Genomic DNA, 57,671 nt, shown 5'->3' on the forward strand with positions numbered 1-57,671 from the left:
TTGAGCTTGATCGGGAAGTTGAGAGCGTCTTCGCCCGCCTTGAGCTTGGTTTGGTAGATGTTTTCTTCGATGGCGGTAAGTTGATCGGTCAGCTTTTTAGCGCTGGCACTTACCTCACTGTCGGAGCCCTTCAAATACGGCTTGAGCTGATCCTCCATGGCACGAATGCGCACGACGCTGCTGTTTGCCTCCGTAACCCGGTCACGAATCTTAAGGCCGAAGGCCAACTCCTCTTCGAACTGCGCAGGCGTCGTCGGGGCACGCGGATCCTTCACAATGGAGAATTTCTCCGACTCTGTCTTACCGTCAACGACCAATTGCACCTCGTACTCTCCAGGAATGGCTCTGGGGCCGTCGAGCCTTCCATCCCACATCAGAAGGCCGGGAAAACCAGTGGCCTTCTCATAGCGAAGATCCCAGACATAGTGATTCAGACCTTCCTTTGCGGGAGCGAGGGTGTTGCGAGGCCGCTCTTCTTCTGGATCCGGCGCTGCATCGGGATGAGCCGGCGGCTTGCTGGAAATCTCCCGAACCAGTTTCCCAGAAGCGGTAAGAAAGCGGAGCTTCAGCTCTCCCTTGGGCTTTTCGTTGAGGAAGTAATCGATCGAGGCGCCGTTGGCCGGATTTTCTCCCGCCAAAGGATTTCTGCGTCGGCCACCGAACCCGCCCCCTGCAATTCGGATTGCAGGTTTCACCGGGAAAAGCTTCAGAGGTTCGTTGTGGTGGAATTTGGCCGGATCGAGCGAACGCACCAGCGGCATGTCATCGAGAACATAGAATCCGCGGCCCTGCGTGGCGATCACCATCTCGTCGTCACGCTTCTGGAAGGCGATGTCGGTCACGGGCACCGCAGGCAGATTGAGCTGGAAGGGCAGCCACTTGTCGCCGTCGTCGTAGGAGATGTAGAGATGCGATTCGGTTCCGGCAAAGAGCAGTCCCTTCTGGTTTGGATCGGGGCGGATTGTGCGCGTGAAGTCGTCATCGGGAATGCCGGTGACGATTTTCTTCCAGGTTTTGCCGTAGTCGGTTGTCTTCCACAGGAAGGGATGGAAGTCGTCAGAGAGATACATGGTCGCGGCCACATACGCGGTAGCAGGCTCAAAAGGCGAAGCCGCGATGCAGTTGATGCGTATCCACTCTGGAGCATCCTTGGGAGTCACGTTCTGCCAGTTTTTGCCGTCATCGGTGGTGACGTGGACAAGACCATCGTCAGAGCCGACCCAGATCACACCCGCTTTCACCGGGGACTCATCGACGGTAAAGATCGTGTCGTAGTATTCGACGGCGGTGTTGTCTTTGGTGATGGGTCCGCCCGAGGGGACCTGCTTGGATTTGTCGTTGCGGGTCAGGTCCGGGCTCATCGCTGTCCAGTGCTGGCCTTCATCGGTAGTCGCAAGCAGGACGTTGCTGCCGGCATAGAGCCGTTTGGGATTATGCGGCGAAAACAGCAGGGGGAAGCTCCATTGGAAGCGGTACTTCATCACTTCCACGCCTGACCCCATCGGGTTGTCCGGCCACGCGTTGATATCGCGCATGGAGCCCGTCTTGGTGTCGAACCGGGTGAGTAATCCATCGTATGAGCCGGCGTATACAAAGTTGGAGTCAACAGGATCGGGGGCAATCCATCCGCTTTCTCCGCCGCCCACATCGTGCCAGTCGCGCTCGGTGATTGCGCCTTCATTGCTGCGGCTCAAGATGCCGACGGTGGTGTTGTCCTGTTGCGCGCCATAGATGTGATAGGGAAAGTCATTGTCCAGCGCCACGCGATAAAACTGCCCCGTGGGCTGGTTGTCCTCCGTGCTCCAGCTCTTGCCGCCGTCAAAGCTGATCTGCGCTCCACCGTCGCTCGACTCGATAAAGCGGTTGGGATCTTCCGGCGCAATCCACATATCGTGGTTGTCGCCATGCTGGTTCCGAATAGCCGTAAACGTTTTGCCACCGTCGGTTGAACGGAAGAAAGAGGTATTCACGGCGTAGACGGTATTCTCGTTTTTGGGATCGGCAAAGACCTGGGAGTAATACCAGGCGCGCTGCTTGATCGAGTTATCTCCGTTCAGCTTCTTCCACGTCGCTCCCGCATCATCGGAACGGAAGATACCGCCATCTTGCGCCTCAATCAACGCCCATACGCGGTCTGGGTTTGCCGGCGAAACGGTGACGCCAATGCGTCCCAGAACACCTTTGGGCATGCCCGGGTTGTGGGTCAGTTCCTTCCACGTATCGCCGCCGTCGGTGGATTTCCAGATGCCGCCATCGGGTCCGCCGCTCTCGAATGTCCAAGGCTTGCGCACTACCTGCCAAATGGCGGCGTAGAGAATCCGCGGATTTGTCGGATCCATCGCGAGGTCAATCGCGCCCGCTTTATCGCTCTTGAAGAAAACCTTCTGCCATGTCTTGCCGCCATCTTTAGAGCAGAAGACGCCTCGCTCCGGGTTGGGTCCGGCCATGTGGCCAAGAGCCGCGACGTACACGAGATCGGGATTATTGGGGTCGATGCGAATCTGGCCGATCTGCTGCGTGTCTTCAAGACCCACATGGGTCCACGTCTTGCCCGCGTCGACCGATTTGTATACGCCGTCGCCATGGGAGGCGTTGCCGCGGATTGCGCTTTCACCCGTGCCCACATAGATCACATTGTGATCGGAGGAAGCGACTGCAATCGATCCGATCGAGCCGAAGTTGATCTGCCCATCCGTGATCGGCTCCCACGTGTGGCCGCCGTTGGTCGTCTTGAAGATGCCACCGCCTGTGCCGCCGAAGTAGTAAACGAGGGGCTCGCCCGGAACGCCGGTTACAGCATCAACGCGGCCGCCGCGGAATGGGCCGATCTGGCGAAGTTTGAGAGTAGAAAAACCGTCGCCGAGCCAGGATGATTTTGTCGGTTGCTCTTGGGCGAACGAGGCATGAGCAATGCCGGCGCAAGCACCGGCAATCGCAGCGAATCGCGCGAATGCCCGCAGAGAAGTGATGGACCGCAAACACGAGAAACGAGACATGGCGGGGCTCCTGGAATCGAAATCTTCAGACTTGCTAGGCTGGCATTGAGGTTGGTGGGGGAAGAACAATAACTAAGATACATGCGCCACGCGCATTATGCGCAGAATTTCTCCCACGTCACATCGAGAACCGGCCTTCCACAAACAGACGGCCCCGGAGAACTACGAGGGATGTTTATACTAATCCACACAATTCGATTGCTCTCGCAGCATCGCGCCGGCCGACTCACGTTGCGCCGAAAACTCTGCCGCAAGTTTCAAAAACATGACCCTGCTGGATCTTTGCGCTTATCTCGGACTGGGGGCCACAGGCGCGGCCTCTCTCAATCTCCTGATTGGCCTGCTCATTTCTCTGCGCTATAGTCCGGTGCGGTACTGGCCGCATCTGCGCGTGAATGTTTTTGGATTGCATCGGTGGACGGCGTATGCCACCGTCACGCTTACGCTCACGCATCCGCTTGTATTGCTGTTCCTCGACAGGCCGCGCTTCCGCGTCTTCGATCTGATGGCGCCTATTCAGTCGCCGCTGCAGCCGCTCGTGAATGTTGCCGGCGCCGCCGCCCTTTATCTGCTTCTCATCGTCTTGCTCACTTCGCTTCTGCGCTCCCGCATCGGGCGCCCGCTGTGGAGGCGGTTGCACTACCTGGTCTTCCCCGCGGCAATTCTCCTCTTTGTACACAGCATCCTTACCGACCCCGTTCTGAAGGACGGTCGCCCCGATCTTCTCGATGGGGGAAAAGTCTTCGTCGAGATCGCAGCGCTGCTCTGCTTCGCCGCAACTGCTTTGCGAATTCGATTGCGCGGCGAGGGGCTCCGGCCAGTTGTCACCTCATCTGAAGCTGCCCCCGTTCTTTCGAGTCCCGAAACCTAGACGTGTTCGGCCGCGGCCCTCCGGGGCAGGAGTAAGACAGCCGTGGTTTTGTTCTTTATGGGGCGGAAGCATCGAAACGGTTCAGTTTCCTGAGTGTTGAATCACTTCAAATGACAACGTTGACCCAGTGCAGCATGAGCAAGAGGGCCTTGAATCTCCGATTGACATTTCACATGGGACGGGCTATGTTCTCATCCAGTCATCTATATGACTGGATTACTCACGGATTTCCCCGCTGCCGTAAGCAGAGTTCCGTTCGATTAGTTGATTTTGCATTATCGCTGAAGTGCATCTGCAAGAAGGTCGGCGCACGTCACGGTGCGCATACGGAGACTTTGTCGACAAGGAAGGCGGTGCTCCCCGAGCATTGACTTATCCGGATCGACATGTCGTTGTTTGGTTTCGATGTAACTCAGAGCCTTGCTGTCATCGGCTGAAATCATGCAGTGGTCTTCCCTTCCGCGTGTGGGCTCTGTCGTGGGTTGGTTGAGAAGGTCAGATTGAGCCGTCTGTGCGCGATTTCAATCGCGAGAAGCACTGAATCCAAGGAGGCGAGAGATCAGAATGTTCCAGAAACTTGCGAAGGGTTTTGTCCTGCTGGCGGCATCGGTCGTGGCGTTTACCGGAGCCAACGCCGTCGCGCAAAGCGCCGTATCCGGCAGTATCAGTGGAACGGTATCCGACCCAAGTGGTGCAGTTATTCAAAGAGCCACAGTCACAATCACGAACACGGACCGCGGTGAGGACATCCGTACTTTGATCACCAATTCCGCAGGTTTCTATACAGGAGGGTCTCTGCCGCTTGGCACCTATACGGTGAAGGTCGCTGCGCCAGGATTCAAAACGGACGCCGTAACCGGGCTGGTGCTCCATGCCAACGATGCATTGACCGTGAATCGGACTTTGATAGCTGGCGGCACGAATGAAACCGTGACAGTGACTGCAGCTGAAGCCCAGATAAATCTGGAGAACGCATCGTCAGAGGGCCTCATCAACAGCGAGCAGATGAGTGAGATGCCGCTGGTCACACGCAACTACGAAGTTCTCATGAATCTGCAGCCCGGCGTGTCATTTGGAGGTGGAACCGACGACTTGACTCGTGGTCCCGCAGGTCTGAGCGGCGCATCGAGCACGGTGGCATTCTCAGTCAACGGCGGTCGCACCACCTCAAACAGCTGGACCATCGATGGTGCCGACAACCTGGACCGCGGTGCGAACCTGACACTGTATAACTACCCGAGCCCGGATGCAATCGCCGAGTTCAAGACTTTACGCGGCCAGTACAGCGCGCAGTTCGGCCGTAATGCTTCAGGGCAGATCGACGTCGTCACAAAGTCCGGTTCAAATGCGATTCACGGCAGCGCTTACGAGTACTTGCGCAACGATTACTTCGATGCCAATGGATATGCGAATGACTTCCTCGGGTCCCACATCGCACCCTATCGTTACAACGACTTCGGCTTCTCGTTAGGCGGTCCCGTTTATCTTCCAAAGATCTATCACGGCAAGGACAAGACGTTCTTCTTCGTTTCCGAGGAGTGGCAACGCATTATCCAGACTCTCTCGCAGGCGTCTGCCGTCGTACCCCAGGCTTCGGAGCGCCAGGGCGATTTTTCTCAATCGGGACAGAAGATCAACGGCGTCTGGACCACAGGCCCGGTGACCGTGTGTACGGCATACACGACCGATCCGACGACGCAGGTGAACACCTGCACAGCCGCCGGAACGCAGGTGAACAACATATCTCCGACTGCCCAGGCCTACTTGAAAGATGTGTACAGCAAGGTCCCGGTTCCGGATGAAAACTACGATATTGCGCACGGCTTCGATCCGCACACGATCTTTACGAATTTCAAGGACACCTTCAACAACCTTGACTCGGTAGTACGTATTGACCAGCAATTCGGCCAGAAAGCCAGCGTTTTCTATCGCTACATGCACGACACATTTCCCGAGCTTCTTCCCCAGGGTCAGTTCACGACTGTCTACATTGCGGGGGCGAACACAACCTCCGTCGTCAATCCTGGGACGCAGCATCTTGCACATGGAACCTACGTTTTCAGTCCAACCCTGTTGATGAACGTCGGTTACGCGTACTCCAACGGAAATATTGTCAGTACTCCGTCAGGCTTCCTGGCTTCGGCGCAGTCGCCTGATATCAGCGCTCAGCTTCCGTACACAAATACGGTGGGGCTGATCCCGACAGTTTCAGTGAGTGGCATGACCACACTGAACGGCAGCGTCGCTTATAACGACCACGGCACCAATCATCAGATCTTTGGAGACATCACGAAGACCCTGCACACGCATACGCTGATTGCCGGTTTCTCATACAACCACTACCAGAAACTCGAGAACAACACGACTGGCACGCAAGGTTCTTTCGGATTCTCCAACGATTCAGCATTTGGCAATGTTCCTGTCAACAGCAATGCCGGCGCGGGAGAGGCACAGGCTTTCGCCAATCTTCTCACCGGCAATGCCAACGGTGGATTTAGCCAGCTCTCGAGGGACCCGGTCACCGATATCAAGGCAGCCTTGTACGAGGGATTCCTTCAAGACAACTGGAAGGCAACCCCTCGCCTCGCGCTCAATCTCGGCGTTCGCTATGCCTACTACGGTCAGCCCTGGGATGCGCACGGCCTGCTGAGCAATTTTGATCCGTCGAAGTACAGCGCCTCAGCAGCGCCGACGATCGCGACGACAGGGCTGATCTGTTTCACCGGAGCCTGCAACCAAACCGGCAGCAACGCGGGTCAGTCTACGGCGCCAAACTCCTCCGCGGATTATGCCGGCATCAACTACATCAACGGCCTGATCTTTAACGGCGCAAACGGCAACAACAACAATCAGGCTTCTCCCTATGGAAACAAGGTCGGTTCCGCACAGAAGACGAACTACGCGCCGCGCTTCGGCTTTGCCCTCGACATCTTTGGCAATGGGAAGACTTCGCTGCGCGGTGGCTACGGCTGGGCCTTCGACGACGCCGAAGTCAGTTACTACGAAACGACGGTGTTCAACAATCCCCCTGCGGTTGCCACCTACTCCGCGAGTCAAACTTCGTTCGATAGTCCTGCTGGTGGTGCGCTGACGGCGCTCTCGTCAAGTCCTGGCCGAGTCCAGGCCGTGCCGACCGACTACAAGACGCCGTATGTGCAGCAGTTCTCGCTCGACCTGCAGCAGCAGATCACCCCCACGTTCATGTTCGACCTCGGTTATTTCGGCGATCACGGCACCCATCTGCTTGGCGCGTTGGAAATCAACCAGCCTGCGCCCGGGGCATGGGTTGGCGAGGTGCAGCCGAAGAACTCAGGCAGCGCCTGCATCGATCCGGATACGGGCCAGCAATCTTTCCTCAATTCAACCTGCGACCGCGTCCTGAACCAGATAAAGCCCTACCTTGGCTACTTTGCAATTGACGCCCTGCGGACCATCTTCAGCTCGAATTACAATTCGCTCCAAGCCAAGATCACAAAGCGCTTCTCCGGAAAGACCTATATCGACGCGAACTATACCTGGTCGCGCGATCTGACGAATGCGCAGGCGGATTACTCGGGCTTTATTCAGAACATCTACAACATCAGTGGGGACTACGGTCGCGCGGCTGTTGATCGCACTAACGTTCTCAACGTAGATGGTGTACTCGAAGAACCATTCTTCCGCGACCAGAAAGGAATGAAGGGTCGACTCCTGGGCGGCTGGGAATTATCCGCGATCTACGCAGTGAACTCAGGTTTGCCGCTTACGATATCGGCAAGCAGTGCCTACTCACCTTCCTACAATTTGCCTGGCAATGTGCCAAGCGTTTTCAACGGGCGAACCAATACAGGTTACGAAACCGACAACGCCGGCCTCAGTGTCCTCGGCAACACCAATGCCGGTCTCCGTCCAAATCAGATTGGTGATCCGAACGCCGGGCATGGAGTGAAGATCCATAACAAAGGCTATAACAAGCTATGGTTTTACACGGGGGCCTTTGCAGCGCCAGATCCCTCGAGTTCCGTACCCGGCACGGCACATCGCGGAACCGTCAACGGGCCCGGATTCAACCGTCTTGATCTTGGCGTCTTCCGCAACTTCCGCATCTACGAACGCCTGAACTTCCAGTTTCGCGCGGAAGCTTTCAACGCGGCCAACCACACAAACGTCAACGCAGTTACCACCAGCATCGGTTCCTCGACAACTCTCGGTGAAGTTACCGGCTACCGTGATGCCCGGATCATGCAGTTTGCGGGCAAGTTCACGTTCTAGCTTTAACGTCAAACTCCATTGCGCCGGGCCGGCTCGCTCCAGGACTGAGCGGGCCGGACCTGGAGATTCACGAAGTCTCCAACCTGCTGCGCGTGCCATGTCGATGGCACGTGATTGTGCCAGCACCGATAGCTCGGCACGGTGGCCGTGTCATCGAGGTTGGTCTGTCTATCGCCTCTCGAGCATAGGGTGTGCTCCCTGGCGGATTTCTGCAGGGCGTTCTCACGCGCAGCGCATCGGAACGCCGTGCATTCGTTGGCATGGTTTGCGGGCTGCGGCTCTATCTTTATCTGTGGTTGTTCACACGTATCTCCTTCACTTGGTATGTTGTCCTGGGCAGCATTGTTACTTTTGTTGTGGGATATGCCTCAAGCCGGCCGAAGCGGCTTCCCGAGCCCGCTTTGCTGAGGAATGGAAATGCAGATTCGTCCGTTGATGACTGAGCGTCGAAATCCGGCCACCGAGAATCTCGATTCCATGAGCGCTCTCGAGATTGTTTCCGTCATGAATCGCGAGGACGCGCTTGTGCCGCGACGCATTCGCAGCGCATTGCCGCGGATAGCAATGGCGGTGGACTTGATCGCCAAAGGCTTCGTCAGGGGAGGGCGCCTGATCTACGTGGGAACCGGGACAAGTGGGCGGATCGGTGCATTGGATGCATCCGAGTGCCCGCCGACGTTTGGGACGAGTCCAGAAATGGTCCAGTTTCTCATCGCCGGCGGAGAAGAGGCTCTTATTCATGCGACCGAAGCGAGCGAGGATTCGGCGGATCTGGGTCGACGCGACATGGCGCGGAAGCGGCCCGGGAAACGAGACGTCATCGTCGGCGTGGCTGCCAGTGGCTTTACTCCGTACACTATCAGCGCTCTCCAATATGCAAGGAAGAGAGGCGCGGCGACGGTAGGCATTGCGTGCAACCGTGGATCGCAATTGGGGAAGGTGGCTGACATTTCGATTGAAGTCGAAGTTGGTCCCGAGGTTCTTACGGGCAGTTCGCGGCTGAAGGCCGGAACCGCGCAAAAGCTCATCTGCAACATGCTTACAACCGCGGCGATGGCTCGCGTTGGCTATATCAGCAGCAACCTCATGGTCAACTTGATTCTGAAGAACAAGAAACTTGAGCAGCGCGGGATTGCGATCCTCGAAGCACTTGCTGAAGTCGATCAGGCGACAGCGGTCCAAACCCTGCAAAAAGCTGGAATGAAGTTGCCCATTGCGCTGGTGATGTTGAAGGCACAAGTCAGCAGAGTTGAAGCAGCTCGAAGACTCAAGAAGAGCAGGGGCAATGTTCGCAAGGCGATTGAAGGTTGATATGAGGACGGGAACAAGGAACTATCGAAGTGCGCTTCGGGTGGTTTGCGGTCTTGCGCTCGTTGTGACATCCATCTGTCCATCACTGCTCTCGCAGCGTTCACATGGGCTACGGCGTGTCGAGAATTTTGCCGATGTCGGCGCGATTGTCCAGGATGCAATCGATCGCGGGAACACCCCTGGCGCCGTCGTGCTCATTGGCCACAACGGCCACATCCTCTATCGCAAGGCGTTTGGTTCGCGCTCACTTGAGCCCACACGTGAGCCGATGACCGTGGGAACGATCTTCGACCTGGCATCGCTGACCAAGTGCATTGCCACGACTACCGCGGTAATGCAACTTGTCGAAGCCGGGCGTATCAGGCTAAACGATCCTGTGAGGGCGTACCTGCCGGAGTTTTCGCAGAATGGCAAGAGCCAGGTTACCGTTCGTGAATTGTTGACGCATTACTCGGGGCTTGCGCCCGATCTCGATCTCAAGGAGTCATGGGCAGGACGCGACGCCGCCTTCAAATTGGCGATGGAGGCGAAGCTGGTTAATCCTCCGGGCGTGCGATTTGTCTACAGCGATATCAATTTCGAAACGCTTGGGTTTCTTGTTGAGAAGGTCTCCGGGATGAGTTTGAATGAGTACGCGGCGAAGAAGATATTTGCGCCTCTGGGCATGAGGGAGACTCGCTTTCTGCCGCCCGCTGGTTGGCTGCCTCGCATAGCTCCCACGCAGTATGACGAGAACGGCAGGATGTTGCGGGGCGTGGTGCATGATCCGACTGCGCGAAGAATGGGAGGCGTGGCCGGTCATGCAGGTCTTTTCTCAACCGCCGACGATCTTGCCAAATTTGCACAGGAATTACTTAGTGGTCACACCATCTTGACCCGCTCCGCCATCGAGAAGATGTCCACTCCGCAACAGCCTGCGAACGCCGCCAGTTTGCGGGGGTTAGGCTGGGATATTGATTCGCCCTTCTCCAGCAACCGCGGGGAATTTCTGCCGGTAGGCTCCTTTGGACACACAGGATTTACCGGCACCTCCCTTTGGATCGATCCAACCACCGATACCTATATCATCCTTCTTGCCAACGCGGTTCACCCGAATGGAAAAGGGTCGATGGTTTCGTTGCGTTCCCGCGTGGCGACGGCTGTCATTCACTCGCTTGATCTGACCATAAGCGAAGAGCAAAAACTGCGGCTCGCGCGAATCACCGGGTACAACGAATCGATGATGGCTGAGCGGCGATTCATCGCTCGCAATGGGGAAGTCAAAGCAGGAATCGATGTTCTCGAAGAGCACGCCTTTCGTGAACTGCATCCCGATAGCGAGCATCCAGTGCGCATCGGCCTGATAACCAATCAAACCGGTCTCGACGCACGCGGTCAGCGAACCGCCGATGTGCTCGCACAGACACCGGGCATTGCGCTCAAGGCGATCTTCAGCCCGGAGCATGGTGTCGCCGGGGTACTTGACACCTCTTCGATCGGCAATTCGCAGGATGCTGCGACCGGCGTTCCGGTTTATAGCGTATACGGCGAAACCGATGCCAGGCGGCGGCCCACTCCTGAAGAACTTGCCGATCTGGATGCCATTGTCTACGACATACAGGACATGGGAGCGCGCTTTTACACCTACGAGAGCACGCTGGGATATTTCCTTGAAGCTGCTGCGAAGGCGCACAAACCAATCTTCGTTCTCGATCGGCCGAATCCCATCGGCGGGGTCTACGTGCAAGGGCCAATCGCGGATCCGGGAAGCGAGTCTTTCGTGAGCTATGGGCAAATTCCCGTCCGTCATGGAATGACCGTCGGCGAACTGGCGCAGCTCTTCAATGGCGAGCGTTCGATCGGCGCAACGTTGACCGTCGTCCCCATGGAGGGTTGGATGCGCGGCGATTGGTTCGATTCCACGGGGCGGATGTGGATCAATCCCTCTCCAAATATGCGAAGCCTGACCGAAGCCACGCTCTATACCGGCATCGGAATGATTGAGGGTACGAACATCTCCGTAGGACGAGGTACAGATACGCCGTTTGAACTTGTCGGCGCACCGTGGATCGACGCTCTCGGCCTCTCCGCCTATCTGAATGCACGGCAAATTGACGGGGTACGATTCCTCCCTGTGCACTTCACGCCCACGGCGTCGATCTATGCCAGTCAACCGTGCGGCGGGGTAAACATCGTCGTGACTGCACGAGACAGCCTCGATGCGCCGGAACTGGGAATGGAAATTGCGTCGGCGTTAATCCATCTCTACCCGAATCAATTCAAGGCGGCTGCGCTGGATGGCCTCATGCGCAACAAAGCTACGCTGGGCGGGCTGGTCGCGGGAGAAGACCCGAGACGCATCGCCGAAGACTGGCAGGATGCGGCGAGCAGATTTATGACGGAACGCAAGAAGTACTTGCTCTATTGAGGCTCGAGATAGCGGAGACAGGAACAAGCGATGAAAGTACGCAGGTTTGAATTGACGCTAAAACAGTTAGGAGTCCGATCGTTGTTTGCCGCGTTGCGCCTCGGCGGCCTTCCTATCTGGGCAGCGTCTGCATCTTCGATTCATCTGGATCGAAAAGAGGCGGGGCCGGGGCTGGGCCTGAAACAAACGTAAACGCGGTAAGCCGTTGAACCCGGTCACTGAAATTGCGGAGATATCGGTCTATCATCAATAAGCCCATGATCATCAACGTGGCATGCGGGGCTTACAGAACGCTGAATCAAGGCGCTTGAATTCGAGGATCGTTCGAATATGGCTAAGGCTCAAACGCCGCGGTCCGGGATAGATGATCCCCGCCCATCCCCGTTGAACCGCAAGAGTGGCATCCCCCTCTATCACCAGATTCAGCTGCGCCTGCTGGATCAGATCCGATCGGGCGAGCTCAAACCAGGCATGCCGATGCCCTCGATTGAGAGAATCGCCGACCGCATGGGCGTGAGCCAGATGACCGTCCGGCAAGCGGTTCGCGCCCTCTCTGAGCTAGGAGTTGTTTACAGCCGTCAGGGCAAGGGGACCTTTATCTCCGGAATCAAGCTGGAGCGAGATTTCAGGCAGGTGCTCTCATTCACTGAAGAATCCAAGGCGCGCGGCGCAAAGCCAAGCTCCAGGATGCTCTCGTTCGATATCCGTACGCCCGACCAGAACGTGATGGCCGCCCTACGCTTAACCGAGAGCGAAAAGATTTTCAGTCTGCGCCGCGTTCGTTATGGCGATTCCGTCCCCATGGGTATTGAGCGCAGTTGCCTGCCCGTCCGGCTCTGCCCACGTTTGCTTGAGACTTTCGATCCGACCGCGTCCCTCTATGACGAGCTCGCCGAGCGGTACGGCATTCAGCTCATGGTCACCGACGAAGTGATCGAGGTGGGAAAGGCTAATTCGGAAGAGGCGCGACTCCTCGAAATCGCGCCCAAGAGCCCGGTTTTTCTCTTCACCAGAACTTCGTATCTGGAGAACGGTGTGCCAGCTGAGCACGTCACATCGGTTTATCCGGGAAACCGATATAAGGTCGTCAACCGCTTGATGCGCTCGAACCGAAAACTTGGCTAGGAGCTATTGCGGCGTTGGACAGACATCGGCTTCTGGGTATCGGCGTGGTGACTGGCCGCTGAGCTTGCGTCCTGCGACTCGGCCTCTGTGTTGCCGTGATCCTTCGGGAAATAGACACGTGCTGCAAGTCGGCGCGTGTCACCCCTTGAGCACCTCGCGAGATGGGTTGTCGTGCGTTCGCGATTTCCGAGTTTCAAGGCAAACCAGCAGACGCGATTCGAGACTTCGAAAGCCGCGAAGTACATTCCCTTCGGACCCCCGGGGAGAAGCTTCGCCCCGCTCTTGATTTCCGATGGATTCGCCGCGTGAGCCTACTCATACAAAACCGTTGACAGGAGACTTGCGGGGGAAGTAGACTTCGCGGCTATTAGTTCATTCCTCGAACAAAAGCAGATTATCGGCAAAAGTCGCAAGAGAAAGGGAGGCCAAAATATGCAGCATAGGTCTACGGCAGATACCACTCACCGTAAGTGGATCGTTCGGATGGGGATTCTTCTCGGAATCCTGACATTCTTGTCCGGAGCACTCGCCCAGGGGGGCGGCAACGTCGCGATTGCAGGAACGGTTACCGACTCAACGGGCGCTGTACTACCCGGCGCAAAGGTCACGGTGACGCAAAAGGACACATCGACCACCCGCACGATTGTGACCAATGGCACCGGCCAGTTCAACGTTACCTCCATTCCTCCTGGCGCTTACACCGTGTCGGTCGAAGCGCAGGGATTCAAGAAATATGTTCAGGATGTTTCCCTGCTCGCCGATCAGATTCGTGATTTGGATATTCGTCTGCAGGTCGGTGAAGCCAGTCAACAGGTCACGGTCGAGGAATCGAGCGTTCAGGTCAACACAGTGAGCCAGGAACTCAGCCAGGTAATTGAGAGCTCGCGGGTGAGCGACCTGCCTTTGAACGGCCGAAACGCGGCCGATCTGACGCTGCTGGTGCCGGGAACGACCAATGCTGTCGCCAACAACTCGGGCGCGTTACAGGGAGACACCAAACAGATACCGGGCGAAGAGGCGATCGCGGTGAACGGGGCACGTCCAGACCAGATTGGGTACAACCTAGACGGCGGGAACAACGAAGACCTGATGAGTAACGTGAACCTGCCCTTCCCGTTTCCTGATGCATTGCAGGAGTTCAGCGTGCAGACCAACAGCTTCGACGCGCAGTACGGGAATAACGCCGGCGCCGTGGTAAACGTGGTCACGAAATCAGGAACGAACCAGTGGCACGGTGATCTCTTCGAGTTTGTCCGCAATGGCTACTTCAATGCCCGCAACTATTTTGCGCCCACGGTGGATCCCCTGAAGCGCAACCAGTTTGGCGCCACGGTTGGTGGTCCGATCCACAAGAACACCACGTTTATGTTTTTCGGGTGGCAGAAGACGATCATCCGTAGCAAGAACAATGCCACCAACGCGATTGTTCCGACTGCCGACAACATGAACGGGGATTTTTCTTTAACGAATCCGACGACCACGATCAAGAATCCGTTCACGCACGCTGCCTATGCCAGTAACGCCTCGATTGGCCCAATCGATCCGGTGGCGCAAAAAATGGCTACGCTGCTTCCAATTCCAGCGGCAGGGTCTACGAGCGGTGCGGTCACGTTTTCCACTCCGATCCAGGAAAACTTCGATGAGTACATCGCGCGTGTCGACCAGGTTTTTCGTGGACAGGATCGGTTGTTTGGCCGGCTCTATCTGAACAAGTACCATCACGCTCCGACCTATGACGGGAAGAACCTGCTAACCGCGGGCCCAGGCTCGACGGTGCAGACGCAGAACTGGGCAGTAGGCTACACATGGGTCATCTCACCGAGACTGGTCAACAGCATCGTTCTCGATGCTGTGCGCTCGGCCTCAGACCGGGGCCAGCAAGGCGGCCCGGGTGGCAATGTACCGGATATGACCGACTTTGGATCGAGCGTGTGGCAATTGCCCAAAGCGCAGAGCGGCATCCGGAACTTCGCCGTCTCCGGCGCGTTTACCCTCGGCAGTTTCAATGACGCGAAATTCATCCGGAATACTGGTGACGTTCGAGACCAACTCAGCTGGAACAAAGGCAAGCACAACCTCAGTTTCGGCTTCGATCTGGAACTGGATCAATCGACCATCCGGAATACCGATCTGGAGGATGGCAGCTTCAACTTCGATGCCAGCGTCACGAATCTGTCCCTCGCCAGCTTTGTGCTGGGCTATGAGCACCAATTCAGCCAAACCTCAGGAGATTGGTCCGACTCACGCGAAAACCCTCTGGGCTTCTTCGCCAACGACAAATGGAAGATTTCGCCGCGGCTCACGCTGGATTATGGAGTGCGCTGGGAACCTCAGCAGGTCATGAAGGAGATTCGTGGGCGCATCGAACAGTTCCGCCCGGATGCATATGCTGCAGGCGTTCAATCGAGCGTCATTCCTTCCGCACCTGCGGGGTTGTTCTTTATCGGCGACAAGTACAACAATATCGCCATCCCCGATCGCGGGGAAACGGGCGACCTCAACAATTTCGCTCCGCGCGTCGGAGCGGCATGGGACCTGACAGGAACGGGCAAGACGGTCGTTCGCGGAGGCGGTGGGCTCTTCTACTATTCGCGGCTGCCGGGTCTGTTCCTGAATGACGCGGCGATTTCCGCGCCCTTCAGCCTCCGCATCGACCTGAACGATTCGCTCACCGGAGCTTCACAGATCGGTCCACTCTCCAATCCCACCGTGAATTATCCGGACTTCTACGGCGCTGGCTTCCCACAGCGCTTTACCCTGGCGACGGCTCCCAAGGACGCAACCTTTGTGGCCAACCCGCAACTCTATGGCTTGCAGCCGGGAGTTAAATGGGTGAGCCCTGAAATCTACGACTGGAACATCACCTTCGAACGCCAATTGCGCGCTGATACAGTGGCCCACGCGTCCTACGTGGGAACGCGCGGAACCCATCTCCGGCAGGATGTGAATCTAAATCCTGCAGTCTATACCCCCGGCGTCAAGGAACAGGCGACACGGCCGTATCAGCCGTTTGGCACCATTTACCAGAATCGCAACACTGGCGCCGATGCCTATAACGGTCTTCAGTTCGATCTGGAGAAGCGTGCGGCCGGAAGCGGAAGCGGCATCCTGAGCCGGATCACTCTGCTTGCCAACTACACGTACTCCCATGCGAACGACTATGGATTGGCAGAGAATGGCGGGATCACGGATGTCGGATCGAGCATCGGCTCCGGTATGTCCTTTTACGATCCGAGGCAGCACGCTTTTGAAACCGGACCATCAACCTATGACCGCAGACATCACGTGGTGGCATCGTACGTGTGGAATCTGCCGAGCTTCAGCGGATCCAATGGGTTGGTCCGCAACGTTGTTGGTGGATGGCAATGGACCGGCATTTATACTTTCAGCTCCGGCGATCCACTCACCATCCTCGCTGGAAAGGACCAATCTCAGTCCGGAAACAATCAGGATCGCGCGGATTACGTTGGCCCCGCGGGCGAAGTCGGCAGCAGGGGATCACCGACTGCGTGTCCTGCCGGGACCCCAGGAAAGTTCTTTGCCTGTACCCCGTGGCTTAATACAAGCCTGTTTGCGTTGCCAGCACTGGGAACCTATGGGACCGCCGGCAAAGGTACGTGGCGTGGCCCGAATCTCTGGGAAGTGGACACTGGCCTGATCAAGAACTTCTATCCGGTACCATCACACGAAAGACTTAGCTTCCAGTTCCGAGGTGAGTTCTTCAACCTCTTCAACCACCCACAATGGTCTGACCCCAATGTGACCGTATCCAACAGCGCTTTTGGCAGTATTCGGTCGACGATCGGGACGAGCGCAGGCAACGTGGCCACAAGCGCGGACTCACGCATCATTCAGCTTGCGCTGAAGATGAACTTCTGACGGAGCGAAATCAAATTATCGATTCATCCGTCGGCTGGTTTTTTATAAATCGTTCACTTGGGGGAGAGATCAAAGGCGTGGTTTCTCCCTCATCACAGGTTGGCGTTCGTCGGACCTTCTCTTGACGCCGCCGCCTTCGATCCCTCATCGCGAGTTCTCTCATGGCTGAATCCTTTATTGCTCGGCGCGATTTTCTGCGGAATGTCTCTGTTGCAGGCATGGTCTCCGCTCTTCCTTCATTTACTTCTTCAGGCTCTCCGCTAGCTTCCCCGGCAAGGGCGAGAGAGGAAGTGCTCCCTTTATCGGAAGATGCGTCTCCGCGCTATTCCATCAAATTCGCCGCCTGTGGCATCAGTCATCCGCACATCTACGGTATGACTGAGGCGGTCAAACGCGGTGGCGGCGTTCTGGTCAAAGTCTGGGGACTCGAGCCCGATCTTCTCGCAGCATTTCAGAAGCGCTATCCAGACGTCGCGGTCGCTTCGACACAAGAGGAAATTGTGCACGATGCGTCGATCCAGCTGGTGTTGAGCTCCCAGATTGCCAACGAGCGCGCGCCCCTGGGCGTTCGCTGCATGAAGGCCGGCAAGGATTTTCTTTCTGACAAGCCCGGCATCACCACGCTCGAACAACTCAAGGAAGTACGCGAGGCGATCGCATCGACCGGACGCATTTACGCGATCATGTATTCGGAACGGCTTGAGGTGAAGGCGGCCGTCAAGGCAGGAGAACTGATTCAAGCCGGCGCAATCGGCCATGTGATCCAGACCATCAACATCGCGCCTCACCAGATTCGTCAACGGCCGGGCAGCGATGCAGGAAGTGCAGGCTCGATCGACGGCCGTCCGGCCTGGTTCTGGAAAGATGTTCAGTTCGGTGGGATTCTCTGCGACATCGGCTCGCACCAGGTGGATCAATTCCTGTATTACACGGGCTCAACGCAGGCAGAGGTTGTTGCGTCCCAGATTGCCAATGTCCGTCACCCGAACCATCCTGAGTTTCAGGATTTTGGTGACATGATGTTGCGCGGGAATAACGGCTTCGGATACGTGCGCCTCGATTGGTTCACGCCCTACGGACTCGGCACATGGGGCGACGGAAGGCTCTTCATCCTCGGTACAGAGGGCTATATCGAACTTCGAAAATACACAAATGTTGCGGTGAGCAAGCAAGGCAACAATCTGTTTATCGTCGATCAGAATGAAGCCAGGTACATCGACTGTAACAATCTGACACTTCCGTTTGGTCCTCAATTCGTCAGCGACATCGTCAATCGAACCCACACGGCCCAGGACCAGGCGCAGTGCCTTCTCGCTGCCGAGCTTTCGATCAAGGCACAAATGCACGCGGCCCGAACTCACCTTGACTGGGAAAGCCGGGGCCGATTGTTTCCAGGGAGAAACACATGAGTGCGTCACGCAGAGACTTTGTCAAGGCATCGATTGCGGGGAGCGTTGTTGCCGGTTTCCCAACCATCGTGCCTAAGACTGTGTTTGGAGCGACCGCTCCGTCCAACAGGATCAGCATCGGTGCGATTGGCGTGGGGCGCATCTCGCACGGGCACGATATGCCCGGCGTCATGCAGTTCGCCGGTGCCCCGGGCCGGGACAACCGCATCCTGGCTGTCTGCGATTTGAGTGAAGAGCGCGTCGAGCTGGGCAAGCAGTTTGTCGACAAGACGTATGCCGAGAAGCTCGGCAAGTCTTACGTCGGCACCAAAGGCTACTCGGATTTCAGAGAGCTTCTCGCAAACAGGGAGATCGATGCGGTGCTGATCTCGACGCCAGATCATCAGCACGCGCGATTGGCTGTCGCCGCGGTGAAGGCAGGCAAAGATGTGTATCTGCAGAAGCCCGCGTCCCTCACCATTCGCGAAGGCCGCATCATGGCCGACCACGTGAAAGCGAGCGGCCGTATTGTTCAGATTGGCTCGCAGCAGCGCTCGTGGAAGCAATTTGCCCGCGCGGTTGCGCTTGTGCGCAACGGCGGTATCGGCACAGTGAAGCAGGTTGAAATCGGATTGCCCGGCGATCCCGCAGGCGGCAATCCCGCACCGATGCCCGTTCCCGCCGGTTTCAATTACGACGCGTGGTTGGGTTCGACTCCAGAGGTGCCGTACACGCTGGATCGCGTGATGCCCACCAAAGATTTCTCGCGTCCTGGATGGTTGCGCCTGGAGCAGTTCGGCGCGGGCATGATTACGGGGTGGGGCGCGCATCACGTCGACACCGCTCATTGGGGCATGGATACAGAGCTTACCGGGCCAGTCGAGATTTGGGGAAACGCGGAGTTTCCGAAAGAGGGTCTGTGGGACGTGCATGGTCCGTTTAAGACTTACGGCCGGTATGCAAATGGCGTGGTGATGACCATCTCCGGCGATTTTGAAAACGGCATCAAGTGGATCGGCGACAAGGGGTGGATTTTCGTATGTCGCGACGGCATGACCACACCGACTGCCTCGTCTACCGATAAGCCGGCGCAGATCGTGCCGCTGCGCGCAAGCGATCCCAGGATTCTGGACTCAGAGATCGGTCCGAACGAGTTTCATCCCTACACCTCCGACGACCAGCATGGAAACTGGCTCGATTGCATCCGCTCGCGCAAGGCGCCGACCGCGCCGGCTGAGATTGGCCACCGTGCCTGTTCGACGTGCCTGCTTCACTGGATCGCGATGAAGACGAACCACCACATCCACTGGGATCCGGTGACCGAGACCATCGTCGGCGACGACATTGCAGCGAGTCTGCTCACGCGTCATCAACGTCACCCCTACGAGATCGTTTGAAGTGAATGGTCATATTGGGCGGGGTAAAGTGAATTCGAAGGATGGTGGTCCCCGGCGGGCTCAGGGCGGTTCACCGATCCGGGATAATAACCGCGACCTTGTGCTCGAAGTTTTGCGGCGTAATCAACCGATTTCGCGGGTAGAAATCGCTCGCAAGTCCGGGCTGCAGCGCTCGACGATCTCTTCGATCGTGGATGGCCTCATCGAGGAGCGATGGGTACGTGAAGGGTCCGTGGTCAAGACGGAGCGCGGCCGCCGTCCAACCATGTTGACGATGAACGACGACCTTCTGCTTCTTGTCGGCGACATCCGCCCGACGAAGGCGATCCTGGCAGTCGTCGACCTGAATGGCAAATTCCTTGACCGGACAATGGTTCCGATTATTGCGGACCCGAAACAGGGTGTCGATCTCGTCGCAGAAGGCATGCGACATCTTCAATCCCATTTCCGCGGGAAGACATGGGAAGGGGCGGGAATCAGTTTGGCGGGCCGGGTTAACAAGATCACGCAGAAGTTGGCGTGGGCTCCGAATCTTCCGTGGGTGGGTTTCGATATCCGTGGAACGCTGCGGAAGGCTCTGAAGATTCAGGTCGAACTCGAGAACGCAGCCAATGCCTGCCTGCTTTCCGAGGTGTGGTTTGGACACATGGAGGGCATCCAGAGCGCGGTCCTGATCACGATCTCAGAGGGCGTTGGAGCAGCAGCGCTTGTGAATGGATCGCTGATGGAAGGTGCGGACGGACTGGCAGGGGAGTTTGGTCACGTACCCGTCTCCGACTCCGGCCCGAGATGTGCTTGCGGGCAGGTCGGTTGCTGGGAGATGTTTGCCTCCTCCCGAGCGGCGTTGCGTTACCTGCAGGAGGAGATGAAGGGCAAAGGCGCTCCAACAATCCAGGAACTTATGAATCTGGAGGCGAGTGGGGATGAGGCAGCGCGCGCGGCGTTGAATCGACAAGCCGAATGGATCGGGCGAGGACTGCGCGTTGTGACAGCGGTCTTCAACCCGGAGCTGATTCTCTTTGTCGGTGACATTACGCTTCGCTGGGATGTTGTGGGGCCGATCATCAACGCTGAACTTACGAGGCGCCTGGTGGGGGGCGCACAGCCCAGGATTGCGATTTTGTCAGATGGTGAAGCGGCGCGATTACGGGGCGCTGCCGCCGTACTGCTCCAACGTCACATAAGCTTTAAGCGAACATCTGCGATCCGTTAGAACCGAGGAACCGGCTTACAGTTTTCGAGATGCAAGCCACGGATACAAGAGATGCGTGACATTCAGGGCTCCGGCTTCGCAAACAATCCACTCGTGAACCAGCCGCACGTTCTACTCAGAGCCGCCCCGCCAAAGCGGCAGCGAGGTGCAACAGTTTCGTTTTATCAGGTGGATACATCATTCCGAGCTGAAAATGGACTTTGCCTTTCAACACATGAATCGTGGGCTCGTCCGGATCGCTTACGCCCCAGTATGCAGAATCTCCGAGCCCCGAGGGCGCCGGCTTCGAATGATCTGTGAAGAAGACAGCGGCCTTCTGGAAAGTTGTCTTAGCTTCCGCAGCCGATGCCTCGACAAAAACCATGAAATCCACTCTCGTATCCTGACCCTGCGGGAACGGCTCCATCCGGCTAAACTCGCAATTTGAGCCCCACGCCCCGCTATACGCCGGCATCGCCTTGCTTTCAGAAGGATCGTGGAATTTGGAGCCGATCACTTCTTCTACCAAGGAGAGAGGAAGCAGTGCGCAACCGCTTGCCGGCGCACCGCTCTGGGCTGCTCGAGCGGGCTTGCCGCCTCTCGGCACTCCACCTGGCGGGCCTGCGTGTGCCAGCCCAGCGCCGAACATCACAAAACCGAATAGAACCACTGCCAACGGACCAACTCTTGAATTCATCTCGACTATTTCGCCTCCATTCCTTCTCATTTCGCGCACCGCTCACTCTCTAAGTGGCGAGGTTTTTGCTCCGCCCGATCACGGGGCTATTCCGGGGAGCCACGGGGTTGAATCATCCGCGGTTTGCAGCGGACATAATTTCTTCACTGGCCCGATTGCGAGCTAATATCCTCGCAAAGCCGCATGCCTGGTGGGTCGATCTTGGTAATCGCCTTGCGGTAGATCTCCTTGTTCACCGAGCCGATGGACTGCCCCCACGCCTCGGCAGAGGCGCCCACGCCCGCCACAATGTTCAGGTCGTAGCGGGAACACGGGCTGATCGCGGAAAAGCCAGTGAAGCTTGAAGCTGATGTTCCGATCACCTGAAAGTACACGGCGCCGTCCGTCTTCAACGCGTTCGCAAAAGTGTTTCCCAGGTGGAATCCATTCTGCTGGTATTGTTGGTATTTCTCGGGGCTGAACAGATGTTTCGCGACCTGATCGGCGATCTTGTCAACGATATCGGCGGCCTTTTTGATGTCGCTCTTGTCGTAGATCTTGTTCAGGCCCAGCGTAAGTTCAATGCGCGGCGCAGCGACGGCCACGAGCATGCCCAGTGGTGCCGTGGGAGAAATATCCTGGTGATCGCCAAGGTTGATATCGCCGTTGATATCGCCGCCCGATTCCACACTGCCGGAGGAAACAACGAAACTCTGATTGGCGCTGTAGGTTACGCGGAACGATCCCTTTGTGATCTCCTTGCCGCCTGTGATGGCGGGGTGGATCATGATTGCGCCGCTGACCTCGAGATAGAGCGGCAAGCCCTCTAGAAACTCCGATAACGGAACGTCCACGACACCTGGAAGCTTGATGCGACTCTCTTCTGCCATCACGCCAGGTGAATCCTTGGCAACGGCCCAGTTAAACGTCATCTCCCCGGTCAGGTTGTTGAAGGCAGTCTTCATCTGCTGAATCTTGCTTTGCTGCACACCGATGGTCGAGTCGAAATCAAAGTCTGAAACCGAGCCCTTCCCTGTTATCGAAGCAACAAAGCCAGCTTCGCTTCGCGTCAACTGCAGATCGAGATTTGTCCGTCCATCGGCGGGTGTCGATTGATAGCTGGTATTCCACCCGTCGATGATGGAGTGAACCGCGCCCTTCAACAGTCCTTTGTATGCGTCCATGTTGCCTTGGGCTCGCGCCTGGTCCGCCATTGCGTTCTCGGGACTCTGTGCGTAGAGGGGAGGCGCAATGAGATCGGGCAGCGTGGAAAAGAATCCCGGATCGGGCCGATGGAGCATTGCGTTCGACGTAGTGAAACGCACCGGTACCTGGACGTGAATCTCGCCGTTCTGGATCAGATCGGTCAGCGCCGCCTGCTGTGTCAGTACCATCACTCCATCGGGTGTCTGCTCGACGCCGAGCACCACCCGAGCCAGCAGGCCCTTGATCATCAGCACATCGCCTGCTTTGAGAGCGCGCGCCATCTCGTTCGAGCCGTCAAACAGAAGGCTGGCTTCGTTCGTTGAGACGCCAATGAGGGCCTTCTTGCCTTGATCCTGTTCCATGATGCGAACGTTCGGCCGATACGTGACGTGTGCGTAACCGGAACCCTTCTGGAGCGGCGCGGCCGCCGATCCCGTGGATGCGCGGGGCGTTGATGCTGTCGATGCGGCAGATGCGGGCTGTGATGCATCTTTGTGTGACCTGCAACCCGTAAGGGGAAGTGCTGCGATACAGGCAACAACAAGGAAAGCAAATGCCAGGCGACTCGATCTCGATTTCATGAGCTCTAACTCCTCAATGCAAAGTTCCCAGGGAGTTTTTCTAATGCTCCTTCGCCGCTGTTTCGGCTCACTCGATGCGGAAGGTCCAGATCGCGTCAAACAGAAGACCTTCCCCCTGGGCGCGTGCGATGTCACCGCCCGAAAACTTCTTGTCTTTCGATACTGGTCGCAGCGCGACGGCATACTCACCCGGCTCAAGCTGCGCTTCCGGCGTAATCTGGTACTTGCCCGTCCCAAGCTTCTGCGATTTGAGCGAGACCCGATCCTCCATAAAGTGCGAGTACATTTGCCAGTCACCCGCGGGCGTGCCGTCCGCTTCAGCCTTGCCCCGCGTCGCACCAACAATGCGGCAGGAATTCTGCGCCGGAGTGAGCTTCAGAATCACCGGCTCGAAGTCCTCTGGATTTACCCTGCGTGCGCTGTCGAAGGTCACCGAGAACGTCGGCATCGCATTGGGCACAACGTTTTTTGAAGAGGATTGAGAGACGCCCCAGACGTACGTCACCTCGGGCTTTCGCTGTGCCATCACCGAGGAAAAAACACCGCCAGCCCCCATCACCGCCGAGCTGCCCACGTATGAGCCAGTATGCATAGCGATATCGGCCGACGTCGTGTAAATGCCCACCTGCATCGATTGGGCAAGGACGGCATCCGAGCTGAGGGCGCCGAGCGATGTAGGTTTGGTCTTCGTCTGCGCAAGCGACGTCTTCTCGAGCGGCAGCTCACGCCAGGATTTGCCATCGGCGTAGGCAACCACGAGCGGCGAGGACTTGTTCGCCTCCTGCGCCGTTGCCCCCGCTCCCGCGGTTTCGCTTGCGTGGCTTTGTGTGGACCCGCCGGTTGCGGCCATGATCGCGTCCATCTCCGCAGCCGTGACACCCGCATTATGCAGCGCAATGAGGGCGTCGGGAGACGTGTCCAGTCTTCCTCCGCTACTGCGAATGGAGGCGATGATCACCGACTCCGGAAGGCTATTGTGCACCATCTTGATGACGTCCTCGTTCGTGAGAGGCTTCTGCGCCTGTTGCGCCAATGCAATCGCCGAGCCGAGAAGGGCCAGGCAGACGGTTGGGATCAGTTTCATTAATCGCTTCATGTTTGCCTCCACGGGGCGCAGTCGATTCAGAGACACGCAGGCCGACTGCCAGGCAGGTCGGTGAGTTTGCCCCGGGGTCGCAACTGTCCCGCTGGTTGTGAAATGAACTCGAATCTGTGGCGGGGGGTGCATGCGGCACAAGGCTCTCTGTCGAAGCCTTGAATAGCGCAGGATCGCCTTTGAATCAAAGGAATCCAGGGTGAAACGAAACTGACACGATAAGTGGTTGGGTTTCCATGTGCTTAGTCCACGTGCTGACTCGGCGCTTCGCGACGGGAGGAACGTCGCGGGTCACTGCCTGCTTGCGACCTGCTCGACAGATACCTTGCCGAGCAGTTCGGCTTTCTGGGCAACAAGCATGTACCCCTTGCCACGAGCTTCGTCGGCAAGCGTAGAGAGCTCCATCCGTCCGGCGGGCGCATTCATTGCCATCGAAGCCTCGCCCAGCGCCAGCCTCGCCTCGCACTCGAGATCGAAATATCCCAGCCGCTTTGCTGTAATCGCGACCACCTTGAGCTTTTGCAGGGCAGGCATCGCAGCCTTGCCGTCGCGCGCGCGTGCGAAAGCAGCCGCAACTTCCACCCGTGCGCTCTGGATTGCGGCCGGCAGGCGCAGCGCTGGATCCGGACTTGAGATGCTGAGAGTGGATCCGCGCTTCACCATCTGCTCAGCATCCTCGAGTTTTCCTTCTTCCAATAGCGCGCGGCTGAGCAGGACGTATGCGGCCGACGCAGCTGGATCGGCACTCTCCTTTTCGAATTCCGCCAGCGCACTGCGAATGAGCGGCTCGGCCTGATCCGGCGATCTCTGGTCGAGCAGCAGCTCCGCGATCTCGGTTTGCTCTTCCGCCACCAGGCCGTTCTCTCCCATCTTTTTCCTGATCGCAAGCGCCTCGTCGAAGATCGAACGGGCATCGGCGAGCCGGCCCTCCGCTTTCAGCGCGTAGCCAAGTTCGTTCATCGCGGCCGTGTAATACTGGGACCCGCCTGTCGCCTTCAGAGTGTCTTTCGCAGTGGTGGCATCGAGCTGCGCTTCCTTGACGCGACCTTCGGCAAGTTCGAGATCAGCGAGCCGACTCAAGAGATAACCCGGATTACTGGGATCAAGCTTTGACTCCAGCTCAAGACTCTGCCTGTAGAGCTTCTCGGCGGAATCGAGCTTGCCCCGCAGATAAGCGATATCGGCGATATTCACCAGCGCCGTCACCATATTGGCGATATTCCCTGCCGCCTCAAAGTGCTTCCTGGCGTCTTGGTACATCTTTTCCGCCTCGTCGAGTTTTCCCTGGTTGGTCAGAACGATCGCCATGTTGTTGAGAATGGCGCCCGTCTTTTCGTGCTCACCCAGGTCCTCAGTGTATGCAAGGGCACGCCGATAGGTGGCGATCGCTTCTGCGGAGTGACCTTGCGCACCTTCACCATCCCCCAACAGTCGAAGTGAATCGGCAGCGCCGGCACGATCGCCCACGGCAAGAAACACCTTGTAAGCCTCGTTGCAGGCGGCTGGACCTTGATCCGGATGGTCCCCATACAGCAAACGCATGCACTCGTCGCGGCGGGCCTGGGCATAGAGAACCCGTTTACCCTGTGCAGCTGCCTTCGCGGCACCGCTCCTCAGGAGGGCAAGCGCCTGATCTTTGTTTTCGTCTGAGGCGGCTGCGGCAAGATCGATCCGGGGATCGTCTGCGATAAGGGCAGGCATCTTGCGAAGCCGTGCCAGCACGTCCCTGGCTTCGCTGGCGTGACCACTCTCCACTTCAACAGATGCCAGGTTGAGACCATAGTCCAAATTGTCGGGATAGAGTTCGAACAACGCGCGGTCAATGGACGCAACCTGTTCCAGATGCCCGATGCTTGCGAAATACTGTGCCTGCACCATCATGCGCAACTGCTGCGGCAGATCCGTCGAGAGATCGAGTGCCGCCTTCACCTCGTGACTGCTCTTTTGGCCATATCCGAGTTGGCTCCACGCGCGCGCCAGCATGGCATGTGCAAGTGAGAACTTGGGGTCGACTCGAACGGCCTGCTCCAGAAGATCGCGCGCACCTAGGGCGTCATACTGTCGCAGCTTCATCACACCCAGTGCATAAAAGCGCGTTGCGTCCGGGGAGAGAGGCATCGCCGAAAGCACGTTGGCGACGTCGCGCTCCTCCATCCGCGTCACACCCAGATGTTCACGTAGCCGATCCCCTGCCTTCGAGACCAGATCAAAGATGTCGCGCTCGGTTCCTACTTGTGAAAACTCCGAAACGATCTGTCCCGTTGCCGCTCTCTGGAGACACACGTCAAGGCGCAGGCTGCCTGGCTCGGTATGCCCAAGTGCGGTGAAAGAGCCGAGCACGAGCCAGTCGCTATTGAGCGCGGAACCGATCTTCGCGGTTGTCTGCTGGTCGAGCGAAAAGGACTGTGGCCAAGGGTTTGTGCCGCGCAGGTTCTCAACATCCTGCCCCGGAGCCAGCCGCACTTGCCCGTCCCCGGAGAGTTCCGTTGCGAACATTTCGGAGAAAGCCGCCGAAAGCCACGCATCTTCCTGCTTGCCTGAATTATTTTCAAAACCCAGAACCGCCAGCGAAGGGCGCACAGAAACCGGCACCGTTCTCTCGTGGGCAGAAATCGATGCAATCCGCGTCCGCTGGCTCTCGTAGCGATACATAGCCCCATAGCCGGCCCCTACCAGAAGAAGTGCTGCCGCGGAACTCATCGCCCACCTGGGGATGCTGAAACGGCTCGGAGCGCCCACCGGAAGTTTTGTGACGGGTTGCATCTCAGTGACGGCCGCCGGCGCTTCCGCGGATGCCAGAGACGTGATCGCTGCCGCAATAGGAGTTGCGACAACCGGAGCGATGAAGCGGTATCCTCGCCTTGGCACCGTCTCTATGAATCTTGGATTGTCAGAGTCGTCATCGATGGCCGCACGCAACCTCTTCAGGATCACATTCAGACTGCCATCGAAATCCACATGGGTCCCGTCAGGCCAGAGGGTCTCCTTCATTTCGTTCCGGGTCACAATTTCGCCGCGCCGCTTGAGCAGCATTGCAAGAACCCGGAAGGACTGACTCTGAATCCTGACCCGCATTCCATTGCGCAAGAGAACTTCCTGGGCGCAATCCACCTCATACAAGCCAAAGCGAAAGACGTTGGGCGGGGAAGCAGAAAGTGGCATCGCTGTTCAATCCCGATGCGGGTGCAGGAAGCATACCACGCTTCCAATCCCTTGTCAGTAAATGATGTAACCGTTTGCAATGGAACCACTTTGCAAGACATGCAAGAGTCACACTCACTTCCGTTGACCCCGTCTGTTACTTGAGTTATTCCGGAGCAACAGATGGTGCTTTGGCGTCGGAACTCGGGACACGGAAGGATCTGCCTTGGCGAATGAGTCCGCAGCGCAGGCAGAAATCCCGAAGAAATCGGCAAAGCGAACAGAAAAGGAGCAAATCACCATGGCATTTTGTGGACAATGCGGAGCACCCCTTTCAGAGGGAACCACTTTCTGTGGGAGTTGCGGAAAACAGGCAAGCCTGGCGGCGCAGCCAGTAACGGATCAGCCGGCGGATTCCGGCGGTGCTGGATGGACTTCGGTAAGCTCACAGCCGCTTGCTGTGCCGGTGTCTCCTCAGCGCCCGGATACCCTGGCATGGTCGCCGGTCGTGAATCAGCCTGCGCAGAGTGCAGGGTGGAACTCGGTTCCAGCACAGCCCGCCGGCGCAGCACCGAACTCGGGACAGAACTGGAGTCCCCCACCACCGGGTGCGGCGCCTGTGCCGGCCATGTCCGCCGCGGCCGGCACCGGACTGACGCGGAACATCGCCGGAGCGTTGGCCTATTCGCTGGGCATCATCACCGGCATCCTGTTCATGGTGCTTGAGCCGTACCGGCGTGACCGCTTCGTGCGTTTCCACGCGATGCAGTCGATTTTGTACTTCGTGTTTGCGGTTGCATTCAGCATTGCGTGGAGCATCGTGGTGGGAATCCTGATGAACATCAGCGGCTGGGTATTTGTGGTGGCGTTCCCGATCCGATTGATCATTTCGCTGGCGATGTTCGGACTCTGGCTCTACCTTATGTACCAGGCCTACAACGACCGCGAATTCCGCATACCGATCCTGGGCGCGATCGCAAGCAAGCAGGCGGGCTGATTTCCGCGCCGGATCGCGGGATTGCGCGCCCCGCCAAACGAAAACGGGAGAAAGGATTTCGAAGATGAATTCGACGAACCATGTTTCCTGGCTGCGATGCCTGGTAGCTGTTTCATCCCTCGCGGTAGCGGCAGTGGCCGGGTGCAGGTCGCATGCGTCATTGAAAGCTGAATCGGAGAAGCGCGATTCCTCGAATACGCCTGCGCAACCCGCGCATCCGATTGGTGGAACATATTGCCTTGAGACCTTCGCACTTGGACCGGCTCTCGCCAAGACAGTTCACTTCTCTTACAAAAAGAACGAGAGCGATGGATCCTTCAAAGATTACGAGGGAGATCTCGCGGGCGACACTCTCGAATCCAGCGTCCACGAAAAGCAGGTGGCGGGAGACATGGATCGGGAAATGGCAAAAGACCCAAAATTAGGCGCGCCGCCAGTTGTCGACGGTTTCGTAGATACCACGCGATCGCTGCACTCCACCCGCAGCGACGGTTCGGGATGGTCCATGGGATCGAGCGGCCAGGTACAGGCCTTCACACCGTGGGGACTCTTCATCGCCAAACCCAATGTGAAGCAAGTTGGAACGGAAAACGTGGCGGGGTTCGACGCGGTGAAGTACGCAGTGGACACCGACGGCCAGGGGCAACTCGAAAAAATGCCGCTGACCCTTTCCGGCGGACTGAAGGACTACACGATCAAGGGAAATGCGTGGGTGGACGCCAAACAGGAATGCATCCTGCAGTACAGCATCGACTACGACGAAGTTCTGAAGGATGGAACTCAAAAGAAGACCCACTACGAAGGCAGCACGACGAGGCAGTAATGCAGACGTGTCTTATGCCATTCGCAATGCGGCCTGTTGGAGGGAGAGGCCATGTTTCACAGTCTCGATGAGCTCGGTGTGCAAGAACGGCTTTTCGATGAATCCGTGGATCAATCCTTGCTCCAAGGCTGCGTGGATGGCTGGATCGTCTTTGTAAAAATACCCTGAGATCACCACGATCGGAATACCGGGCTGGGAGGCAAGAATCCGATGGGCCAGTTCGAGGCCGTCGATGTCGGGCAGCTTGGCGTCCAGCAAAGCCAGCGAGAGCTGGTTGCTCCGGGTTGCCTCGAGAGCCGCCTGGCCGTCCAGAGCGCGAATGCACTGCACCTCCAGCGCATGGAGCACATGATCGAGGGCCCAGCAGACGTCGGGATCATCGTCCACGATGAGGACGAGTGGTTTCAACAGGCTCACGTTTCTTCTCCCCGGCCCGGCACGATGGGTGAGCAGTCGGTCATTCTCGAAGGAGTCGAAAACGAGCATGCCCGTTACTCGCTGTATTCAACCGTGCACGGCGCAGGCCGCGCAATGGGTCGCCGCGAGGCGACTGGCGTTGTCGACCGCAAGACCGGAGAGGTCAAGCGAGCCGGCAAGGTCACGTCGGAGATGATGCGCGCGTGGGTGGATCGCGCTGGGATCGAACTGCGCGGCGCTGGACTGGATGAGTCACCCGACTGCTACAAGCGTCTCGATGAGGTGCTTGAATCTGTCGGCGAAACGGTGCGCATTCTGCACCGGCTAACTCCCGTGGGAGTTGGGATGGCAGGAGCAAACGAGTTCGATCCCTACAAGGACTGAACTATCAACCGGAATTGGCGGCGCGGGGCGAAAGTCGCTCGGCTCCGCCAGTTCGGGGCCGATAGGTCTGTAGTATTCGCCAGGCGTTGCACAAATTAAACTCATTTACGCAACTCCTGTTCAAGTGCCGGCAAATATGGGCCAGTGTGGCATGTTTGCGGTCGACTTCTCCGGGACCGCTGCGCCTGCCAAAGGAATGGGCGTATTCTGTTCGCTCCCGCCCGACACCGCCCATTTGTTCAAGATCGTCCTTCTAATGGGAACGGCGCCCTCGGCCGTAGCGGCCCAGACAGTGCCGACGGTTGCGGCCGTCTATAACAGCTACAAGATAGCTCCCGGTTGGATGCAAAAAATGCTTTCTCCCTACACACTCCCAGCCTCGGCGGGCCCAAGTCAGGGGCTCGCCGGAGCGGCCGAGACCCAAATGTATTTAAGAGCGATGGCGAATCAACAGCAAGTCATCGATCACGGCTTCAGGTGCGCGGATGCTGGCATCCTGGGCAACGGGTCGAATTGGGAGACTCCTCGCGAGTGCGGTGGATAGGCGCCGAACTTCTAGAGTCGATTCCGGCCTGTTTCAGCGATATTGCAGCCGCGATGGGCAAGGGCGACAATGCCAACTGCAAACAAACGGTCAGGTCAGCATTGCTCCTTAGGTTCGTCTCTCGGCATTGGGACCCGCATTGTCTCTACCGCCTATCTTCATGACTTGCGACTCGTGTAAACTCTGAAGCATTCTGTTGACTTCTTAACCTTTCCTGCACCGCGAGGTCCGCTGCATGGTGAGCCCGCGCTTCCACCCTAGACGCTGCGGATCGGCAATGCCGCTGGCTCTGATGGCTGCTCTGCTGCCAATGCAACTCGCCAGCCAGATACCCCAGGCATTGCCCCCCGGAGGTTCAGCGTCAGGAACGCAGGTTGCGGGTTCGCAACTATCGCGTGACGAACAGTCCCGTTTGGATCAGCTTCAGGCAGCACTGAATTCTGCAATTACGGCTCGCGATGCTCGAGCTGTGGCGAAGCTACAGAATCAGATCGGCGAGCTGTGGTTTCGTGCCGGAAATGCAGGCAATTCACTGGAAGCCTACAACCGTGCTTTGGCGGCAGCAAGACAATCACAGGATGCAGAGCAAGGCGTCGCGGCGCTCAACGGGCTGGGCGGCCTGGCTCGCAATGCGGGTCAGCTCCAGCAGGCCGTGCAGGCATATCAGCGTGCGGTCGACGTTGCTACCGCGCAAAATGTCACAGCCGGCAAGGCAGATGCGCTCAATGGCCTTGCACTCCTCTCCGCCGCTCAAAAGCAGCCAGGACAAGCATTGGAATATGCGAACCAGGCCCTGGAAATTCGGCGCTCTCTTGGAGACCACGCCGGAGAAGCGCAGATCCTCGCGGAAATTGCCACTGGCTATGGGGCCGCGGGAGACCAAACCAACGCCCTCAAGTACGCGCAGCAGGCCCACGACGCTTTCCTGCAGGCCGGCGATCATCGTGGCGAGGCCATGTCGTTGCTCGGCATTGGAGACATCTATGCCAGTCTTAGAGACAAGAAGGCGATGGATTATTACGCGCGGGCATTGACCATCGCCCGCCAATCGAACTTCCCACGCATTCTGGCAATGGCTTTGAACAAGACCGGGATTGGCGAAAATGCCCTCGGCGAGAACCAGAAAGCACTGGAGCACTTCACCGAGGCGCTCCCGATCTTCCAGCGCATGAACATGGCGGATGCAAGTGGGCTTACGATGAACAACATCGGCCTCGCCTTGTCCGATCTGGGAGAAAAAGAAAAGGCGCTGGGGTTTTACAACCAGGCTTTACCCATTTTGCGTGCCGCAGGCGATGGCAGCGGCGAAGCAACAGTGCTGAACGACATGGGGATGGTCTATCAAAGTCTAGGCGACCGGCAGAAGGCACTTGATTACTACAACCAGTCGCTGTCCATCGTGACGACTAAAGGAGACCGCGCCATGCAAGAGACACTGCTGATCAACATGGGCGCGGCTTACGTTGAACTCGGCGACAAACAAAAGGCCGTCGAAACTCTAGATCAGGCCATCGCACTGCAAACCGGTGCCGCCAATCGGCGTGGCGAAGGAGTTGCCCGCGTGAGCGCCGGTATGGCCTATCACAAAATGGGCAACGACCAAAAGGCCCTCGAGTCCATCAATCAGGGCCTCGACATTCTTCGCCAGGTAACCGATCGCCAAAATGAGGCGCGCGCTCACGTTGCACTCGCCAGAATTTACTTCGATAAAAGAGACTTCGCCAGCGCGCGCGCTCACTTGAATCAGGCACTGCCTCTCGCCAAAGCAGTCAACGATCCCCTGATCTTGTCTCCCATTCTTTACGGCATGATGTGGGTACACAGAGATCAGCCTGCCTTAGCCATCTTCTACGGCAAGCAGGCGGTGGACCTGGTACAGCAGGTGCGCAGCAACATGCAGGGACTCGACAAAGCCTTGCAATCCACCTTCGTTGCGTCCAAGGCAGACTCTTACCACGATCTAGCCGATCTGCTCATTACGCAGGGCCGGCTGCCGGAGGCACAGCAAGTCCTGAATTTGCTGAAGCAGCAGGAATATTCAGAGTATGTGCGCGGCGCGCCGACTGACGCGCTCAGCCCTCTCACGCTTACCCCGGCGGAACAAGAGGCGGAGCAGGATTACGAGAAGTCGACAGGCCAGCTTGTGGCGGCAGGCGAACAGTGGGAGGAACTCAAGAGCATCAGCGCGCGCACACCCGAGCAGGAGCAGCAATTCCGCCAGCTCTCCGATCAACTCAAGGCGTCAAATAAGGCATTGGACGACTACTACGCCAGGCTTTACGTGCTCTTCGGCAACGATAGTGCGGCGAACAAGCAACTGGCCGACGTGAGAGGAAACGTCAGCGCTCTAGAGGGGCAGATTGTCGAATCGCCTCGCACCGTTGCGCTCTACACCATGGTGGCTAATGGCCGCTACCGTGTGATTCTTATTACCTCTGCAGCGAGAGTCGCGCGGGAGTTCACAATTCCCGACGCAGAGTTGAACAAGGACGTGGCGGATTTCGAACAGGCGCTGCGCGATCCGCTGAGCGACCCGAAACGGCCGGCGCAGCTTCTGTATAACATCCTGGTTGGTCCGATAAAGATAGAGCTGGAGCAGGCAAAGGCTGAGACGCTTGTATGGTCGTTGGACGGCGTGTTGCGCTATGTGCCGATGGCTGCACTCTACGATGGGAAACAATACCTGGTGGAGAAGTACAACACCGTGACAATTACGCCCGCTAGTATCGCCCTCCTTGAGCACAAGCCGGATGTCGCCAACCTCAGCGTGGTCGCTATGGGCATTGCCCGCAAGTACGAGGAGGGGTTGCCCGCTCTTCCTGCGGTGGCAAACGAACTGCGCGATGTGGCGAGAGACCCGCAGACGCAAGGCGCGAACGGCGCTTTACCAGGAACGATCCTGCTCGACAGTAAGTTTACCGAAAAAGCGATGGAAGACCAGCTGAGCGCAGGGCATCAGGTAGTCCACATCGCCAGCCACTTCGTCTTCAAGCCCGGAAATGACAGCCAGAGCTATCTGCTGCTGGCTGGTAAAGACGAAGGCAGTGCTGGATTCCATCTCACGGTGGCAGACTTTCGGGATAACAGTAATCTGTCTTTGCACCAGACGGATTTGCTCACGCTCTCAGCCTGCGAGACCGGAATGAACGGCAACTCCGGCAATGGTCGCGAGGTGGATGGCCTGGGTACCACCGCGCAACTGAAAGGGGCCCGGTCTGTCATCTCGTCGCTGTGGGAAGTAAGCGACGCGAGTACCGGCGAACTCATGGCCGACTTTTATCGGCGCTGGTCTTCGGGCAGTGGCAAAGTTGCAAAGGTTGAGGCGCTTCGCCAGGCGCAGTTAGATCTGCTGATGGGAAAAATAAAGCCGAAGCCGGACCTCGCTAATCCCGACGCACCGACAAGCTTCGCGCACCCGTTTTACTGGGCTCCGTTTGTACTCATGGGAAACTGGAGATAAACAGCGTGCTGAGTCTCCGAACGGCGATGAATTATCTGGTTCTGAGAAACGGCAACTTGATGAACGGTGTGATGACCACCGGGCACTATCAACAAGAATTGGTTAATTGCTATTAAGGTAAGGAGCAACTTCTATGGGATTGTCACGACGTTCCTTCTTGACTGAGTCTGCAGCAATGGGCATTCTGCCTGCGCTGCTTGCAAATTCCGAACTCGCATACGCCATTTCCACCATCGAAGATCAGCCCTCACAGTCGCCAACCGCAGGAGAGATGTATTGGAAGTCTCTATACGCCGGCGGAGCGGTTCGTGGCCATGCCAAAACCCCAAAAGAAGAGCGGGACCCACGAATTGTGCACTACAGTGATAAATCCGGGCTACGCTGGGTAGAGGACATCAAGCCCACGGAGTTGCCATCCTTTGACGAAGACGCGGTGGTGACAATGGAACTGAGCGCCTTCCGACCTGGAAAGGGAGACTCATCACGGCTGGCGAAAGTGAAGTTCGCGCAGCTGCATCTATCTTGCCAACGCGTATCTGGCAGCGAGTTTCTCGGACCGATCGTTTGGGCTGCGCTGGCCACCATATTCACCGATAAGGCTAGCAAACTGCCTTCTGAACAGAGCCTGAACTGGGGAGCTCTCACGGGGAATCAGACCGCGGCGCAAGCTCAAGCAAAGAGTAACGGACCCAAGCTGAGCCACATGGTTCTGAATCAAGGTGCCGGTCACCTGAGCGTCAATATCACAAGCACCCCCACTAACTCGCCTTTGCATAAGCTCCTGGGCGCTATTGTCACCGGGGCAAAAATCATGAGCCCGCTGCTGGGTTTTCCCGGCATCACGGTCTCTGCCTTGCAGTCGTTTTACGACTTCTACGGCAAAGTGGAACAGGCAAATCCAGAGAACTTTCTTCTCAACTCGGCGCAAAGAGATGTGGCTGTTACGCAGCAAGGGGCAGACAACAGTCTGATCTCCGCAAACGCCATGCGTTTGATTAGCGGCGATTATGTTTTTGTGCCGAAGTCCCAAGAATCGGACTTTCAGAAGAATATGGACCAACTCATTGTCCAGAACGGCTATGTTGTGGAGAGAAATGCAAAAGGGACACCCGATGATCGGATCGATCAGGCGATTGAGACGGTCACATATGTCACCGTCAATGTAAAGGTCCAGCCGGCCAGTTCCTTCCCAGCTTCGTCAACCGTTACTGACCCACTCTTGGACTCTGTGCCGCAGGGTTCCAGTCCTGCCAGCAAGAAGCCTCCGAAAAAAAAGCCATAGAGCTTTCGAACCAGTGCAGTACCCCCATCCTTGCCGCAGATTCATTGCGGCGTGGATGGGGTCACGTGATGATCCGATTCGATTTAATAATCAATGCCAGGGATATAACCGCTAGGGGACACGGACTGGAAGCGGCTGGGGTTGGCATTGATCAGTGCGCCTGCCAGGCCATCTGAAGTTGTGGCGTGGCCTCCCGTCTGGGTGTCGACGACAACTGTCTGGTCTCGCAACATGTTCGACATTCCTGCAGTCATGCGGTCCGAATTGTCCGTGTATTGCCCAATCATATTCAAAGTCTGATTTGTTATTGCGATGGTCTGTTGAATCTGCTGATTCACGATCGCGTTCACCATTTGCGTGTTGCGGCTATAGTTGGGGAAAATCTCCGCGATGGTGCTCGCTTCCTGACCCATCACCTGCTGGGGGCCGTACATCACATACAAAGTCATCTGCCAGCTGCCCATCGCGAGTCTTGCGTGTTGATCATTTGTGCCACAAGATACTGCTTTCCCTTGCCATCATTAAAATCAATGTCGCCGAACATAAACTCGTTCGCGCCGCCCTGCAAAGGTATGTCTTGCACTTTTGCGATGTTGATCAGCGGTGGCTGCTGGCGCGCCTTCTGCGCCAACTGAGTAAAGGCGGCCTTGAAAGCAGTGGCTGAGTCAGCGCTATGCGGAATCGCCACAAAATTTCCTGGCGCAGCGCCGCGGCTATTCCCCATCAACGCACGCGACTGCGGGTTTGTGGGATCGATCACAGCGATGGTCCAGCCAAAGCGCAGCTTCTCGCCGTTTGGCCCCGCGGCGGTCAGATCGCCCTTCTGCGCATTCTGCATCTGCCATCCCGCCGGCAGCCCGATCGATCCGGTTCCATCCGGAAACACCGCGCGCTGCAATGGCAAATTTAGGCCTTTCGCAGACCCCGTCGTCTTGGGAGCGTTACGCAGAGCAGTTTTTCCCGCTTAATCGTCACCCGCCCGCAGCACTCACTGTGCATTAGAAGCTATTTCTGTTTTGGCTCGAAGATAGTTCGGAACACTGCGATATCTGTCGCGTAGTTTCCATGGGCGCCAACCGGCCCATCAAGGAATGGCGGAATCTTAAACCCAGAATTTCGTACTGGAATATTCACCACGCGGACACCGGCAATATCCGGAACACTCCAGGTGAGAAGATCGCTTGCATCGCTGAATGCAATTATTTGTGGGGCGGGAGCCGCAGGCGATCGACGCTTCAAGTACGCTTCTCTCATTGACACCCATCGGGAGATCCCAGACGTCGGAGTTTCAACAGATTCCGTCGGAAGTGGTGCGCCACCGTCTGCATGAGATTTAAGTGAGAGTCTGGCAAGCCCGAGAAGCGCCACCTGGTTTGCCAAGAAATAGAATCCGACTGTATGTTCTGAGAGATAGTCGACCGCGAGTTTCTCCTTCGGGGTGATACTAAAACTCGCGAGCTCGGTCTGATGCGGTCCGAGTATTCCGGTGTCGAGAGCGTCCAAGACGAGATAACTTCCCAGGCTATGGGTGATAAAGAAAGTCGGAGAGCCATTGTCATCTGGCTTTGTCGATTCCAAATCGATTCCCGACAACTCCAGAGACTTCAGCATCATTTGCCGGATACCAGAAGCAAGGATGTCTCGCATCGGTCCTAGCGCCAGAACAGCGTCCCCAAAGCCCCAATCCATCAGCCCACTTTTCAGGTTGCGGTTCACCACGTCCGCATGACGAGGCATGCCTTTGATCCCGGCCAGATCGGAACTTGAGAGCCACTGGTATTCCAGGAAATGCCTCGGACTCGCGGGGTCCGGCTTTGTCTCTTGCGGCCGGCATACATTCAGTAGTCCCTTTGCAGGCCCGGTCAACAACGCGTCGCTCTTGATAAGAAACTTGCATTTTACTGCGTACACGAGAGGCCACCAATTGAGCTCGTCCAGGACGATCGGGACTTTCCCGCTGCCAGTGATCTGATAACGGTCAATGAATGGTGCCGACGCATTCCACTCGTCCTGTGACGTCCAGATGGGAGTATTCAGATACAAAAGCGCGGGCCATGGACCATCTGTGGCAAAGGCTTCCCTGTCGACATAGACACGGGGTAGATTGGTTACCGTGCACTTCTTGAGATACTTGCAAATACTTTTCCGCAAGGGCATTGAATCCCCGGGTCCAATCTGGTTGATCCCGTGTATGTAGAGAATATGGATCGGAGCGAATGAATCATTAGAGCGTCCTCGCGTGACAGGCAAGGCCTTGGCAGCTTGCTCACTTTGAACCAGGTCTCCAACTGATTGCGTGTACGCGAGCTGTTCCTTCGTGGATATGTTTTGGGACTGAGCCAATGGCGACAAGAGCTGAAACCCTGTGAGACACGTTAATATCCAGGTTCTGCCAGGAATAGTCATCCATTGAACTCCTAGTTGCCGAGATCCGACCTGCCTGTGTGCTGCGCAAGATTGACCGGCCCAATTCCTTTGTTTTCCGGTGGCGAGTAGTGTAGCGCAGCCATGGAAGGACTCAGATTTCCTGTGCCAGTCCGAAGTTGCTCATCTGCCGGTTGAGTTTCAGCCAAACCCGTTCGACACGTACATGGCTTGCCGTTCTCGGTCGATGATGATGGGCGGCCGAAACGGGTCTTCCGAATCCACACCTATTGCGATCCGGTGCAGCGGGTCAGGGCGGTTGTAATGTGAAAGTCGCGATTTACGCGAAGCGACTGCCTTAAGTGCAGTCTGAGTGTCTGCCCGGTGATTCTCATAAACGAGAACACCGGGCCGGCGCGCGGCCGGGAAATGGAGTTTCCATTTGGGAGGCTGGAGCGTGTAAAACTTCGTTTCGATAAGTGGTGGGATCAGCACGGCGGCTGAAGCATCTGAGCCGTCACTGGGGGCTGCTCGATGACGAACCGATGAAGCCCTGGAATTCCACTTTCTCATCCCGCGCCGCACCGAAGTCAGTCTCGGATTGAGAGCCGGAGGTTTCGATAGTTCACACGCGCCCACTCGAGCAGCCTTCTACGACGCGGACATCGCTGACGTTCTCAGTTGCAGTAATCGGGCAGTTTCCTCTCAGGCACCTCGCGGATGACACCCAGGTCCATGCAGTTGGCGCTCTGCTGCGCCATCCTTTCTGCGTACATTCCGCTGGACTCGCCTCCACCACCTCCACCATTACCGATCGGCATTGGTGGGGGCATGGGTGGCGTAGAAGGCATGAGAATCAGCTTCAGGGAATTTGGAGACGGCTTGTAGCTGGAGAGAACGGCTTCCGCTATCGGGCGCTCCTGTTTGGCCAGGGCGTCTGGAATTGTAGCGTTCATCCAGAAGAGTTTGAAGATACCGTTGGTGTCCATCGGCAACGAGCAGAATCGCGACTCAAATTTCGATGGGCCCTTCTTATTGGTCTGAGAGCCAAGAAAGATGCCGCACTCAGCGATTTTGCCCAGCGGAATGGGAGTAGCTGAGATGATGGTGACTTGCTCGGTCGGGTCGCCAGCCTGAGCGGAAGCTGCCTTCCAGATCATCGCGTACTTCTGAGCGAGCGTGGCCTGATACGGCATCGACATTGTGATCGGGCCCATTCCCTGCAGATTGGGCTGGAATGGGCCGTTCTTGACGAAAAGCCCATTCCCGAGAGAGATCGCCTCGCCCTGAGGGCCAGACATTTGAATGACGGCGTTTACGCCCTTGGTTACCGTCCATCCAGCGGGGACGCCGACGGATGCACTTTGATCTGGCGCGGTGTAAGGCTGCAACTGGACCGGACTGGCGGTGCCAGCGGCCGGAGGATTAGCTTGTCCCGCCGCCTGGGCTGAAGCTTCTACAGCGATTGCGGCCAAGATTGCCGTCACAGCGGCAATCCGCATGACTCTCCTTACAGATCCTGCGTCCATCATTGCGTTCGTCCTCTTGTAGTTCAGTTTCAGTAACTGGGAGAGCGGCCGGAGTACCGATCGTTCTCCACTTCGATTCGAAGAGCGTAGCATTCGAGGACAGCAGAAGACTATCGTTTTTCGGCACCCAGCCGCGAAATTTCACGAGAGTACAAAGAATTGTCCTAATGGCCGGATTGACTCAAATATGTAGTGCCGGGCCGTCAGCTGATCTTCCACCGCCAGCCATTTCGTGTTGCAGCCGATCATATTTGTTGCTGGCGGGCAAGGAGAGCGAAGGCACGGGATACCATCTCACCGTAGCTAACTTCCGCGACAATCCGAATATCAATCTGCGAGCGACGGACCTGCTGACACTCTCAGCCTGCAAGACCGGCGTGACCAGTTAGACGCCACTAAGCCGTCAGGCTTAGGGATGGTGTCTATCTCCGAAACGAGCGCAGCGACGGCCCAATTCGTCGCGTCGCGCGAAATGGCCGCTTGCATAGTCGCCAGCTTCTTGAGCGCAGTGAAGACTTAATTGCATTCAGCGGTCGAATGTGCACGAAATGGCTTCACTCATCCGCTCGCCCGTTTCAGATGCGTTTCCAGGGACCACCCGGCTCCCACCGGAGAGTTGGCAGATTCTCTGCGGCTGACGCAGGCAGGACCGGCATAACAAACGCCTCGATGCCCGCAGTCACCTCTTGGAGAGTGATCGGTTCGATGTAGAGCTTGTTCTTCGTGACGAATGCGTTCCATTGCTTTTGTTTGGTGGCATCGTCGTAGAATTCCGCGGTGAGAGCGGTCGGCAGAGCTTCGAGGGGCAATGGTGTCTTTCTCCGTTCGAAAGTTCGCCTAATGGCCTCAGAAAGTGACGATCCGTCAAAAGGGAAGAGGCTGGCCAGGGTCTTTAGATCATGAAAATCTTTCATTCGTGTGTTTGCGATACCAAGTTTGACCAGCGCTTCGAATTTCTCGGCGACAACGGTTTCGCGAGGATAGGCCAGAAGAACGGGAGCCGGATTTTCGAGGAGTGTTGGGTAAGTGGTCTCTGTTGGATCGGGAGTGATGGCGTCACCGAAGCCGATATCTATTTGGACCGGTAGACGCGAGGCTTCAAGGTATCCGACGAAAGTTACGCGGATGTCCTTCGTCCGGCACTCTCTGATGTAAGCTTTGAGGGCCCCAGTGGCTGCGGGGCCAACTAAGAACTGGCGCCGCTTACTGCCTTTGCCTCCCACCTCGCCCATGCCGAAGTACTGCTTTCCCTTGGCGGGTAATTCACGCGCATACGTCGTGATCGTGTTGCGGTTAAGTTGGCAAAGCTCGGCAAGCCTGAGCCCTGTGTAGACGAACAGGAGGATGATTGCCTTATCGCGAAGATCGGAAATGCCGTCGACCAGGGTTTTGAGGACGTTGTCTTCGACTGCCCTAGGAAGGTCATTTTGCACTTTCGGACGGCGCACCCGTGCAATAGGATTCCGGATTGTCCGATCGGAATTTTCCCCGAGCCAGTCGTAATAACTGGACACAACTGCGAGGCGCCGAAAAATCGTTGCCGGTGACAAAGCTTCTCCTGCGACCCGCCCTTGATGCTCGCGAAGATAGCTGACGTAATCGCCGACTGTACTGTTCCCAACTTGGTTAACCCTTAGGCCCTTTTCAGCGAGAAAGCCTTCGAACCGCTCAAGATCTTGTCGGTAAGCGCGTAGAGTTTCCTTGCTTCGCGTTTGGACCGCGAGAGAATCAATGAAGCCTTTGATATTCATGTGTTATCTCCAGAATTGAAAACATTGCGGGTAAAATGAATTACCCGCAATGCGGCTTATGCTGCAGAATCAATGGCGGTTACTGGCTCCGTGTCATCCATCAAGGCATAATCGAACAGCGACATGGCTTCTTCCGTTCCAGATTCCTGTTCCTCTTGCAACTTGGCGTAGCTCTGTTCGTACTGCCGCTTGATCGTGGCAGGAAGGACAAGAATGTACCGCTCCAGGCTGGTCCAGCTTTTCCAACCCCCGAGGATCTTCAGGACCATTAAGGCGATGCCATTGTTCATGAGGCGAGTCGCCCAGCTATGCCTAAGCCGATGAAAGTGGAAGCTGCACGCCGGTTCTGGAAAAGACCGTAGGATCCTCTTGAACCAGGCGCTCAGTGTCTGCGTGGTAAAGAAGCGCGATCCGGAGTACTGGCTGTGGAGCAGATGGTCATGTCCACAGTTGGGGTTCCGCTGCTCCAGCCACAAGGCGAGATACTTTCTTACTCGCTCGTGGAACTGAACGGTGCGCGCACTATCGTTCTTCGTTGGCAGACGAATATATACGATCGAGCTAAAGACAGCTACAGACGCAAGCAATATGCCCAGGCGAGGGAGCTGTTCACTGAGGCGTGCAATGGCGGGGATATGAGGGCTTGCAACTACCTCGGCTACCCATGCATTGGGGCCGCTTTTCATCTCACGGTCGGCATTTCCCGGAAGTCTTTGGAGCGGAGAGGAACGATCGGAACGTGTAGGTACGTGGAGGTTCTAGAAGGAGACTTTTTCCGGAGTCTGAAGGAAGCGATTTTTCGATTTTATGAAAGTGAAATTAGTTTCGTGCAGGTATTGCACTGGACAAATTCCACCGACACTCCCCGGATAGACGAAGCATAGCCGAGGCGCGGGTTGTGTCAAGGGCGGCAAAGCCGCCGCTCACGCGGTCACGACCCTTGACACCGCCCTCTCCGCCTCGGCACACAATCCAAATATCCGGGGAATGTCGCATTTCCCTTTTCTCAGAGCACTAAGATTCAACCGAACAACGCGCCAATCGGCCTCTCATCGTCAATTGACTCTGCCCCTCCGGTCCGAGAATCCAGACTCGAAGCACCCAAATCCTCTTCATGCGAAAATGCGCTACACGCCCACGGCAGCTTATTCTAGCGGTGCTGGACTCCGAATTACGGGCACGAGGCGTTCGATGGGAATCGCACTGATTCTTGGGGCTGGGGCAAGTAGAGGCGTAAGTTATGCGAGGGACCGTGAAGTTCTGTCCCCCTTAGACCGAGACTTCTTCGATCTGCTCCAAAGGCTGGACCCGAAGGATAGCAAGGACGAGGAGTGCAAAGATAAGACACTCCGCTGGGTACAGCAACTTCCGCCCGAGTAATGGCGATCGATGGAAAGATCCTTTTATACTTTGCACCTCAGAGCGTACCTAAGAGAAAAGCTCAACCGTCTGCCTCAAGGACGACTCGTTCCGAGGAGCGACTGCTTCTCGATCCTTCAGCTTTGCGACCTCTGTGTAATTCTTCTCACATCTGTTCAACCGCTCTTCCAACTCCTCGCTCACTTGCCGGTAATCATCCCTTTGCTTCAGCGCGTCCGCATATTCTTTCGCTGAGGGTCGGTTCGGCTTTTCAAGCGAAGCAACTATATCGGAGAGCTTTTTCAAGAACTCTCCCTTTTTCTTGGTCCACCAGGCATGTTTTGAAGTCACCGAAAGACCCTTCTCTATTCGCTCGCGCATTTCATCGAGGGCGGTCTCCTCCTCAAGTCTCAGTGCTTGCGTGCCCTGCAGAACCGCCTTCATCTCGCCGAACGTCGAATTAGAGACCACGAATGGCAGAAAATCCTTGGAAAGCACCCATGCAGCGCCAGCTTCACAGAGGCAGAATGCACTCGCATAATAGTTCGGTGTCAACAGGGCAATGACAACGGTGGAATCGGCCAATTCCTGCTTGATGTAGCTCTTGAAATCTTGGCCGGCGGGAATGCCAAGCCCCGCAAGCGAACTGCAAAAGATATTTGAGGTCTGCAGATTCAAGCCCGTAAGAAGAAGATCAGTAAGAGCATTGGCAAGGGCACTGTCCTTGTCTGCATGGCTAATAAAAACCCGACCTGTCAATTTGTTTAAGCCCCCGAAGAGATTCTATCGCCTTTGCTCTCGGAGTCAGGAAAACAGGTTTGGCCGCGGGGCGCGTAGCCCAAGCGATAGTCCAGGGGAAAATGTACGACCAGCTGGCGGTAGAATTGCGGACGCTCCGCAATCAAGTGCGAGCGTTTGCGCGAACCGACTAGGAGAAGGCGGTGTCCCACCAAACCAACCCTATGTTTTCGGGATGCCGTGGGGAGTCTCCGGCCGTACCGTCGCGCAAATGCGAACGGACCCGGCCCAATCTGCTTTGTCTAAACCTAAATGCAGGTAGCGTCCTGGAGATGGTCTGGTCAACTGTTTTTGTTATTGCATCTTCGGCATCCCGCTTAATTGACTGATGAATTCAACTCTATCTTTTTTGATCAGATGACTGCCGCCGCTAAGATCGATTAGGGTCAACCTAATTGAACTCGCAGATTTAGTGTCGGGGGGCATTCCATCAACGTAAAAACCAACGTGGTCTGGAACTGCATACGCGTTTAAATAGCGGATAGACCGTAATGATTCCCCACTGATGTCAATGTTTCGGATTGATCCTCCAGCAAAAAGATGGACGCTCCATCCATCTTGTGTCCCCGTGAATGACTGCGCGGAGTCGCCTTCGCCCACCATAATGGCGAGTTCGTATTTATGAATGGTCACATCGGGCATTTGGACCTTGTTCCACGCTTTTATCGCGAGCAAGATTACTGAGCTTTTTTCACTGTCTGGTGAATAGGTGACAGGGCCAATAAATGCTTCGAAGATCTCGCCATCGATGTCCGGCTTTTGGTTTCTATTCTTCTCTTTTTCAAGCTCCAAGTGCTCTTTCAGCCAAGTTCGGTAAACGCTGAAAAGTCCGAGCAATACCGCCAAAGCCGCGTATGCAGTCTTTTGAACTGCGCTGGACGCAAAGAGTGCCAGAATGGCGAACGGCACCGATGCCGGGCCACTCAAGCCGGACCCCCATTCAGAGAACATGGAGGCGAAAAATAATCTGACGTTTTTCATGTCCGCAATTCTCACATCACTCGCCGTCACAAGTCGAACCATACGCGGCTAGTTCGGCTCCGCTTCGTCCGCATCTGGCGCGTTTTCTGAAGAGTCAGGTGGCTGCGCCTCGGCGTCAAAACTTGCTGTGGTTCCGGCCGGCAAAGCTTTTAGAAGATCATCCAGGAAGGCATCGAATTGCTTGTCTTTCCGCGGGTCTTCTGTCGGGAAATGCACATTGAGGTTGGATAACTTGTCGGCGGGGATGTAGAAGTTCGATCCCGGGATTTCTCTCCAGAATTTCTCTTTGTCAACTTTTACGCCGCTCACCTTCGCTTCCAGACATGCGAGCTTAAAGTCCTCTCGCCGGAACCGCTCGGCATCCGTCATGAACAATCCGGAGAGCCTTCCATTTGCATCTAGGAAGTAATCACTCACCTTACCGCGATACAGCGTGTCCTGACACAGCACATCCGCGATCACATCGCGCTTTGGATCTTTGGGCCAAGTGAAGTCGGTCAGAAGCACTTGGAATTCGGAGATGTTGGGCAGTAGGACCTTGCGGGCCAGCCAATCGTAAACGACGCTCTTCCCTGTCCAGTCACCATATTTACTTGCCAAGAACCCGAAGAGGGAGCCTTCAATTAAACTGAAGATGAAATACCAGCTAAGAAATCGCAGCTGACGACGCCAGATTCTGCTAATGGCCTGCTCGTAAACGGATTTCGGCTCTTCGGTCGGGTGAAGGAGTTTTTCCGGATCCGACGAAACAACCAAGCTCAATCCGAGGCGATAGTCTCGCTTGTATTCATCAATACCACCAAAGCTATACGAGAATGGATGACCCTCGGCGATTGGAATCTTCCACACGAACCAGTTGGCAGTGCACAGCGGAAGTATTGAAACAAGAACTCCCAGCGTGATCTCCTGTGTCCTGGTTAGCTGGAACAAACGCAGGTGTACCCACAGGCCCGCGAACACTCGGAAGAGGACCCCGGGAACCAGTACATAGGCAAGGATGAAATAGGTAGTCAGGAGAGCAATCAAAACCGCCCTCCTGCGTATGACGGGGTGTTATTGGCCGGTCTGACGAGGAGGGGTAATTCGCAGTACTCGTCCGGCCACATCACGGATTTCGAACGACCTTCCATTCCTTAACGTCTCAACCAACTCGCCCCGCCGCCTCTCGATTTGGCGCTGGAGCGACCTTTCCGGAGTGTCTCTACGGAGAGAATCAGTCAGCTTTTTCAAGTCGGCAGTCATGCAGAAGCCTCCTACACAGATTAGACGCACAGGGTCGTTCTGAGAAGCGCAAAATGACGGGGCATCTTCTTTCGTACCCTCATCACGTTTCCCCTGTCAATTGCAAGGTTTCAGATTTATGACTCGTTAAACTGTTGAAATGTAAACTACATCGCTCGGAGCGGTTGGTGTGCATTTGAAGCAGTTGATGCATGGATGAAACGGTAGCGTGGGGCTAAAGTCGGGTCGTGAATTGAGACGACCCAAAGCGAACGCCGGGGGGCGTCGGCGCCTTGATTATAGAAGGCACCTCTCTGAGGAGGGCTCACAGCCGGGACGAGCCGTTTCAAAGCCGCGACCCCTTCGGCCATCCGCTCGGAGCCAGTCTCCAGAGAATTCACAAAAATCTTGCCCCTCTTGTCGTGAAAAGTGCCTATTTCCAACCACTAGTTCTATGAAGGCAATTGAGGTCTCACCAGGAATCGCACGTCACGGTGGATTTTCGATTCGACAAGAGCTGGTGCCAAACAAATGGACAATCCATCTGCTGCACTCTCGAATACGCCTCGTCCTTTGCGAGCAGCGCAATACGTGCGCATGTCCACCGAGCATCAACAGTACTCCCCTGAGAACCAGCTGGAGGTGATCCTTAAGTACGCTGCTGCCCACCAAATGGAGATCGTTTGTGAGTACTCAGACTTTGGACGAAGCGGGCTCAATATTGCCGGCCGCGAGGGCCTGAATCAGCTAATGGCGGATGTGGAGAACAGGCGCACGAATTTTTCCGCATTACTTGTCTATGATGTCAGTCGTTGGGGACGGTTCCAGGATGTTGACGAAAGTGCCTACTACGAATACGTGCTCAAGAGAGCCGGCATTCGAGTGCACTATTGCGCGGAGCAATTCGAGAACGATGGCAGCATGTCATCATCCGTTCTTAAAACCTTGAAACGCTCGATGGCAGCGGAATACAGTCGAGAGCTATCAGTCAAGGTCTTTTCCGGCCAGTGCCGCCTTATCGAACTGGGGTTTCGTCAAGGCGGGCCGGCGGGCTATGGGCTGCGGCGACAGTTGATCGATCGGGATCGGAATCCAAAGGGTATCTTGGACAGGGGCGAGCGAAAAAGCCTCCAGACCGACCGGGTCATCTTGGTTCCCGGTCCAGAGTTGGAAATCGAAACCGTTCGAGAGATTTACGAGCTATTTGTTGCTCACCGCAAAACCGAACGGGAGATCATGGAGGATTTGAACGGTCGCGGCATGTTGGGGGAATTCGAACGCCCGTGGACACGCGCGTCAGTCCATCAGGTGTTAATGAATCCGAAATACATCGGCGCGAATGTCTACAACCGGCGCTCCTTCAAACTGAAATACAAACGCGTCAAAAACCCGGTGCAGATGTGGATCTGGCGAGAAGGCGCCTTCGAACCTCTCATCTCGGCGGAGCTATTCGCACAAGCAAGGGAAATCATCGAAACTCGTCATCGTCATCTTTCGGATGAGGAACTTCTGGAGCGGCTGCGGGAGTTGCTCCGCGCTCGAGGCCGGCTCTCCGGCATCCTCATCGACGAGACCGAGGATATGCCCTCCAGCGCCTGTTACTTCTCGCGTTTTAGCAGCCTTGCTCGCGCGTATTCACTCATTGGTTGGGCGCCCGATCGGGATTACGCATACATCGAAATCAATCGCAAGCTCCGCCGGCAACATGCAGATTTGATTGCCTCCATATTTGACCAGATTTTGGCCCTCGGAGCTACCGTCAGCGTCGACCAGAGTAATGACCTGCTCACTATCAATTCCGAATACACAGCATCCTTGGTCCTAGCAAGATGCCGGGAAAGTCGAACGGGACACCCACGGTGGCAGCTTCGATTTGACGAGAGTCTGCGTCCAGACGTTGTAATTGCAGCCCGCCTCCGCCCTGGTAATGATGACATCCTTGACTATTACCTTTTGCCGCGCCTTGATGTCCTGGCCGAGCGATTGACCTTCAGACCGGAAAACGGCCTGGTTCTCGATGTTTACCGCTTCAACAATCTGAACTTCTTTATGGAGATGGCGCAGCGTGCGCGCGTGGAGAACGCTGCATAACGGAACATCACATGGGGCGGGTTTCAATCCCGAGATTCACATTCCTGATCCCGGATTATGAAGCGGAAGGACAGCGATGATTGTTGCCAACATGCACGAGAACTGGTTCAAAAAGCCGATTACAGTCGTGTCACGAAACGAACCCGATGAAGATGGGAAGCAATTCGATCTCGTCTGCGGCTATGGAAGACTTGCGGTTTTCGTAGCTCTCGGTGAGGCGAAGATACCATCGGTCATTATCGAAACATCACGTGAAGAAAAGGCGCAGCGTGCGCACATGGGGAGTTCGTGTGAAGGAACAACACGTTGAACGGATTCCAATCGATCAGATTCACATTGCAAATCCCAGATCGCGCAGCATGGGTAAATGGCAGATCATCGTTGCCAATATCCGCGAAGTCGGGCTCAAGAAGCCCATTACAGTTGTGCGCCGCAAAGAGCCCAATGGAGATGGGAAACAATTCGATCTCGTCTGTGGTCAAGGAAGAATTGAGGCATTCGTCGCTCTGGGGGAGAAAACCATCCCAGCAGTCATCACTGAGACATCGCGTGAAGATCAGTACCTAATGAGCCTGGTCGAGAATATCGCAAGGCGACCGCCATCCAATAGGGACATTATCCGCGAAGTGCGAACTCTGCGCGAGCGTGGATACAGCGTCGGCGATATAGCAAAAAAGATCGGCACAGATCGGATGTACATATCCGGTATTGTGCATCTGGTCGAACACCAGGAACTCGAACTCATTGATGCGGTCGAAGGCGGACGGTTGCCCATCAGCGTCGCAGCACAGATCGCGAGCGGAAAGGATACTGAGATTTCCGAAGCTCTTTCAGAAGCATACGCAACTGGGCAACTGCGAGGATCGAAGCTGGCCGCCGCTCGACGACTCATTACGAGGCGGATTGAAAAGAGGCAGAAGCAAGGCAAAGCAGAAGAGAATCGCCGCAAGGTGACAGGGCACATGTTGGTCCAGGTATATAAACAAAAGGTTCGCGAACAAAGGACTCTTATCGCGAAAGCGGAGCTAACAAAAGAGCGCCTTCTGTTAGTTACGTCTGTGATACGCCAACTTGTTAGCGACGAGAACTTCGTCACCCTGTTGCGCGCGGAAGGGATCTCTGACATGCCAAAGCAACTCAAAGACAGGCTCGATTAGGGGAACGAACGATGTCGATCAGCGCGATAAAGGCGGCCTTTGAAAATCAGATCGTCGTGTTACCCCTCGACATCATTGTGCCGCAAAGAGATGCGACCAAACGCTATCGGTATGCAGAGTTCTATAAGCAACTCGCGGCCTCGCTAAAACATGTCGGGCTGATTGAGCCGTTAGTGGTTTATCCGAGAGGACCAGCCGATTATCTTCTCCTTGATGGCCATGTGCGTTTCGAGATTCTGAAGTCGATGGGAGTAAACGAGGCCAAGTGCCTTCTTTCGACTGCTTTTCGCCCGTGCACCAGCTTTTTACTTCGAGTGTCTCCGATTCAATGACAGATGCCGGTTGCGAACACAACTGCACAAAGATATTCCGAAGAGTCTCCTCATTCTCGATGCCTTGATAGTGCATTTGCAGTGGATTATAGGCTCCAGAGCACGCCGAAAGCCACAATACTGATTGTTTTGCCGGATGGTTCTAGCTAAGATGTTCTACCGAATTGACGGCGTAACTGTCGCCCAAGCATTGTCAGCTGGCCGGCTTTTTGGGCTTAGTCAGCTCGATGCGGTAACTATCGCCTAACTCGGTTTCGATCGCGGAGCCAACAATCTCAAACTCGGGATTGACCAGCCGCGGGTAGAATCCCGGAAGACCCTCTCGGAATTTCCGGTTCGCAAATGCGCTATGTGGCGCCTCGTCGACATCATGAAGAGCTTTGCGAAATCCGTCACACGATTTCTCTGCCACCTCGCCGCACTGGTAGAGAAACACCAAGAAGTCGTAAACGCGAAAGGTCGGATGTTCGAGAGCTAGACCCAGCCGATCGGCGTCTCGGATTGCCTTCCAGTCGTTGCTCAACACTGCACACTTCAGGACATGTGCTGCGGCATGCGTGTATGCTTCTCCCCGCTGGATGACGCCGTGGTACTTTTGCCCAAGAAGTTCCATGCTGTCGTAAGTGACAAATGGATTGTTCGAGGTAAATTGCCCGAGCGTGCGAGGACTCAGGACGGTAATCAATCCTGTATCCAAGGCCTTCTGAAAGCCTTCTCGGCAGCATTCGGCATGTCTGCGATTGGGACGAAGCATCTCAGACTCGACGGCTTCTGTTACGGCGAAATGAATTCCGAATTGCGTGTGAATCTGCTTGAGGATCGCTTCGTGCTTTGCGCAGAAAATCTGCGTCAGCGCGTCTGTGTCGCAGACAATAAGCTCGAGCGGCTTCCCCGCGGGGTCACGGCCTGGCGCGCTCGGTTCCATTAGGCCGCAAGTTCAACTAGAACAGACCCGAAGCGCTCCATGAAGATCTCGTAATCGATCATCAGGAGTTCCGCTGCTTTTCCTTCAGAGATCAGCCCGTCATTGCAGGCGTCGATCACCGATTTGACATAGGGAACCGGCAAACGTAGCGTCCTTGATGGAATTGTGGTCTCCCGTTCCTTAGGGCTCCAGACCTTCGTATCGCGAGGCGCTTCGAAGAACTCTTTCGTGGTCAGGGCATGCGATGTGAGACCTCTGAGATGCTTGATGATACGCATCTTCCCGTACTTGGACGATTGTTCTTCTGAAATCAAGTTGCATTCAACAGCAGACGCGAGGATGACGCGCAAATCAACTTGAGAATGCGCTACGAGTTCAGCCAGATTTCTTGCATTTAGCTCTGCCCAGTTAAGTCCGAGAGTAGAAGTAAGGGCTTTGAGAATCTCTCGCGAAACAAAGCAATTTCGAGCAAATGAGTCAGCGCGTGCCTCCATTACTGAGGACTCAGTCCGGTTTCCCTTGGTCCAGCTATCGACTAGTGCTGATTCTCCCGCGATGTCGAAGATTGCATGGGCTAGTTCATGGGCCAGCACATAGTTACGCCTGAACCAATTCTGGCGAAAAGTGTTGATGAACAGGCATGGCGTTCCGAGATCTGCACCGGATTCGCCAACATAAAAGGAGCAGCCATCGATGGATGACTCTGGCACGGGCATCTCAATGATGAGGATCCCAAGATTGCGCAAAATGCCCCGGATAACGTCTCCTGCTGCACTAACTCGTTCAGGGAGCGCCTTGTGAGAGAATCCCAAATTGATGTTCTCCCTTAGCACTCGGGCTGCAATCTCACCTTGTACTACGGGCGATTCATGACGCGCTGGCTCCAGCTTTTTGCTGACTAGCTGAAAATGGACTTGCCACTTATCGCCAGAGAAGCCGATCACCGAGTTTAGCTGTTTCAGGTAAAAGCCGAGTCGTCGGATCAAAACCACAAGCTCACGATCCTGTTCCTTGACTGTGCCCGAATTGCGGAACTTGAACCAGATGGCAGGTGCCTTCGCAAGTTCAGCTTCTTTGAAAACCTTTGGGTCGACCCCCAAGATCGAGGCTAACTCCGGAATGATGAAGCCGGCGATGTCCCGCTCCTTGTTGACCCACTGGTCGAACATATGAGGGGCTATTCCCAGAAGGGCCGCGCAGGCCTCAGGTTTGAGGCCGGCATCTTCAAGCAGCGCCTTTAGCATGTAAAGCAATCTCCATACTCGTCTGTCAGTATCGTGTCGAGTCGATGGCTTTCGACGCGATACGATGCGCCAGAGGAGTCACTCTAAAGCGGACGTCTCCGCCACAGAGGTTTTGATGCGCAGCCACACGCGTCAGAATTGCATTACGCTCGCGTTATGCAATTCGTTCCCCGAATATTCCATATCGGCATATTCAGGAGAAATTTGATTAAAGCCAAAGATACCACGAAATTTAGGCTGTCCAGTGACCGTTGACACCGAGCGGAGCCAGTCTTCGCCGGTCCTTCGCCTCTGCAGATGTATCGTTTTGTAGATTTGATAGACGTTCTGCGGAGACAAGGACTCCCTGTCCATTTTATTCCAAGTGCTGCAAAAGACAGGCAAATGGACCGAGGCCGCGCTCCCTAGTGTCAGAGAGTCTGAGTGTCGGATAGACATCTGAGCGGAAGTATGGGCGGTAAAAGAAAAGCGGAGCCGGTCTTCCTGGCTCCGCGAAATGGTCGTACGTGATTGAAGGCTATGCCGTTGTTTTCTTAGCAGCATTCGTTTGCGACTAGGGCGACCCTCCCGGTGCACTTCGACTTTTCCTTCGCAGCGAACTTCTGCTTCACTCCGGAGATGGCGTCACCGTCCACTTTGTAGGTCTGTGCGGCGTCACGGAGAATCCGCCACCAACTCCCGGGGAATCGTCGAAGATGCGGCGGGGGTTGGTGGCGGATTCAGTGAGGACGACGAGAGGAAGGTTGCGGCATTCAATCGCAGTGTAGGTGTTCATCGATCGCTCTCCTTTGACCGGTTGCGCGTGCCAGGGAGTTGAGCGGACGGCGCTGTGCCGTCCGCATTTTCAAAGTCGCGGTTAGCTGGCTTGAGCTAGTTCTGGCTCCAGTTCTTCGGCTGGCTCTGCTGCATGGCTTTCAATTGCGGTGAGAATGACGGCGGAGGTCTTCTGGATCACTTCCAAGCTCTCGGTGAGCAGGGATGCGTTGCCGTGGTAAAGCTGGATGTAAGAGGCCGATGCCCTGCCCGTCTCAAGGCCGATGGTCTTACCGACCACAAAGGCCACAGCCTCGGCCTCGGTTTCACGCACGGTCTTGGTGGTTGCGGTCCGTCGGTCGGCTTTGTGCAACATCTCGTGCGCCAGTTCATGCACAAGGGTTGAGAACTCCTCGGCGGATGACTGGCCGGGCAATAAGGCAATTTTGCCTCCATAGCTCATGCCAAGGGCGGGAGCGATGCTTTCTTTGAACTCCAACGCGATGCCCTGAGCAATAACAAAATCCACAAGGCGGTCGCGAAACTCTCCGGCACTGCCGGAGACGCGCTCGGAGAATTCTGGAAGTTCCGCCCCTTCGGTCTGGCTCACATCAAAGACATAGGCGGCGCGGAATCCAACCAAAACGGCCTGATTCTGTGTGCGGATGTCCTTCTCGGCTTCCTCGTCTTCCTTCCGGCAAATCCCGATCATGGGAGCGAGAATGCGGATACCCCGCTCGCCCTTCTTGACCTTGCGGCCAAGCTGGTTCCACGCATAGAGACCAGCTACGCGGGTTGCGTCCGGCTTCTGCCGCGCAATTTCCAGAATGTTGCCAAAACTGTATGTGTGAAACCTGCCCATTGCGGTGAGGTAGGCGGTGAGTGCTTCGGAGTGTCCCTGCTCCAACTGCTCGATCAGGGCTTGCACGTTGGCCGCGATTACTTCTTTCGCGGTCTGCTGTTTGTTGGTGTTGGTGTTGGCGGTGGACTTGTTGACGGCTGCGGCTGTGGTATTCATCGGTGCTTCCTCCTTCGGCTGTTGCACTGGCCTTTGCCTTTAAATCGGGCGGCGGCGTGTACATACATGCCGAACGCCTCCTGGCGAAGGCGGGGGGTAGCAAGCGCAAGGGGAGGGGGATCTCCCACCCTTGAAACGAAGCGAAGCGGAGTGGAAAGGGCGGAGCGAAGCGGAGGGCTGCACAAGCGAAGCGCGGAAACCTGGGGAAACCCCTTGCGGGCGCGAGGGGCGGAGCCCCTGAGTGTACTTCGCACTTGCGTTCAGGAACAGGACCGCTCTTGTTCGTCGCTTATTTTTACTTTGGATGGATTGAGAGAAGTAACGACTGCCCCAAAGGCTGTTATCGCAAAAAGTCGATGAGCGGCTTCAAACGCCGACATTCAGAGACGAACAGTTCGAGCTGCTCCTTATAGGCCAACTGCCACAAGTGATCTTCTTTAGGAAATGGCCGAACTAATCTGAGGGCCAGGTTTGGCTGTTGATTTCTTCGACGCACATGAAGGACTTGAGCCGGGCTTAGCTCTGACCGATGCGCCGCGATCCACGAGACCCAAGAAGCCTTGACGGCATCATAGTCACGATATTGCTTGTCGATCGCTTCGAGAAGACTCTTAGCCGTCCAGGTCCCCACCTCTTTGAAGAAGAGAGGAATCCAGTGGTAAAACCTTGGCTGATGCTCCAGCTTTAAGATGCCGTGAAACTGAAGCCCGCCATGTTCGCATACGAGTTCCTCGAAGCGTGATGGCTGATCAGTAATTCGCGCTTTCATGATTGCCTGCGAGGTACGCAATTCTGCGTTGATCGCTAGGTCCAAACACCATGGCATTGCCATCGCAGAAATGTTTGGTACGTCATTCTTGGGCATTTCGTCGGAGTGGCCGAATGAATACGCCCACCAAGCTCCACCTCGGACGAACGGAGGCACAGAGTACGTGATCTCGGGCACGCCAGAGCAAATCACGTCGGGCGAATCAGCTCGCGCCATCTTGATTGGAAGCATTTCGTAATCTGAGAACAATTCTCGGAGGTCAGCCAAGGAATCGCGCAGAACACGATGTGAAATAGCAAGTGACTCCCTCGTGACACTAGTTACGAGAGATTCGTAGCCGATTGAAGAGATTTCCGGAAGCCACTTCTCAACTTCTGATTCCGCTTGTTCGCGCTTGCGATGCGTGTATGCCTCTTTTTGCAGCCGCTGCATCTCTGCCGCGCCGGACGGTACGCCCGGAAACTCGATACAGCGAATTCCGATCTCCTCAAGGAATACCTTTCTGAAGTCGGGTATGAAGGGCGCGACCAACACCATCTTGAACTTGCCGTCTCGCATTAGGTCCCTCATCAACCCGTAGTACTCGACCACTTGTCCGATGTGCTCGCGGGTGAGAGGAACGGCTTTCAACTCGATGATGTATCGGAAGTCGGACGTGCGGAAAAGTAAATCGATCCGCTTCCCTTCAACGCAAAACTCTCGGGCTTTCTCGAGAATTAATTCTCCCGGGAAGAGCGTCTCGGGATGTTCGAACAAATATTGCTGTAGATCGCGTTCTAACAATGGTTTTCCTTCGCGCTCGAAGAGCTTGCGCGAGCCTCTGTAAAACTCGTAAATAAGAACGAGAGATATGTACAGAATAGATGGAGGGTGGGAAAGAACGCTACTTGCTGCTCGGATAGAGAGTCGCACTTCAGCGGCCCCTTCTTAACCGGATGCAGTGCTTACAGCATCTGCGTGAGATTCTTGCCGGCTGGATCGCGTGCACAAAGCAGTCAAATACCTGTGTTGGACTGGGCTTCCCTCAAAAACTGACACCTTTGCTGCAGCCGTGAAGTGGAACAGAACGAGCGAATAAGAGGCGAACCGGCGACTACGTTCCGCTTTCGTTGCCGATTCTCGGGACGTCCATCCGTCGTGCTCAGCTTTGGTCCACTCTGCCTTATTCACGTCACGCGGAGTAGCTCTTGGTCGTAGTCAAATGCCTGCCATGGCCTAAGAAGTAGGCTCTACGAGGGTGAGTTCTGGATACGCTGTTGACATTCGAACCAGCTCAGCCGGTACCACATTGGAATACAATCGCAGGTGATATCCATGGCCACTTTACCGCAAGCAATTGCTGCTGTTCCGTCCATTTTTTCCGCCTGCACGCCTAAGGAAGATGTCCTCAAGGGCGCAATGGCTGATGCGGAGTTCGCCGCTGACCTGGCACAGGTTCTCCGGGGTAATGCGCCAGCTCAATATGCCGACCCGGCTCGCTTCTTCTCGAATACCTATCCGACTCGTGGACTCAAGAATCTGCTTTCCAACGTCTGTGGACGACTCAGCAACGGGCAAGGCGTAGCTTCAATTTTCCGCCTTGACACTTCTTATGGCGGCGGCAAAACTCACGGCTTGATTGCCCTCGTTCATGCAGTTCGCAGCGGGCGAACGATTTCTAATATCGCCGAGTTCGTGGCCCCAGCGCTTCTCCCGCAAGGAAACGTCCGCATCGCCGCGTATGACGGGGAGAACGCTGATCCTTCTAACGGCCGGAAAATGGACTCTGGCATATTGGCGTACACCCCTTGGGGCGAGCTCGCCGAGGAGCGCCTCAAAGAAATCAAGGCGCGCCGCCCCGGTGAAGTCGTCGATGACGGACTGAAGTTCAGCACAACTACCGGATACCTCTCCGTGATTAAGCAGCATTTGCGGCCAACATGGGGCACGGTCCAACTCACCGACATCAAGCCGCTCGCCGTACAGGAGTGGCTCAAACAGATCGATCTCTCCCGCAAGACCAGACAAAACATCAAGGCCGTGTTCCACAGGATGATGGAGCTTGCGATGCTCTGGGGACTCATGCCAGCGCAACGCAACCCTTTGAGTCTCGTGGAAATCAAAGGCGGTTCCAGCCGACCGCGGCGGAAGAAGATGATCCTTACGCCTGAGCAATTCCAGCAGATCTGCGAGAAGCTCGATGAGCCTTTCAGGACCATGGTGGTGATTGCAATGTGTCTAGGCCTCAGGGTGAGCGAGATTCTGGCGTTGAAGTGGTCCGACTTTGATTTTGAAGAGGGCACACTGATGATCACCCGAGGAACCGTGCACGCTCGGATCGGTCGGGTGAAAACCGAATACAGCGAGGACGAGATGCCTCTGCATCCCGCGTTTGCTGAGATCCTTTTGGCTTGGCAGGCCGGGTGTCCGGCCAGTCAGGAAGGCTGGGTTTTTCCCAACCCGAATACTGGCGGAGTCTGGCACGCTTCCGTGCTGCAGGGAGACATCCTTGTTCCAGCAGGTAGGGAACTGGGAATCGAGCGACTTGGCTGGCACACTTTTCGGCACAGCTACCGTTCGATGCTCGATGCCTGCGGAGCCCCGATCGGCGTGCAACAGAAGCTGATGCGTCATGCACAGGTAAGCACAACCATGAAATACGGGAATGCTTACATGACGGAAAAGCGGAAGGCGCACGGTGCTGTTGTGCAGATGGTTCTTCCTGCGCAGCGCAAAGGAAAAGCGGAAACATTGGAGGTTTCCGCTTAGCGTGGGGTTACGTGGGGTTTTCGGTGCTGTTTTTTGTAACCCAAAAGAAACCTTAAGTCGTTTAGATTGAATTGGTTGAGGGGGCTGGATTTGAACCAGCGACCTTTGGGTTATGAGGGAAGTCATGAACTGATTTTAAGAGACTTAGTGCGGCGCGGATGATACCGAAGCACTTTTAGAATCGATAAGATACCAACGCGACTTGAGAACTGCGCTCCAGTTTGCGCCCCCGTTTTCTGATTCGTTCTCAATCCTGCTGAATGTACTTTTGCATTGGCAAACTACTCTCCTTCCACCGGAGTTTGGAGTACTCGTTCCCTAGCTGGCCAACCGAGTGGATACCGAGGTGATTCGGGAGGGTGAAGGAAAACGAACTGAACTAAAGCCGACATTAAGAACTCGCCCATGACGACCTGCCATCCTCGCTTGCCTTTAACCTCGACTCCCTGCTCACGCGCGTTCAAGCCCTGATGATGAACTCTAAAGAACCGCCGACCCGTCAGCGCACCCTGGGCGTCAGGGCCCGGGCTCCTATTCCTCGCTTCGGCCATCCGGAAATCACGATGGCTTGTCCGGACACCCTTCTGGGAGGTCGCGATCGTTCCTCCTTAGTCTTGCCGCGGCGCCCGCAGCTCACCTTCGACCAGCAGGCCGAGGCCACGACGCAGACCGACTGTCAGAAGGCCGTCAGATACTCTCTGGTTTGGTGAAGCACGTTTCGGTCGAGGTGAGGCGGATGTGGATTCGTTTCGCGGAAACAACTGCACCTGCCTGCGGGTTCTAAGACTGCAGGCTCTCAACGACATTCGGATTGAACTTGATTTGCCCGTTGTCGGCCGGTGATTTTGTCTGGATTTCCAGCGCGAAGGTGGTGAACAGTTGCTCGGTGAAGCCTGCGGTGCGTTCTCTTCCGTTCTCGTCGGTACCTTGAAGGAAGACGTAACCCGCTTCCGGCCGGAACACGAACTTGCGGACAGTAATGATCCCGATGGAAGTGTGAAGCATGTAGAGAGCGTCGTCAGGCTTCTGGATAAGAGAGCGAATATCCCGGTATACGTCCCAGAAACGTGAGTCCATCGATCCTCCTCGTCTGGTCCGCAGCGGGAAGCCAGACTTACTCTAGTCGCCGTCGCGATTACTTTTTAGGCTGGGGTGGTGGATAGTTCTTCAAGAGTTTGGCCATGGCCTTTTGCAGATTCTTATAGTT

At 56.1% G+C, this 57,671-nt stretch carries 43 protein-coding genes and 1 pseudogene (2 of these 44 running past the window's edge); 21 read left to right on the forward strand and 23 right to left on the reverse strand.

The window, feature by feature from the left end:
• Window positions 1-2,996: the 5' portion of a WD40/YVTN/BNR-like repeat-containing protein gene (locus WCA10_RS09020; protein WP_472822174.1), read on the reverse strand. Its footprint begins 223 nt before the window's first position; 2,996 of the gene's 3,219 nt are visible here — the first part of the coding sequence; it begins with the start codon at window positions 2,994-2,996; its stop codon lies beyond the left edge, outside the window.
• Between the two features lie 265 nt (window positions 2,997-3,261).
• Between WCA10_RS09020 and WCA10_RS09025 the strand changes: the two genes are divergently transcribed.
• The 9 genes from WCA10_RS09025 to WCA10_RS09065 all read left to right on the forward strand — a co-directional run bounded on the left by WCA10_RS09025 (window position 3,262) and on the right by WCA10_RS09065 (window position 20,838).
• Window positions 3,262-3,867, forward strand: a complete 606-nt coding sequence (locus WCA10_RS09025) for a ferric reductase-like transmembrane domain-containing protein (protein WP_472822175.1) — start codon at window positions 3,262-3,264, stop codon at window positions 3,865-3,867.
• Between the two features lie 564 nt (window positions 3,868-4,431).
• Entirely contained in the window at window positions 4,432-8,118 is a 3,687-nt protein-coding gene (locus tag WCA10_RS09030; protein WP_472822176.1) for a TonB-dependent receptor, read from the forward strand.
• A gap of 417 nt (window positions 8,119-8,535) precedes the next feature.
• Window positions 8,536-9,429 carry an N-acetylmuramic acid 6-phosphate etherase gene (gene murQ, locus WCA10_RS09035; protein WP_472822177.1) on the forward strand — a complete coding sequence of 298 codons (894 nt, stop codon included), beginning with the start codon at window positions 8,536-8,538 and terminating at the stop codon, window positions 9,427-9,429.
• A 1-nt stretch (window position 9,430) separates the two neighbouring features.
• The gene (locus WCA10_RS09040; RefSeq protein WP_472822178.1) at window positions 9,431-11,836 is read left to right on the forward strand and encodes an exo-beta-N-acetylmuramidase NamZ domain-containing protein; all 2,406 of its coding nucleotides are present in this window, start codon (window positions 9,431-9,433) and stop codon (window positions 11,834-11,836) included.
• A gap of 330 nt (window positions 11,837-12,166) precedes the next feature.
• Window positions 12,167-12,961: a GntR family transcriptional regulator gene (locus WCA10_RS09045; protein ID WP_472822179.1), complete on the forward strand. Its 795-nt coding sequence runs from the start codon at window positions 12,167-12,169 to the stop codon at window positions 12,959-12,961.
• 483 nt (window positions 12,962-13,444) lie between these two features.
• Window positions 13,445-16,840: a TonB-dependent receptor gene (locus WCA10_RS09050; protein WP_472822180.1), complete on the forward strand. Its 3,396-nt coding sequence runs from the start codon at window positions 13,445-13,447 to the stop codon at window positions 16,838-16,840.
• Between the two features lie 290 nt (window positions 16,841-17,130).
• Window positions 17,131-18,249: a Gfo/Idh/MocA family protein gene (locus WCA10_RS09055; protein ID WP_472822181.1), complete on the forward strand. Its 1,119-nt coding sequence runs from the start codon at window positions 17,131-17,133 to the stop codon at window positions 18,247-18,249.
• Window positions 18,246-19,625: a Gfo/Idh/MocA family protein gene (locus WCA10_RS09060; protein WP_472822182.1), complete on the forward strand. Its 1,380-nt coding sequence runs from the start codon at window positions 18,246-18,248 to the stop codon at window positions 19,623-19,625. Before WCA10_RS09055 ends, WCA10_RS09060 begins: the two co-directional genes overlap by 4 nt.
• Window positions 19,626-19,653: 28 nt before the next feature.
• Entirely contained in the window at window positions 19,654-20,838 is a 1,185-nt protein-coding gene (locus tag WCA10_RS09065; protein WP_472822183.1) for an ROK family transcriptional regulator, read from the forward strand.
• 115 nt (window positions 20,839-20,953) lie between these two features.
• Here WCA10_RS09065 and WCA10_RS09070 read toward each other — a convergent pair whose 3' ends face one another.
• From WCA10_RS09070 to WCA10_RS09085, 4 genes are all read right to left on the reverse strand, one after another.
• Entirely contained in the window at window positions 20,954-21,514 is a 561-nt protein-coding gene (locus WCA10_RS09070; protein ID WP_472822184.1) for a hypothetical protein, read from the reverse strand.
• Window positions 21,515-21,657: 143 nt separating this feature from the next.
• Window positions 21,658-23,280 (reverse strand): hypothetical protein, encoded by a 1,623-nt coding sequence (locus tag WCA10_RS09075; RefSeq protein WP_472822185.1) that lies wholly within the window; start codon window positions 23,278-23,280, stop codon window positions 21,658-21,660.
• Window positions 23,281-23,347: 67 nt separating this feature from the next.
• Window positions 23,348-24,376, reverse strand: coding sequence for a hypothetical protein (locus tag WCA10_RS09080; RefSeq protein WP_472822186.1), 1,029 nt, complete (start codon window positions 24,374-24,376; stop codon window positions 23,348-23,350).
• Between the two features lie 291 nt (window positions 24,377-24,667).
• Window positions 24,668-27,538 carry a tetratricopeptide repeat protein gene (locus tag WCA10_RS09085; RefSeq protein WP_472822187.1) on the reverse strand — a complete coding sequence of 957 codons (2,871 nt, stop codon included), beginning with the start codon at window positions 27,536-27,538 and terminating at the stop codon, window positions 24,668-24,670.
• A gap of 280 nt (window positions 27,539-27,818) precedes the next feature.
• Between WCA10_RS09085 and WCA10_RS09090 the strand changes: the two genes are divergently transcribed.
• Together WCA10_RS09090 and WCA10_RS09095 are read left to right on the forward strand one after the other, a co-directional pair.
• On the forward strand, window positions 27,819-28,514 hold the full coding sequence (locus WCA10_RS09090; protein ID WP_472822188.1) for a hypothetical protein: 696 nt from the start codon (window positions 27,819-27,821) through the stop codon (window positions 28,512-28,514).
• Window positions 28,515-28,578: 64 nt separating this feature from the next.
• Complete coding sequence (locus WCA10_RS09095) at window positions 28,579-29,337, forward strand: hypothetical protein (RefSeq protein ID WP_472822189.1); 759 nt, start codon at window positions 28,579-28,581, stop codon at window positions 29,335-29,337.
• Window positions 29,338-29,349: 12 nt separating this feature from the next.
• On the opposite strand, the gene WCA10_RS09100 is transcribed toward WCA10_RS09095, so the two are convergent.
• Window positions 29,350-29,754 (reverse strand): response regulator, encoded by a 405-nt coding sequence (locus WCA10_RS09100; RefSeq protein ID WP_472822190.1) that lies wholly within the window; start codon window positions 29,752-29,754, stop codon window positions 29,350-29,352.
• Between the two features lie 24 nt (window positions 29,755-29,778).
• Between WCA10_RS09100 and WCA10_RS09105 the strand changes: the two genes are divergently transcribed.
• From WCA10_RS09105 to WCA10_RS09120, 4 genes are all read left to right on the forward strand, one after another.
• A complete protein-coding gene (locus WCA10_RS09105; protein ID WP_472822191.1) occupies window positions 29,779-30,138 on the forward strand; it encodes an RtcB family protein in 360 nt (119 codons plus the stop codon).
• Between the two features lie 151 nt (window positions 30,139-30,289).
• Entirely contained in the window at window positions 30,290-30,682 is a 393-nt protein-coding gene (locus WCA10_RS09110; protein WP_472822192.1) for a hypothetical protein, read from the forward strand.
• A gap of 277 nt (window positions 30,683-30,959) precedes the next feature.
• A complete protein-coding gene (locus WCA10_RS09115; protein WP_472822193.1) occupies window positions 30,960-34,142 on the forward strand; it encodes a CHAT domain-containing protein in 3,183 nt (1,060 codons plus the stop codon).
• A 442-nt stretch (window positions 34,143-34,584) separates the two neighbouring features.
• Window positions 34,585-35,424 (forward strand): hypothetical protein, encoded by an 840-nt coding sequence (locus WCA10_RS09120; protein WP_472822194.1) that lies wholly within the window; start codon window positions 34,585-34,587, stop codon window positions 35,422-35,424.
• Between the two features lie 83 nt (window positions 35,425-35,507).
• On the opposite strand, the gene WCA10_RS09125 is transcribed toward WCA10_RS09120, so the two are convergent.
• The 4 genes from WCA10_RS09125 to WCA10_RS09140 all read right to left on the reverse strand — a co-directional run bounded on the left by WCA10_RS09125 (window position 35,508) and on the right by WCA10_RS09140 (window position 39,290).
• The gene (locus WCA10_RS09125) at window positions 35,508-35,873 is read right to left on the reverse strand and encodes a hypothetical protein (RefSeq protein WP_472822195.1); all 366 of its coding nucleotides are present in this window, start codon (window positions 35,871-35,873) and stop codon (window positions 35,508-35,510) included.
• Window positions 35,870-36,328 (reverse strand): hypothetical protein, encoded by a 459-nt coding sequence (locus WCA10_RS09130; protein WP_472822196.1) that lies wholly within the window; start codon window positions 36,326-36,328, stop codon window positions 35,870-35,872. Before WCA10_RS09130 ends, WCA10_RS09125 begins: the two co-directional genes overlap by 4 nt.
• A 101-nt stretch (window positions 36,329-36,429) precedes the next feature.
• On the reverse strand, window positions 36,430-37,581 hold the full coding sequence (locus tag WCA10_RS09135) for a hypothetical protein (RefSeq protein ID WP_472822197.1): 1,152 nt from the start codon (window positions 37,579-37,581) through the stop codon (window positions 36,430-36,432).
• Window positions 37,582-38,465: 884 nt separating this feature from the next.
• The gene (locus WCA10_RS09140) at window positions 38,466-39,290 is read right to left on the reverse strand and encodes a hypothetical protein (RefSeq protein WP_472822198.1); all 825 of its coding nucleotides are present in this window, start codon (window positions 39,288-39,290) and stop codon (window positions 38,466-38,468) included.
• Between the two features lie 281 nt (window positions 39,291-39,571).
• On the opposite strand from WCA10_RS09140, the gene WCA10_RS09145 reads away from it, so the two are divergent.
• A complete protein-coding gene (locus tag WCA10_RS09145; protein ID WP_472822199.1) occupies window positions 39,572-39,706 on the forward strand; it encodes a hypothetical protein in 135 nt (44 codons plus the stop codon).
• A 186-nt stretch (window positions 39,707-39,892) separates the two neighbouring features.
• Here WCA10_RS09145 and WCA10_RS09150 read toward each other — a convergent pair whose 3' ends face one another.
• The 6 genes and pseudogenes from WCA10_RS09150 to WCA10_RS09175 all read right to left on the reverse strand — a co-directional run bounded on the left by WCA10_RS09150 (window position 39,893) and on the right by WCA10_RS09175 (window position 45,232).
• Window positions 39,893-40,765 (reverse strand): nucleotidyl transferase AbiEii/AbiGii toxin family protein, encoded by an 873-nt coding sequence (locus WCA10_RS09150; protein WP_472822247.1) that lies wholly within the window; start codon window positions 40,763-40,765, stop codon window positions 39,893-39,895.
• A 54-nt stretch (window positions 40,766-40,819) separates the two neighbouring features.
• Window positions 40,820-41,068, reverse strand: a pseudogene (locus WCA10_RS09155) (site-specific integrase); the annotation flags it as partial.
• A gap of 56 nt (window positions 41,069-41,124) precedes the next feature.
• Window positions 41,125-41,754, reverse strand: a complete 630-nt coding sequence (locus WCA10_RS09160; RefSeq protein ID WP_472822200.1) for a tyrosine-type recombinase/integrase — start codon at window positions 41,752-41,754, stop codon at window positions 41,125-41,127.
• A gap of 742 nt (window positions 41,755-42,496) precedes the next feature.
• On the reverse strand, window positions 42,497-43,186 hold the full coding sequence (locus tag WCA10_RS09165) for a toll/interleukin-1 receptor domain-containing protein (protein WP_472822201.1): 690 nt from the start codon (window positions 43,184-43,186) through the stop codon (window positions 42,497-42,499).
• Between the two features lie 333 nt (window positions 43,187-43,519).
• The gene (locus WCA10_RS09170; RefSeq protein ID WP_472822202.1) at window positions 43,520-44,206 is read right to left on the reverse strand and encodes a hypothetical protein; all 687 of its coding nucleotides are present in this window, start codon (window positions 44,204-44,206) and stop codon (window positions 43,520-43,522) included.
• Window positions 44,207-44,254: 48 nt separating this feature from the next.
• Window positions 44,255-45,232 carry a hypothetical protein gene (locus WCA10_RS09175; protein WP_472822203.1) on the reverse strand — a complete coding sequence of 326 codons (978 nt, stop codon included), beginning with the start codon at window positions 45,230-45,232 and terminating at the stop codon, window positions 44,255-44,257.
• A gap of 726 nt (window positions 45,233-45,958) precedes the next feature.
• On the opposite strand from WCA10_RS09175, the gene WCA10_RS09180 reads away from it, so the two are divergent.
• The 4 genes from WCA10_RS09180 (at window position 45,959) to WCA10_RS09195 (ending at window position 49,007) form a co-directional block, all read left to right on the forward strand.
• Window positions 45,959-47,518, forward strand: coding sequence for a recombinase family protein (locus WCA10_RS09180; protein WP_472822204.1), 1,560 nt, complete (start codon window positions 45,959-45,961; stop codon window positions 47,516-47,518).
• 76 nt (window positions 47,519-47,594) lie between these two features.
• Window positions 47,595-47,828 carry a ParB N-terminal domain-containing protein gene (locus WCA10_RS09185; RefSeq protein WP_472822205.1) on the forward strand — a complete coding sequence of 78 codons (234 nt, stop codon included), beginning with the start codon at window positions 47,595-47,597 and terminating at the stop codon, window positions 47,826-47,828.
• Window positions 47,809-48,675 (forward strand): ParB/RepB/Spo0J family partition protein, encoded by an 867-nt coding sequence (locus WCA10_RS09190; RefSeq protein ID WP_472822206.1) that lies wholly within the window; start codon window positions 47,809-47,811, stop codon window positions 48,673-48,675. The genes WCA10_RS09185 and WCA10_RS09190 overlap by 20 nt, the downstream gene beginning before the upstream one ends.
• Before the next feature lie 11 nt (window positions 48,676-48,686).
• Window positions 48,687-49,007 (forward strand): ParB/RepB/Spo0J family partition protein, encoded by a 321-nt coding sequence (locus WCA10_RS09195; RefSeq protein WP_472822207.1) that lies wholly within the window; start codon window positions 48,687-48,689, stop codon window positions 49,005-49,007.
• A 193-nt stretch (window positions 49,008-49,200) separates the two neighbouring features.
• On the opposite strand, the gene WCA10_RS09200 is transcribed toward WCA10_RS09195, so the two are convergent.
• The 5 genes from WCA10_RS09200 to WCA10_RS09220 form a co-directional block, all read right to left on the reverse strand.
• Window positions 49,201-49,932, reverse strand: coding sequence for a hypothetical protein (locus WCA10_RS09200; protein WP_472822208.1), 732 nt, complete (start codon window positions 49,930-49,932; stop codon window positions 49,201-49,203).
• Complete coding sequence (locus tag WCA10_RS09205; protein ID WP_472822209.1) at window positions 49,932-51,176, reverse strand: ImmA/IrrE family metallo-endopeptidase; 1,245 nt, start codon at window positions 51,174-51,176, stop codon at window positions 49,932-49,934. Before WCA10_RS09205 ends, WCA10_RS09200 begins: the two co-directional genes overlap by 1 nt.
• Before the next feature lie 607 nt (window positions 51,177-51,783).
• Window positions 51,784-51,951, reverse strand: a complete 168-nt coding sequence (locus WCA10_RS09210; protein WP_472822210.1) for a hypothetical protein — start codon at window positions 51,949-51,951, stop codon at window positions 51,784-51,786.
• Window positions 51,952-52,032: 81 nt separating this feature from the next.
• Window positions 52,033-52,947 carry an ArdC family protein gene (locus WCA10_RS09215; protein WP_472822211.1) on the reverse strand — a complete coding sequence of 305 codons (915 nt, stop codon included), beginning with the start codon at window positions 52,945-52,947 and terminating at the stop codon, window positions 52,033-52,035.
• Between the two features lie 340 nt (window positions 52,948-53,287).
• Entirely contained in the window at window positions 53,288-54,628 is a 1,341-nt protein-coding gene (locus WCA10_RS09220) for a PDDEXK family nuclease (RefSeq protein ID WP_472822212.1), read from the reverse strand.
• A gap of 402 nt (window positions 54,629-55,030) precedes the next feature.
• Between WCA10_RS09220 and WCA10_RS09225 the strand changes: the two genes are divergently transcribed.
• Complete coding sequence (locus WCA10_RS09225) at window positions 55,031-56,464, forward strand: tyrosine-type recombinase/integrase (protein ID WP_472822213.1); 1,434 nt, start codon at window positions 55,031-55,033, stop codon at window positions 56,462-56,464.
• 780 nt (window positions 56,465-57,244) lie between these two features.
• On the opposite strand, the gene WCA10_RS09230 is transcribed toward WCA10_RS09225, so the two are convergent.
• Together WCA10_RS09230 and WCA10_RS09235 are read right to left on the reverse strand one after the other, a co-directional pair.
• On the reverse strand, window positions 57,245-57,541 hold the full coding sequence (locus tag WCA10_RS09230; RefSeq protein WP_472822214.1) for a hypothetical protein: 297 nt from the start codon (window positions 57,539-57,541) through the stop codon (window positions 57,245-57,247).
• A gap of 58 nt (window positions 57,542-57,599) precedes the next feature.
• Window positions 57,600-57,671, reverse strand: the end of a protein-coding gene (locus tag WCA10_RS09235; RefSeq protein WP_472822215.1) for a DUF4136 domain-containing protein. It continues 633 nt past the right edge of the window; only the last 72 of its 705 coding nucleotides appear in the window; its start codon lies beyond the right edge, outside the window — the gene reads right to left on this strand; the stop codon is at window positions 57,600-57,602.

This window comes from Occallatibacter sp., from assembly GCF_049582745.1.
Lineage (GTDB): Bacteria > Acidobacteriota > Terriglobia > Terriglobales > Acidobacteriaceae > Telmatobacter.

Excerpts from the sequence above, each read along its gene's own strand:
- WCA10_RS09095 (WP_472822189.1), top strand. The coding sequence starts at position 28,579 with ATGAATTCGACGAACCATGTTTCCTGGCTGCGATGCCTGGTAGCTGTT.
- murQ (WP_472822177.1), top strand. The coding sequence starts at position 8,536 with ATGCAGATTCGTCCGTTGATGACTGAGCGTCGAAATCCGGCCACCGAG.
- WCA10_RS09140 (WP_472822198.1), bottom strand. The coding sequence starts at position 39,290 with ATGCGGATTGCCGCTGTGACGGCAATCTTGGCCGCAATCGCTGTAGAA.
- WCA10_RS09170 (WP_472822202.1), bottom strand. The coding sequence starts at position 44,206 with ATGAAAAACGTCAGATTATTTTTCGCCTCCATGTTCTCTGAATGGGGG.
- WCA10_RS09230 (WP_472822214.1), bottom strand. The coding sequence starts at position 57,541 with ATGGACTCACGTTTCTGGGACGTATACCGGGATATTCGCTCTCTTATC.
- WCA10_RS09045 (WP_472822179.1), top strand. The coding sequence starts at position 12,167 with ATGGCTAAGGCTCAAACGCCGCGGTCCGGGATAGATGATCCCCGCCCA.
- WCA10_RS09180 (WP_472822204.1), top strand. The coding sequence starts at position 45,959 with ATGGACAATCCATCTGCTGCACTCTCGAATACGCCTCGTCCTTTGCGA.
- WCA10_RS09160 (WP_472822200.1), bottom strand. The coding sequence starts at position 41,754 with ATGAAAAGCGGCCCCAATGCATGGGTAGCCGAGGTAGTTGCAAGCCCT.
- WCA10_RS09080 (WP_472822186.1), bottom strand. The coding sequence starts at position 24,376 with ATGAAGCGATTAATGAAACTGATCCCAACCGTCTGCCTGGCCCTTCTC.
- WCA10_RS09070 (WP_472822184.1), bottom strand. The coding sequence starts at position 21,514 with ATGAATTCAAGAGTTGGTCCGTTGGCAGTGGTTCTATTCGGTTTTGTG.
- WCA10_RS09205 (WP_472822209.1), bottom strand. The coding sequence starts at position 51,176 with ATGCTAAAGGCGCTGCTTGAAGATGCCGGCCTCAAACCTGAGGCCTGC.
- WCA10_RS09185 (WP_472822205.1), top strand. The coding sequence starts at position 47,595 with ATGATTGTTGCCAACATGCACGAGAACTGGTTCAAAAAGCCGATTACA.
- WCA10_RS09060 (WP_472822182.1), top strand. The coding sequence starts at position 18,246 with ATGAGTGCGTCACGCAGAGACTTTGTCAAGGCATCGATTGCGGGGAGC.
- WCA10_RS09135 (WP_472822197.1), bottom strand. The coding sequence starts at position 37,581 with ATGCCCTTGCGGAAAAGTATTTGCAAGTATCTCAAGAAGTGCACGGTA.
- WCA10_RS09105 (WP_472822191.1), top strand. The coding sequence starts at position 29,779 with ATGGGTGAGCAGTCGGTCATTCTCGAAGGAGTCGAAAACGAGCATGCC.
- WCA10_RS09195 (WP_472822207.1), top strand. The coding sequence starts at position 48,687 with ATGTCGATCAGCGCGATAAAGGCGGCCTTTGAAAATCAGATCGTCGTG.
- WCA10_RS09025 (WP_472822175.1), top strand. The coding sequence starts at position 3,262 with ATGACCCTGCTGGATCTTTGCGCTTATCTCGGACTGGGGGCCACAGGC.
- WCA10_RS09090 (WP_472822188.1), top strand. The coding sequence starts at position 27,819 with ATGGCATTTTGTGGACAATGCGGAGCACCCCTTTCAGAGGGAACCACT.
- WCA10_RS09225 (WP_472822213.1), top strand. The coding sequence starts at position 55,031 with ATGGCCACTTTACCGCAAGCAATTGCTGCTGTTCCGTCCATTTTTTCC.
- WCA10_RS09215 (WP_472822211.1), bottom strand. The coding sequence starts at position 52,947 with ATGAATACCACAGCCGCAGCCGTCAACAAGTCCACCGCCAACACCAAC.
- WCA10_RS09120 (WP_472822194.1), top strand. The coding sequence starts at position 34,585 with ATGGAACTGAGCGCCTTCCGACCTGGAAAGGGAGACTCATCACGGCTG.
- WCA10_RS09200 (WP_472822208.1), bottom strand. The coding sequence starts at position 49,932 with ATGGAACCGAGCGCGCCAGGCCGTGACCCCGCGGGGAAGCCGCTCGAG.
- WCA10_RS09040 (WP_472822178.1), top strand. The coding sequence starts at position 9,431 with ATGAGGACGGGAACAAGGAACTATCGAAGTGCGCTTCGGGTGGTTTGC.
- WCA10_RS09210 (WP_472822210.1), bottom strand. The coding sequence starts at position 51,951 with ATGAACACCTACACTGCGATTGAATGCCGCAACCTTCCTCTCGTCGTC.
- WCA10_RS09110 (WP_472822192.1), top strand. The coding sequence starts at position 30,290 with ATGTTTGCGGTCGACTTCTCCGGGACCGCTGCGCCTGCCAAAGGAATG.
- WCA10_RS09030 (WP_472822176.1), top strand. The coding sequence starts at position 4,432 with ATGTTCCAGAAACTTGCGAAGGGTTTTGTCCTGCTGGCGGCATCGGTC.
- WCA10_RS09050 (WP_472822180.1), top strand. The coding sequence starts at position 13,445 with ATGGGGATTCTTCTCGGAATCCTGACATTCTTGTCCGGAGCACTCGCC.
- WCA10_RS09125 (WP_472822195.1), bottom strand. The coding sequence starts at position 35,873 with ATGACTTTGTATGTGATGTACGGCCCCCAGCAGGTGATGGGTCAGGAA.
- WCA10_RS09075 (WP_472822185.1), bottom strand. The coding sequence starts at position 23,280 with ATGAAATCGAGATCGAGTCGCCTGGCATTTGCTTTCCTTGTTGTTGCC.
- WCA10_RS09085 (WP_472822187.1), bottom strand. The coding sequence starts at position 27,538 with ATGCCACTTTCTGCTTCCCCGCCCAACGTCTTTCGCTTTGGCTTGTAT.
- WCA10_RS09115 (WP_472822193.1), top strand. The coding sequence starts at position 30,960 with ATGCCGCTGGCTCTGATGGCTGCTCTGCTGCCAATGCAACTCGCCAGC.